The sequence below is a fragment of the Vibrio sp. R15-SG3-ISO1B genome (assembly GCF_059833835.1).
In genome coordinates this window covers 57,672-115,342 of sequence record NZ_JCBDGG010000002.1, presented here as the reverse complement: position 1 = coordinate 115,342, position 57,671 = coordinate 57,672, and the positions used below count along the sequence as shown (strand labels likewise).

Here is a 57,671-nt window from a genome sequence, read left to right as displayed (position 1 = left end):
CGCCAAGCGCCAGCGCTACTTTAGCCATCATGCGCGCATTGCTCACTTCAGAACCGGCGGCATAGCCTGAGAGAATCAGTTTAGAGCCCGGATAAATTCGCATCACACGAATCCCTTCGGTCAAACGCATTAGGCCGGCGCGACTCAGTTCTGAGGTGGGCGGAATATCGTCGTCCACAACATGGCCGCTGCCAAGCACCATCACATAATCAATCGATTCATCGACAGGAAAAAAGGCCGAGTATTGGCGCTCGATAGGCATGAGAAGACGTGATGAAACGGGCTGGAAGGCAACGAGAAAAATGCCAACAAACGAGAAGAGAACAACGAAACATCCTGTTTTTTGTTTTCGTGTGAACATGACGAGCATGAGTCCCACAAGGCCAATGATCAGCAGGGCTGGCAAAGGCATAAGTAAAGCCGAGACGACTTTTTTCAGCTCAAACATACTTAAATAGTCCGAAAAAACACCAGTTGATTATAATTTAAGAGAAAGCCTCTTTATTCCTGCCTTTCTTGTGACAGAATAGCAGCACGATTCAACATCATAACTCAAGCTGCTGTGACTGAAGACCGCAATTTCGACGATATTGCCCACAAATTTGCAAAAAATATATACGGCTCTGACAAAGGCGAGATTCGACAAGTCATTGTTTGGGAAGACCTTCAAACCATCCTCGCCTCGTTACCCGCCAGTGATTCACCACTCGACGTGCTCGATGCCGGGGGTGGGTTGGCACAAATGTCGCAAAACCTGGCGAAACTAGGCCATCGCATTACGTTATGTGATCTATCTTCTGAAATGCTGCAATTAGCTGAGCAGGATATTGCAAAAAATGGCTTGCTTGAGCAGTATCGCTTGATTCATTCGCCCGTTCAATCCATCGCTCAACACCAGCAGCAACCGGCGGATTTGGTGATGTTTCATGCCGTCATGGAGTGGTTGGCTGAGCCAAAGCCAGCGCTGCAAACGCTGTTAGAGCAGGTCAAACCGGGCGGTATCGCGTCGGTCATGTTCTACAACCATCATGGCCTCGTGTACAAAAATGTCGTGTGTGGCAACCTTCCGCATGTGTTAGAGGGAATGCCACACCGAAAGAGATTTAAGCTTCAGCCCCAAAAAGGGCTTAAGCCTGAAGATGTCTACCGTTGGATAGAGGAGTCGGGGTTTCACATTGAAGGGAAATCCGGCATTCGTTGTTTCAGTGACTACATTGGCGATCGCCAGTATATGGGCGACTACACCAGTGAGGATGTCTTGGCCCTAGAGAGGCAACTGTGCCGCCAAGAACCGTATGTGTCGCTCGGACGCTATATCCACGTTTGGGCAAGAAAGAATTAAAACAGGATAAACCATGAGTGAAATGACTCTGAATGCCGCTGAGCAACCGATTGATGAGTTGGTGGGTTGGGTCAAGCAGCATGATTTTTCATTGAACCTGACCAACGAACGCTTGGCCTTTTTGATCGCCATTGCCGTGTTGAGTAATGAAAGGTTTGATGAAGAGTTAGGTGAAGGGGAGTTGCATGATGCGTTCGCCATTGTCACTCGATTGTTTGCCGATTCGGGCGAAGCGTCGGCGTTTCGCGCCAACAACGCCATCAATGACATGGTCAAACAGCGCCTTGTCAGCCGCTTTACCAGCGAAATTACCGACGGTGCGAGTATCTATCGTCTCTCGCCGTTGGCCATCGGCATTACGGACTACTATGTTCGTCATCGCGAATTTTCCAAACTGAAACTCTCTATCCAACTGTCTATGGTGGCGGACGAAATGGCGAAAGCCATTGAAGCGGCACAAAAAGGCGGAACGGCGGGTCATTGGAAGAAAAACGTTTACGGCGTGCTGAAATACTCAGTCGGTGAAATTTTCGATCAGATTGATTTAAACCAGCGCGTGATGGATGAGCAGCAGCAGTCGGTCAAAACACAGATAGCTGAGCTACTTAACAAAGATTGGCGCGATGCGATCAATAACTGTGAATCCTTGCTGTCAGAAACCTCCAGCACACTGAAAGAGCTGCAAGACACCTTGCAAGCGGCGGGTGATGAGCTGCAAAGCCAAATCCTCGATATTCAAGAGTTGGTACATGGCGATGATGAGCTCGAGTTTATTGCCGAAACCCTGTTTGTGTTGCAGATGAAGCTCGACCGCATCACCAGTTGGGGTCAGCAAGCGATTGATCTCTGGATTGGTTACGATCGCCATGTGCACAAGTTCATCCGAACCGCCATCGACATGGACAAAAACCGCGCGTTTAGCTCGCGCCTACGTCAGTCGGTCAAAGACTACTTTGAGAACCCTTGGTACCTCACTTACGCCGATGCGGAGCGGTTGAGCGATTTACGTGATGAAGCCTTGGTGTTGCGTGATGATGAAGTGACCGGCCAGGTGCCACTCGATGTGGTCTACGAAGAATTTCAGCAAGTGAATGATGCGCTGTCTGAGCGCATTGGGGAGATGCTCCAAGTGCACAAAGCGCAGGGTCAGCCTATTGATTTAGGCCAAGTGCTGCGCGACTACCTCGCCGAGCACCCCTATACCCATCATTTTGATTTAGCCCGAATTGTTGTCGATCAAGCGGTGCGACTGGGTTACTCCGAGTCCGATTACCAAGCGATTCAGCCCGATTGGCAAGCGATCAACAATTATGGTGCAAAGGTACAAGCCAATGTCATCGACAGATACTAATGAATACATGCCAGAGAATCTGGTCAAAGCGATCTCTAATCCGCTGTTTCCGGCGCTAGACAGCATGCTGCGTGCCGGGCGTCACATCTCCAGCGAAGACCTCGACAACCACGCCTTGTTGTCGGATTTTGAAGTGGAGCTATCGAGTTTTTATCAGCGTTACAACACCGAACTGGTGAAAGCGCCTGAAGGCTTCTTTTATTTGCGTCCGCGTTCGACGTCGCTGATTAACCGCAGTGTCCTGTCTGAGCTCGATATGCTGGTGGGCAAAGTGTTGTGCTTTTTGTATTTGAGCCCAGAGCGTCTTGCTCACGAAGGCATCTTTACCAACCAAGAGTTGTACGATGAGCTTCTGTCACTGGCCGATGAGTCCAAATTGATGAAGCTCGTGACCAACCGAGCCAGCGGCTCTGATCTCGACAAAGAGAAACTGTTCGAGAAAGTGCGCACCTCGTTGCGCCGCCTGCGCCGTTTGGGCATGGTGATCAACATCGGTGAAACCGGAAAATTCAGCATCAGTGAAGCGGTGTTCCGTTTTGGTGCGGATGTTCGTGTCGGTGACGATATGCGTGAAGCGCAGCTACGCCTCATCCGTGATGGTGAAGCAGTGGTTCACACCAAAGAGCCGAGCCAAGGCGATCTTTTGCACAGCGATAACCTAGATGCGCCAGAAGGCGAAGAAGAACTGACACAAGCAGGTGAAGCATGATTGAACGCGGTAAATATCAATCACTGACAATGGTCAACTGGAATGGCTTTTTTGCCCGCACTTTTGACATTGATGATCTGGTGACCACCTTATCGGGAGGGAACGGAGCGGGCAAATCGACCACCATGGCGGCGTTTATCACCGCGTTGATCCCTGACCAAACCTTGCTTCACTTTAGAAACACCACCGAAGCTGGCAGTAGCCAATCTTCTCGCGACAAAGGTCTCTACGGTAAACTTCAGCCGGGTGCCTGTTACGCGGCGCTCGATGTGGTCAACTCGCGTAAGCAACGCCTACTGTTTGCCGTTAAGCTGCAACAGGTGGCGGGGCGTGACAAAAAGGTCGATATCAAACCCTTCGTCATTCAAGGCTTGCCAAGCCATGTCAAACCTACCGATGTACTGATTGAAACCGTCTCGGCGACCCAAGCGCGCGTACGTCAAGTCAACGAAGTCAAAGAGGCAGTGGTCCAATTTGAAGGGGTGCAATTTAAAACCTTCCCATCGATTGTTGATTATCACGCGCAGATGTTTGAATTTGGTGTGATCCCGAAAAAGCTACGTAACTCGGGCGATCGTTCTAAATTCTACCGCTTAATTGAAGCCTCACTGTATGGCGGTATTTCCAGCGCCATCACCCGTTCGCTACGTGACTACCTACTGCCACAAAACGGCGGAGTGAAGAAAGCCTTCCAAGATATGGAATCGGCGCTGCGTGAAAACCGCATGACGCTTGAAGCGATCAAAACTACTCAAGCGGACCGAGATCTATTCAAACACCTGATCACAGAGTCGACGAACTATGTCGCGGCGGATTATATGCGTCATGCCAACGACAGACGCAATAAACTCGATCAGACCTTGGCGCTGCGCAGCGAGTTGTTCAGCTCACGTGAAATGTTGATCGAACAAAACGCGTTGCTGACACGCGTGCAAGAAGAGCTTGAGCTGTTGGTGGAGTCTGAATCTGGGCTAGAGCAAGATTACCAAGCCGCATCCGACCACTTGCAACTGGTGCAAACTGCGCTGCGTCAACAAGAGAAAATTGCCCGCTACCAAGATGATCTGGAAGAGCTCAGTGAGCGTCTTGAAGAGCAGATGATGGTGGTGGAAGAAGCGAATGAACGAGTTCACATCGCGCAAGACCAAGCGCTGGTTTTTGAAGAAGAAGTCGATAGCTTAAAGAGTCAGTTGGCCGATTACCAACAAGCGTTGGATGTTCAGCAGACGCGCGCGTTGCAATATCAGCAAGCGGTGCAAGCGCTGGAAAAAGCCAAAACGTTACTGGGTGACAATAATCTGACCGCCGAGTCGGCGCAAAGCTTGGTGAGGAGCTTGAAAGCTGAGCAGGGCGAGCGCACCGACGCCTTACTCGCGATGAAGCACAAACTTGATATGTCGAGTGCGGCGGCCGAGCAGTTTGATAAAGCCTTTGCGCTGGTTGAGTCTGTCGTGGGCAAGGTAGCTCGCCAAGAGGCGTCAGAACGCGCTAAAGCGTTGATCAATCAAGCGCGCGATGCGCAGCAAACGCTGCAAAACGAAGCTCAACTGCGCGCCCAACATCGTGATGTTGAACGCAGCTTAACTCAGCAGCGTAGCGCCGCAGAGCAAGTGGCGAGCTATCAAAAGCAGCACAACGTCGCACTGGTTGATGAACTGACGTTTGAACAAGAGCGCGAACGCCACAGCGCGCTGATTGACTCTCTTGAACACAATCAAGAAGCATTGCGTGAGCAGCGCAGTGAGCAGCGCCGCAGTGAGCAAGATTACGCTGCGCAGATCACCCAGTTGGAAGCGCTCGCTCCGGCTTGGATTGCCGCGTCTGATGCGCTAGAAAACCTGCGTGAGCAAAGCGGTGCTGAGCTTGGCGATAGCCAGTCGGTGATGGCGCACATGCAGCAAGTGTTGGAGCAAGAGAAGCTGCAATCTCTGGCGAAAGAGAAACTGGCAGAGCGCCGCGCGACACTCGATAGCGATATTGAGCGCCTCGCTTCACCGGGTGGCTCGAACGATCCGCGCCTTAAAGGATTGGCGGATACACTGGGTGGTGTGTTGCTGTCTGAAATCTACGATGACATCACTATAGACGATGCGCCGTATTTCAGCGCCATGTATGGCCCTGCTCGTCATGCGATTGTGGTATCGGATTTGTCTGGCATCGAGCAAAAGTTGGTTGAGCTGGACGACTGCCCAGAGGATCTCTACATCATTGAAGGCGATATTGATGCCTTTGATGACAGCAGCTTTGATGCGCAAGAATTAGAAGGCGCCGTCTGCGTGCGCATGAATGAGCGCCAAATGCGTTACTCGCGATTCCCTCAGATCCCACTGTTTGGGCGTGCGGCGCGTGAACAGCGTCTTGAGCTTTTGCGCAGTGAACGTGATGAGGTCATCGAAGCGCACGCCAAAGCGGCGTTTGATTCGCAAAAATTGCAGCGCCTTTACCAAGCATTCAACCGTTTTGTTGCTGAGCACATTCAGGTCGCTTTTGATGACGATCCTGAGCAAAGCTTGCAAGTCGCGCGTGAGAAACGCACTCAAGTGCAGCGCATCTTAGCCGAGTTAGATGGGCAAGAGGCGACTTTGCGCGGTCAACTGCAAGCGAGCAAACAGGCGCTCAGCGCACTGGATAAATTAGCGCCCATGATGTCGCTGGTGGAAGACGATACCTTGGCTGAGCGTTTTGCCGAGCTTGACGCGCAGATGAGCGCCTTGAGCGAAGCGAAAGCCTTTATCAACCAGCATGGTAAAGCGATTGAGCAGCTAACGCCAATCGCCTCCGCGCTTGAGGCTGACCCACAGCAGTTTGAAACGTTAGAGACGAACTATCGTCAAGCCGATGAGGCACTGCAGCAGATCAAAGCACAAATTTTTGCGCTCTCTGATCTTATTGAACGTCGCCACTACTTCGCTTACTCCGACTCTATCGATATGTTGGGTAAGAGCAGCGAGCTCAGTGAGCAGTTGAAGGCCAAGTTGGCACAAGCGGAAGTCAACCGTGGCCGAGCGCGCGAAGAGCTTAAGCTTGCGCAAGACCAACTGAATCAATACAACCAAGTGCTCGCCTCTTTGAAAAGCTCTCACCAAGCCAAAATGGAAACGGTGCAAGAGTTTAAGCAAGAGCTGCAAGAGTATGGTGTCAATGCCGATGAAGGCGCGATGGAACGTGCTGAGCGCCGCCGTGATGAGCTGCATGAGCGTTTGCACAGCGCGCGAGCACGTAAGAGCGAGTATGAGCGCACCATCACCTCGACAGAGCTTGAGATGAAAGGGCTGGCTAAGCGTCTGAAGAAAGTACAAAAAGAGTACACGGATCTGCGCACGTTCGTTGTGGCAGCAAAAGCGGGTTGGTGCTCGGTACTTCGATTGGCGCGTGAAAATGATGTCGAGCGACGCCTGCACAAGCGTGAGCTTGCCTACCTCTCTGCGGATGAATTGCGTTCGATGTCGGACAAATCATTGGGCGCGCTACGCCTTGCGGTGGCCGACAACGAAGATCTGCGAGATGCGCTGCGCCTTTCGGAAGACAACGCTCGCCCAGAGCGAAAAGTCTTGTTCTACATTGCGGTCTACCAGCATCTGCGCGAGCGCATTCGCCAAGACATCATTCGCACCGATGATCCTGTGGAAGCGATCGAAGAGATGGAAGTGGAACTGGCGCGTTTGACCGAAGAGTTGACCCAGCGTGAAAACCGTTTGGCGATCAGCTCTGAATCCGTTGCAAGCATCATCAAAAAGACGATTCAGCGCGAGCAAAATCGCATTCGCATGCTCAACCAAGGTCTCTCGAACATCTCGTTTGGTCAGGTGAAAGGGGTGCGTCTGAACGTTAAGATTCGTGAAAGTCATGAGGTGCTGTTAAACGGCCTAGCGACCGGTCAAGAGCAGCACAAAGACCTGTTTGAGTCGATGCGTTACACCTTCTCAGAGGCGATGGCAAAATTGTTCCAACGTGTGAACCCGCACATCGATATGGGCCAACGTTCACCGCAAGTGCTGGGTGAAGAGCTGCTCGACTACCGTAACTACCTTGAGCTGAGCGTCGAAGTGAACCGTGGCTCAGACGGTTGGCTGCAAGCGGAATCGGGCGCGCTTTCTACTGGTGAAGCGATCGGTACCGGCCAATCGATTCTTTTGATGGTGGTACAGAGCTGGGAAGAGGAGTCTCGCCGCTTACGCAGTAAAGACATTGTGCCGTGTCGTTTGTTGTTCCTCGATGAGGCGGCTCGATTGGATGCCAAATCGATTTCAACCCTGTTCGAGCTGTGTGACCGCCTCGATATGCAGCTGTTGATCGCGGCGCCTGAGAACATCAGTCCAGAAAAAGGCACCACGTACAAGCTGGTTCGTAAAGTCTTCAAAGACCACGAACATGTACATGTGGTGGGCCTAAGGGGCTTTGGTCAAGGCGAAAAGCCTAAGAGTGAAGCTGCTCAACTCATCGAAGAGTTTTAACGTCAACGCCCACCTTTTGGTGGGCGTTGTTTTATGTGTGTGGATGGACGTATTTGTTTAACGGACTTATTGCTTTAACGGACTTATATGTCGAAACGTCGCGTACTCTGCATTCGCTAATGCTCACCAAGATGGGGCTCCGCATGGGCCGATTTGCGATAGTGACTTGGCGAATCGCCACTCCACTTACGAAACGCGTGACGAAAGTTGGCACTGTCTGAGTAGCCGACGCGCTCTGAAATCTCATCAATGCTCAATTGCGTCGAGCAGAGGTAATGGCGTGAAAGGTGGAAGCGGACGTGATCCAAAATCTGTTGGTAGCTGGTCTGCTCTTGAGTCAGTTTTCGTCTCAGAGTGCGTGAAGACATCCCCAGTTGCTGCGCCACGACTTCAATCGATGGGTAGTGCCCCGGCTGCTCGATTAAGCGTTGAGTAATCCGATCTTTTAAGCTAGTACTGGTACCACTCAGTTTTGCCAGCATCTCATCACACGTTTTTAAGCACTGTTGCAAGGTCATCTTGTTGGCGGTGGGCAAGGGTTGATTGACCACATCCGTAGAAAATTGCCACTCCAGCTGTTTGGATTGAAACTTCACCGGGCAGCGAAATACCTCTTGATACAATGATGCGTAGTGGGGCGCGGGGTAAGGAAAATGCAATTGGTGTGAGGGGAAGGGATGTTGCATCACCTCTTCACACAAAGATTGAATTGCCGAAAACCAGTATTCGCAGCAAAAGGGCATCAAGGTGTCGAGATCAATTAACTCTTCCGCGCGGATATACCCTAAATCCTTATCGATGAGGAGCTGCTTGCGCAGCACTGGCCCCGCCAATCTCAGGTATTTGAATCCCATCGTCATCGCTTCAAGCAAGGTGCTGGAGCTAAACACCGCGTAACCCAACACGCCAAAATCGCTGAACCTGGCTTGTTGGCCCACCTTAAGGCCAAGTCCGGGCTCGTCTGCACAGAGTAGGGCATTGCTGAAAATATGCAGCTTCTGGGCGAGGGTGACTTGCGTGTCGGGTTGATAGAGCTTTTCGACACTGACACCACTGCCATCCAGCAGGTCTGTGAGCGGCACTCGCTGACCGAGATAGCGCACCAACAACTGCACGTCCAGCAGACCGCATGCGTTACTATCAGGCTCATAAACCGCTAAATGTTGCATTGTGTGACCGCTCCAGTATGAGAGTAAGATAACGGATATTGGCGTTGAGTATAGCCAAGATGGGGCTGTGATGTTGTCAGCAGTCTCGCAGTTTTGTCCGAAATTCACCGTTTTTTGTCTGTTTGCCACCTAGGTGGCATGTTAACAAAATGTTGTAATACTTGTGTCAGTACCACGAGAATCGATTATGAATGCATTAGTACACCCTCAAACACCTCATGATGTTATTTCACCCTCAGACCAAGATCTGCAGCAATGGTTTGATGCGTTGAGCACGGCCTATCGCAACGAACCCATGCCGTCACTGGATGTGCGTAAGCAGCGTTTAGTGGCGTTGAAAACTCAGTTGCGCCGCTATCAAGATAGATTAGCTCAGGCGATGAGTGATGATTTTGGTGGGCGCAGTGAGACCGAATCTAAGATGGCGGATGTGTTGGCACCGATATTGGACATCAACCATGTTCTTCGTCACTTGAAAGGTTGGATGAAAGCCAAGCGTCGCCCGACGGAGTGGCTATTTAAAGGCAACAAATTGCAAGTACGCTACCAACCGAAAGGGGTGGTGGGCATCATTTGTCCGTGGAACTTTCCGGTTTATCTCTCTATTGGGCCTATGATCACCGCATTGGCTGCGGGTAATCGCTGCATGATTAAAATGCCGCCCAACTGTCCCAATACCACCCGTGTATTGAGCCAAATGTTGGCGGAAATTTACTCAAACGATCTGGTGCGCATTGTCCCCGGCGATCACCCGCAAGCGATGGACATATCGCATCTGCCGTTCAATCACTTGGTGTTCACCGGATCGCCGAGCAGCGGCAAGATCATTATGGCCAATGCTGCGGCCAATTTAACGCCGGTCACATTGGAGCTCGGCGGTAAGTCTCCCGCTATTGTGGCGCCGGATTATGACGTCACCAAAGCGGCGAAGCGTTTGGCGCACGGCAAAGGCTTTAACTCAGGGCAAATTTGTATCGCGCCCGATTATGCGTTTGTCCATGAGAGCAAGCTAGAGGCGTTTGTCGATGCGCTGCGTGATGCCCATGTGGCTATGTATCAGCAAATCAGTGGCAATGCGGATTACACCTCTTTGGTGGATGAGCCACAACATCAACGCTTCCATGCGTTGCTCGAGGACGCGAAGCAAAAAGGCGCCAACATCATTCAATGTTTGCCTGAAGGGGAAGGACGCAAGACACCGCTTTATATTGCCACGAATCTCAGCAGCGATATGCGTATTTGCCAGGAAGAGATCTTTGGCCCACTGCTTCCGGTGCACAGCTACAAAAACATCGAGCAGGTGGTGGAGTACATCAACAATCGACCTAGACCGCTGGCTTGCTATTTGTTTACCCACAGTGGCTCGCTGCGCGATGACATTCTCCGCCAAACACACAGTGGCGGCGTCACCGTGAACGATTGGGGTTGGCATGTCCTCAACCACTCGGTCCCGTTTGGCGGCATAGGCAATTCAGGTATCGGTAACTACCACGGCGAAGAAGGATTTCGCGAGCTCAGCCACGCGCGTAGCGTACTGCAAATGCGCGAGTGGTTCCCTATTTCGTTGTTTTCACCTCCCTACGGCACTTGGGTGCAGAAGCTCGTGGTGAAGCTATTTGTCGGCAAATCCGACCCAACGGTTTAAATCGACCCTCTCCCCGAGAAGGGGAATACCCTACACACAATAACAAACTTACGGGCCGCATCGTCTTGATGCGGCTAAGATAAGGAGATCCCGCATGCACAACTTGGCTGTCAATCTGGAGCGTAATGCCGCGCTCTTTGCGTCTCACCCCGCGCTCAAACTGGCGAACAACGTTATCACCTATCAGCAGCTCGACATCATGGCGGGTAAGGTGGCGCGTCACTTGGCTGATCTTGGTCTCGAGCCGGGGGATAAAGTCGCGCTATCGTGCCCCAATATTCACTACTTTCCGGTGGCCTATTACGGCATTTTAAAAGCTGGGTGCGTTGTGGTACCGATGAATGTGCTCTTTAAAGCGCGCGAAATTGCTTACCACCTTAATGATTCAGAGGCCAAAGCGTATCTCTGTTTTGATGGCAATGAAGCGCTGCCGATGGGCCAATACGGCCGAGACGGTTTTCATGCCGCACAAGGCTGTCAGCACTATATCGCCATGCCACAAGGCAAAGTGGGCGAGCATTCGTTGGAAGCGTGGTTGGCATCGGACGTCGAGCCGCTAGAGTCGATTGTTCGTCAAGGCGATGACAGTGCGGTGATTCTCTACACCTCAGGTACGACAGGGCAGCCTAAAGGGGCAGAGCTGTCACACACCAACATGCTCACCAATGCGATGGCATCACAAAACTTGATGCGCTTGCAACGTGATGACACCACCATCGCCACCTTGCCGCTCTTCCACAGTTTTGGTCAGACGGTGATGATGAACGCCACCTTGATGATTGGTGGTTGTATGGTGCTGGTGCCTCGCTTTGATCCTAAGCAGGTCATTGAAGACATTATTAGCCACAAAGTCAGCGTGTTTGCTGGTGTGCCTACCATGTACATTGCGCTGCTCAGCGCTGGGCAAGCGGATACCGAAGTGGCGCACAAACTTAAAGAGAGTTTGCGCCTTGGCGTGTCTGGCGGTGCTTCACTGCCGGTTGAAGTGCTGCGCCAGTTTGAGGCGCTGTTTGAAGTGCCTATCCTTGAAGGTTATGGCCTCTCCGAAACCGCACCAGTGGCGACGTTCAACCACATTGACGGTGAGCGCCTGCCGGGCAGTGTCGGTCAGCCACTGTGTGGCCACATGGTGAAAGTGATCGATTTAGAGGGCAATCGCGTGCCGTGTGGAGAACTGGGTGAAATCTGCGTGAAAAGCCCGAGTGTGATGAAAGGTTACTACCGCCGCGAAGAAGCCACCGCAGAAGTGATTCAAGATGGCTGGTTTAAAACCGGGGATATTGGCCGTTTAGACGAGCAGCAAAACCTCTTTATCGTCGATCGAGTGAAAGACATGATCATTCGCGGTGGATACAACGTCTACCCACGTGAAATTGAAGAAGTGATGATGTGCCACCCCGCGATTGAGATGGTGGCAGTAGTGGGTGAGCCTGATGAGCGTTTGGGTGAAGAGATCCACGCTCACGTGACGTTAAAACATGACAGTGATCTTGACGCGGACACCCTGGTTCAGTGGTGCCGTGAGCAGTTGGCAGAGTACAAATACCCGCGCCGCATATTTGTTCGTCAATCTTTGCCGATGACAGCGACGGGTAAAATTCTCAAACGGGAGCTGCATCCTTGTGATGCCGAGGAGGCGTGATAATGGAATACGATTTTATTGTGGTCGGCGGCGGCTCGGCGGGCTGCGTGATGGCGTCACGTTTGAGTGAAGACCCTAGTATCAGCGTGTGCTTAATTGAGGCTGGCGGTAAAGATAGCAGCGCGGTGATCCACACGCCGGTAGGCGCGGTGGCGATGATGCCGACCAAAATCAATAACTGGGCGTTTGAGACAGTGCCTCAGCCTGGTCTAAATGGTCGCAAAGGCTATCAGCCACGTGGAAAAACGCTCGGTGGTTCAAGCTCCATCAACGCCATGATGTACGCACGCGGCCATCGCTATGATTACGACCTTTGGGCAAGCCTAGGCAATCCCGGCTGGAGCTACAACGAGTGCTTGCCGTACTTTAAAAAGGCAGAGCATAATGAGCAGCATGTCGACGCGTATCATGGACAAGGTGGACCGCTTAACGTCAGCAACTTGCGTTCACCGAGTCCGCTACTAGAGCGTTTTCTTGATGGGTGTGAATCCATCGGGGTGCCAAGAAATCATGACATCAATGGTGCAGAGCAGTTTGGCGCTATGGTCACCCAAGTGACGCAAAAAAACGGTGAACGCTGCAGCGCGGCAAAAGGGTATCTCACGCCGAACTTACATCGCTCAAATCTCACCGTGATTACCCGAGCCACGACCCGAAAAGTGCTGCTTGAAGAGAAGTGTGCGGTGGGTGTGGAGTACCAGCATAAGGGTAAGGTGTACCAAATTCGAGCACGTAAAGAGGTGATTTTGAGCGCCGGAGCCTTTGGCTCGCCGCAAATTATGCTGTTGTCGGGAATAGGCGCCAAGAGCGATGTTGAACCGCACGGGCTGACTCACCACCACCATCTACCCGGCGTGGGAGAAAACTTGCAAGATCACATCGACCTTGTCCATAGCTATAAAACCAGCGCCAAGAAAGAGACCTTTGGTGTGTCGCTCTCTATGGCGGCTGAGATGAGCAAGGCGCTGCCTGAGTGGATGTCTGAGCGCAAAGGTAAGCTTAGCAGCAACTTTGCCGAAGGAATTGCGTTCGCGTACTCCGAACCTGAGCTCGATGTGCCGGACCTTGAGTTTGTGTTTGTGGTCGCGGTGGTCGATGACCACGCAAGAAAAATCCACACCAGTCACGGTTTCAGTTGCCATGTCACTGTGCTAAGGCCGAAAAGCCGTGGCACCGTTAAGCTGGCGAGCGCTGACCCGACTCAAGCCCCATTAATTGATCCGCAATTTTTTGCTGACCCAGACGATATGGAAGTGATGAAGCGTGGCTGGAAGTTGCAGCATCGCATGCTAAACAGCCGTTCGTTTGACGAGGTGAGGGGGGAGAACTTTTATCCGGTCGATATCACCGATGATGCGCAAATCGAACAAGACATTCGCAATCGCGCCGATACCCAGTATCACCCAGTCGGTACTTGTAAAATGGGGCCCAGCAGCGATGAGTATGCGGTAGTGGACGCCGACCTCAAGGTACAAGGCTTAGAAGGGCTGCGGGTGGTGGATGCGTCGGTGATGCCGACCTTGGTGGGCGCGAATACCAATGCCCCGACCATCATGATTGCCGAGCAAGCTGCGGATAAAATTCAGCGTCAATATGGCCTGCAGTCTACCCCTGACGTGCGCGCCGCGAGCTAATGTGACACCCGAGGTCGACAAGAAACAAAAGACCAGAAACAAAAATAGCCGCTAAGCGGCTATTTTTTATTGGAGGTTTAAGGCAACTTAGACATTAAGGAATCAAGCAGGAATTTCGTTGGCGAAAATTCCAAACTGTTTCGCGGCATAGGCGACGCGCTCTTCCGGTGTAGGGTAACGGATAGCCGTGCCCATGTTTTCAATGTGACGGAGCCTTGGGAGTAGTCCGCTGCCGTTCGCGATTTGAATCGCCAGACCGGGGCGCGCGTTGAGCTCGAGCACCATAGGCCCTTCTTCTTTGTCCAGCACCATGTCGGTGCCCATGTAACCGAGACCGGTCATCTCCCAAGCACTAGAAGCCAGCACCAGAAGGCGCTCCCAATGAGGCACTTGTAGGGTCGCCAGCTCTTTGCCGGTGTCTGGGTGATGAGTAATCGGTTGGTCAAACTGCACCGCTCGCACCGCGCGGCCGGTTGCAATATCGATCCCGACGCCCACGGCGCCTTGGTGCAAGTTCGCTTTGCCATCAGACGCAGCGGTCGAGCAGCGCATCATAGCCATCACTGGGTAGCCTTTAAATACGATGATGCGCACATCGGGCACCCCTTCGTAGCTAAAGCCATCAAAGCAATCATCAAATTTGATCAGATTTTCAACCACAGCGACATCGTTCTTGCCACCGAGCGAGAAGAGCCCAGCGAGGGCATTACTGATGTGACGTTCGACATCTTCTTTATTGATGGTGGCACCGGAAGGCTTGGTGTAGACGCCATCCTTATGAGAGGTGATAACAAGGATCCCCTTGCCACCACTGCCTTGTGCTGGCTTGATAACAAAACCAGGCCAATCGAGCACCATATTGTGAATACGTTTGACTTCGGCTTGGTTACTGATAACGCCGATAAGCTTCGGTGTCGTCGCGCCATGCATCTCGGCAATGATCTTGGTTTTCAGCTTATCGTCCACCAAGGGGTATTTTGAACGGTCATTGTAGCGACCAATATAACTGTGGTTACGTTGGTTCATGCCCATAATGCCCTTGTGGCGCAGCTTACTCGGAGAGGTAAAACGTGAAAACATCGTTCAGTCCTCCGCTAATGGCTTAAAGCGACGCAGCTCAGTCAGACGGTATCCAGTGTAGGTACCGAGTAACAAAATACCGCCCAGTACGATCAGTTGCAGACCAATAAAGTTAAAGGTCAGGTGTTGAATGTAAGGGTTGGTCATCGCTAGGTAGACCAGTACAGCAGTCAGTAGCGAGCCCCCACCTTGCAATACTACCTCTTTAGCGCCTTCCTCTTCCCAGAGAATCGACATGCGTTCAATGGTCCAAGATAGTATGATCATTGGGAAGAAGGTGATCGAGAGACCTTCGGTCAAGCCAATTTTAAATGCCACCACGGTAAACACCGAGATGATCATAATCACCGTGATGATGACCGCCGAAATCCGCGCCACCAAAAGCAGGTTGAGCTTAGAGAGATAGCTGCGGATAACCAAGCCAGTACCGACGATCAATAGGAAGCCGACAATACCGGTCACAAGCTGAGTTTGCACAAAGGCAACCGCAATCAGAACGGGCATAAAGGTGCCGGAGGTTTTCAGACCAATCAGCACGCGTAAGAAAACCACAATCAAGGCGCCAATTGGGATCAGCATGATGGTTTTGAACATGGCTTGCTCTTCTAGTGGCAAGCTATGAATAGAGAAGTTGAGTAAACCGTCGGCTTGCACTTTGTCCATCGTCGCTTGAGACGGCGAGACTTCCTGAGCAATCATGGAGAAGTGGACTTGACTGTTTTGACCGCCAATCAAATCAAGTAGTGAGACGTTCGATTCATCCCACACCAGAATGTTCTCTGCGGTGACTTGGCTCGCTTTGCTTGGGTTGAACAGCACCCAACTTTTGCCATCCCACACTTGGTTCATCTGCTGAATGCTTTGGCGACGACGGCCATCTTCCAGCTCGATAACACCGACGACTTTACTTGGGATATCCGCATAGGCGAGCAGTTTGCTTACTGCTTCAATTTTAGACATGCGATTGAGAATTAACGCCGCGTTCTGGCTGTCTGAGTCGTTGATGGATTTGATCAGTTCGCGGGTAAAGGTGATGTCATCGGCAGAGCGTTGATTAGCGAGTTCAATCAATGCATTGGCTGCTGCTTCGACAGGACCATCGAAAGTGGGTTTGGTGGTGGCGGCAACAGGTGGAATCGGGTCGACGTCGGCTTGCGGGTCAACCAAAAACTGCGCTTTGTAGTAGATGGTTTGCGCGCCGCTCGCTTGGCGAATGGACCACTCGGCACGTCGCCCAGTTTCGGTGTCGATGTAGGAAACACCATAGCCTGGAGAAGATGACGACTCGCTAATCAGGGTAAAACCCGATTGTGTATGAGGCGCAGCAAGGGAGGCTTTGACGGGCTTATTTTGCGCATTAAATTCAATACGAGCCTCGATATCCCAGACTTGGCGCGTTTCTCCTGGCGTCCAAGGCACACCATAGCTTTGGTGGCGAAATAGACTCAGCGCAATCCCTACGCAGATCAGGACAACCACTGAAATATAAAAAGGGACTTTTGACGTCATACTGTTACCTTATTATTTTTTTGCAACTTCCGTGTGAATGTACTTCTTGCTGACATCGACGACGGCGATGTCACGGATGAATTCACGACCTAGAAGAACAGGATGACTCATTTGAGAGCGATCTGCCAATGTAAACTGCGCTTTTTCATGAATTTTTCCAAGTTTGACCCAAAGTTCAACCACGACTCGTCGCTCCAGTTCTTCATTGGTGGATTGACGAATTTTGACATGGCGAACCACGGGCGCTTCGATCCAGTTGTCATCATTTAACTCTGTGACACCATCGGAGAGGTGGAAGCGAACCCAGTTTTTGCCGTTGCGCTCAAACTCCGCAATGTCGACAGCATTGAGTGACGAGGTCGCAGCGCCGGTGTCAACTCGGGCGTCAAAACGTTGTGAGACGTTGTCTATGGTGACCGTCTCGATTTCTCCCAGCACAATGCGGTTACTTGGGTCAACCTTGACAATTTTCTGCGTGGGCGCTTTGGGTGTGGTTTGTGCTTTGCTCGGTGTGTTGACGCGTTTTTTCAGTTCACCCACCTCACCACCTAACACCAAGACTTGGCCCTCTAGGCTTTCGATGTAGTCGGACTGATTGCTCAGTTGCAGGGCGATGTTTTCGAGCTTGTTATTAAGAGAGGTTTCTTGCGCTGAAATCGCGGCGAGTGTTTCTTGATGGTACGGCTTTTCGTCAGTTGTCGCGCAGCCTGAAAGCACAGCAAGGGCGACAAGCGGAGTCAATCTTGAAAACATTAATCAACCTAAATTGGGCAGTAAAACAGAGATAAAAACAAAGAAATAGTCCCTTACTGACTGGGCGTATTAGGCGGCAGAAAGTAAGGGTTTGGAGAGTAACGATTCGATAGCAAAAATGCGTTAACGTATTGTCAAATCTTTAAGAAATTCGGAATTCCTAGTTGGGTTTCTTCGCCACCAAGATCGCACGTCGTGGCGCCGGATAGCCTTCCACGGTTTTGCTCGGATCGCTTGGGTCTAAATAGTCTGGCAATGAGTTATGCGTCATCCAATCGGTGGTGCGCTGTTCGCCAGTGCTCGTGACGTTTTCATCCACAATACGCACCTGTTCAAAGCCAACCAGTTCCAGCCAGACTTTAAGCGCTTTGGCGGAAGGGAAGAAGTACACATTTCGCATCTGTGCATAGCGAGATGTCGGCACCAATACGGATGTTTCATCGCCTTCGATAACCAGAGTTTCGAGCACCAGCTCTCCGCCTGCCACCAATTGATCTTTAAGTTGGATCAAGTGATCAAGCGGCGAGCGGCGATGGTAGAGCACACCCATGCTAAAGACGGTATCAAAGGCTTCCAGTTTTGGCAGTTGTTCTATACCCAGCGGCAGAAGATGAGCTCGTTGATCACCGCCCATCAGTTTGCGAATCGCTTCAAACTGGATCAAAAACAGGTGTGATGGGTCGATGCCGACCGTAAGACGCGCGCCTTCGCCCAGCATGCGCCACATGTGATAGCCATTGCCACAACCGACATCCAGCACACTGCGATTTTTCAGTGGAGAGATATGAGGGAGGACACGATCCCACTTCCAGTCGCTGCGCCACTCAGTATCAATATGGATACCGTGTACGGTGTACGGCCCTTTACGCCAAGGGTGGAAGGTACGCAGTAAGTTTTCGAGTTTCTTTAACTCGCCCTCATGGAATGGCGTGTCATTGCTCAACGTCACCGAATGTTTAACATCGACTTGATCTGGCGCGCCTTCTGGGATCTTGTTCAGTGCTTTTAACCAGCGGCCAAAATCACCGTGTTCGGCATTTTGCCAATCGGTCAACTGCTGTGGTAGAACATTCAGCCAAGGTTGCAGACGCGTGTCTTGAGCGATCAGTTGATAGAAATCGGCAAAATTAAACATGAAAACAAGGTCCTCGTTGATACAGGCATGCCCCTAGGTGTTTATGGTTGCTCGCGGCCTCTAGGGACTCGGCGCGTGCAAATGTGGAGATGGGTGTCGTACAACACTATTCGTTGATGGACACCATCTGATCGTGATGACTACTTAATCGCGAACATAGAACCAAAGTTAAAACACTGAAACCAAACGTCAAAACTGCTAAAGCCAATCTTGGCAAAGCGCTCTTTATGCGCTTTGATGGAATCAGGACGCATGACGTTTTCAATCGCGCTGCGCTTTTGGCTGATCTCGAGTTCGCTATAGCCATTGGCGCGTTTAAAGTCATGGTGCAAATCAATTAATAGCTCGTTGGCGCCGACATCATCAAAGACAAATTTCTCTGACAAAATGAGAATACCGCCAGGTCTTAAACCCGCGTAAATCTTCTCTAGCAAACTGTAGCGGTCTTGTGGTGAGAGAAATTGCAGCGTGAAGTTCAAGACCACCACAGACGCGTTGTCGATGTCGATGTGTCGAATATCGGCTTCAACCACCTCAACAGGCGTATCGCTGCGATAGGCGTTGACGTGCAGTTTGCATCGCTCAACCATGGCTTGCGAGTTATCGACAGCGACAATCTTGCAGCCTTCTTGCTGGATGTGGCGACGCATAGAGAGGGTTGCGGCACCCAATGAACAACCTAAATCGTAAATGTTGGAGTGAGGCTTAACGAAGCGCTCGGCCAACATGCCAATCGCTGAAATGATGTTGCTGTAGCCTGGTACCGAGCGCTGGATCATGTCAGGGAACACTTCTGCGACACGTTCATCAAACGTGAAGTCACCAATTTTGTCGATTGGCGCCGAAAAAATGGTATCTGGGTTGCTCTTAGGGTTCATCACACACTCTCGCTACGGACGATGCAAACAGTCAAGCATGCCATCGTCAGATGTCAAAAAAGGCGCGTATTTTATGAGATCTTTGCGCGCTTGTCATGTGACTTAAAACATAGATATTTGCGCGTGGTCGCCTTGGCTTGGAAATGGCGCTAAATCGGGCAATGACACCTGCTGTTGCAAACGTCGATAGAGCTTCGCGGCTAGCTCGGGCGCAACCAGGTTGTCGGCGGTATGGATCATCAGGTAAGGCTGCTTTCCTTCGCCTATCCACTGCGGCAATTTGTCGAGCCAAGGAGTAAAAAAAACGTCATTGAGTGGTTCATCAGGATGGCCAATAAAACGCACCATAGGATGCGCTCCGGTGGCAATGGCGTGCACGGGAACGCGCGGTTTCTTCTCTTGGGCATCAATTAGGGCAGCAAAATAGGGGGAGCGCCTGTCCGGCTGGGTCGAAAAAACAGGGCGACTGTCCATAATGATGCGATCGTAATTGCGCTCCAGCAGCCACTGATTGAGTCGCTTTTCGGCGTCACCTTTGGCGAAAAAGGCGGGGTGGCGCACTTCAACACCGATGGGAAAGTCCGGTGGCAGCATGGCGCAGAAGGCCGACAACTGTGAAAAGTGTTCGGGTCCAAAGGCGGCGGGGAGTTGAATAGTCCATTGCCCAATGCGCGGTATCAGTGGCGCCATAATGTGCATAAAGTCGGCAAGCAGTGCTTGGCAGCCTTGCAACTGATGCTGGTGGGTGATGGCTTTGGGAAGCTTGAAGGTAAAGCGAAAATCATCGTGCGTGGCGGCTTTCCAGTTGCTCACCGTTGATGGCGTTGGCGTGGCGTAAAACGTGGTGTTACCTTCAACGGTATGGAATACCTCAGCATACTTTTCAAGGCGTTGTGAGGCCTGCGTGCCACTACCATAAAACGCCTGCTGCCAGTGGTTGTTTGACCACATTGTCAAGCCTAATCTTAGTGGTAACTTGTCCATACTTCCCTCCATACGCATCGGATGTCTCTACTCTACGAGAGTTTTGAAGAAAAAGGTAATCTGGCGTTATAATCGGGTCAATTTGACGGCGAAATCGGCTTTTTTGGCCATTTGTTGGTGTAAAAATCATCAAAGCACGATAAAACGCAATAAATTGTCGCTGCAACAGTCGATTTAAAATGACTTTCAGCGTATAAATGGACCTTTGCTCTGGCGGCAGTCAGCTAGGGCGTCATCAACTTATTACTAGAGAGATTGGGAATTTCATTATGCGTACCCATTACTGTGGTCACCTGAACAAGTCCCTAGCAGGACAAACTGTAGAACTGTGCGGCTGGGTAAACCGTCGCCGTGATTTAGGCGGTCTTATTTTTATCGATATGCGAGATCGCGAAGGTATCGTACAGGTAGTGGTGGATCCAGACATGGCGGACGCGTACGAAGTGGCGAATACCCTTCGTAGTGAATTCTGTATCAAGCTAACGGGTGAAGTGCGTGTTCGTCCAGAAAGCCAAGTCAACAAAGACATGGCCACCGGTGAAGTTGAGATCCTTGCGAAAGGTCTTGAGATCATCAACCGCAGTGACGTTCTGCCTCTAGACTTCAACCAAAAGAACTCGGAAGAACAACGTCTTAAATACCGTTACCTAGACCTGCGTCGCCCTGAAATGAGCGACCGCATCAAGCTGCGTGCGAAAGCGTCTAGCTTTGTTCGCCGTTTCCTAGACGACAACGGCTTCCTAGACATCGAAACACCTGTACTGACCAAAGCGACACCAGAAGGTGCGCGTGATTACCTAGTACCAAGCCGTGTTCACAAAGGCAGCTTCTACGCGCTTCCTCAGTCTCCACAGCTATTTAAACAGCTGCTGATGATGTCGGGTTTTGACCGTTACTACCAAATCGTTAAGTGTTTCCGTGATGAAGACTTGCGTGCTGACCGTCAACCAGAATTCACTCAGATCGATATCGAAACGTCATTCATGACCGCTGACGAAGTGCGTGCAACCACAGAGAAAATGGTTCGCGACATGTGGCTAGAGCTACTGAACGTTGACCTTGGTGAGTTCCCTGTCATGCCATTTAGCGAAGCGATTCGCCGTTTTGGCTCTGACAAGCCTGATCTACGTAACCCACTAGAGCTTGTTGATGTTGCAGATCTAGTGAAAGACGTTGAGTTCAAAGTCTTCTCTGGTCCAGCCAATGACGAGAAAGGCCGCGTTGCTGTGATTCGCGTACCGGGTGGTGCGTCACTCACTCGTAAACAAATTGACGGCTACGGCGAGTTTGTTGGTATCTATGGTGCGAAAGGTTTGGCATGGATGAAGGTCAACGACCGTGCGGCGGGTATGGAAGGTATCCAATCTCCTGTGGCTAAATTCCTTAGCGAAGAGGTGATCAATGGCATCCTTGAGCGCACGCAAGCGGAATCTGGTGACATTATTTTGTTCGGAGCAGATAAAGCGAACATCGTGGCTGAAGCGCTGGGTGCACTGCGTCTGAAACTGGGCAAAGACCTAGAGCTGACAAAAGAAGGCACTTGGGCGCCTCTATGGGTTGTTGACTTCCCAATGTTTGAAGAAGACGATGAAGGCAACTTGCACGCGATGCACCACCCATTCACATCGCCTCTCGGTGTGACGGCAGAAGAGCTAAAAGCGAACCCTGCAGCGGCGAACTCTAACGCCTACGACATGGTACTCAACGGCTACGAAGTGGGCGGCGGTTCTGTTCGTATCCACAATGCGGAGATGCAAGCGGCGGTATTCGATATTCTTGGTATCGATGCGGATGAGCAACGTCTGAAGTTTGGCTTCCTATTGGACGCACTGAAATTTGGTACGCCGCCGCACGCGGGTCTTGCATTTGGTCTCGACCGTCTTGTGATGCTGTTGTGTGGTACCGAGAACATCCGTGATGTGATTGCGTTCCCGAAAACGACGGCAGCGGCTTGTCTATTGACCGACGCGCCTAGCCTTGCTAACCCTGCCGCGCTTGAAGAGCTAGCGATTGCAGTGACCGCAGCGAAAGATAAAGAGTAATCCCTTTACGGGTGACGAAACCAAAAAAATACCGCTCAATAGAGCGGTATTTTTTTATCCTAAGTTACTCTGAGAGGGTAACGAAGAATCATTTATAACAAGGGCAGTTACAAGTCGACGGTTTGCCACTCGCCTGGCTGCAAATCGCCTAACGTGATGTCACCCATCGAGTAGCGCACAAGCCTAAGAGTCGGGAAGCCGATGTGCGCGGTCATGCGTCTGACTTGGCGATTACGACCTTCGATGATGGTGACGGCGAGCCAAGTCGTTGGAATCGAGGCGCGAAAACGCACCGGCGGGTTGCGCTCCCAAATATCAGGCGCGTCCATGCGTTCGATGGTGGCCGGCAGTGTCATGCCATCTTTTAATTCAACCCCTTGGCGAAGCTTGTCGAGATCCGCATCGCTCGGTTCGCCTTCTACTTGTACCCAATAGGTTTTAGGGGCTTTCGATTTGGGTGAAGTCAGTTTGGCTTGGAAGATGCCGTCATTCGTCAGCACCATCAGCCCTTCACTGTCACGATCGAGTCTTCCAGCGGCGTACACATCTTTAACATCTATGTAGTCGGCTAGGGTTTTTCTTCCCTCCCCATCGGTGAACTGGCTCAAGGTGTCATAGGGTTTATTGAAGACGATCACCTTACGTTCTGATGGCGCGATCTTCGCTCGTTGACTTGGCTTTTTTCTGCGATGTTTAGACGAGCTGCGCTTGGCATCTTGCGCGCCAAACGGTCGTTTTAAACGTGTTTGACCGTTGCGTGGTGAAGCGGGCTGAGACTCGCGTCTTGAGCGTGGTGACATGTTAACTACCTTGCAAAAATGTAAACGAAGTGTGGGCGAAAGTTTCGATCTATCTCGAATTACGCTATGATGTGCGCGCCTCGAATCAGGATTGGCGCACAAGATAATAGACTATTTTGCCGATTTTGTTTAATTATAACGATTACGTTCTCATGGACGCCGAGTCAGCGAAACACAAAGTTTCAACGGCGATGGCCAAACAAAAAAAGAGACATCTAAATCGCAACAAGTGAGGGGATGACGATACCAAGGCAACCACATTCGTGTTGGTATTATCTACTTGTCGCGGACAGACCACAAAAGCCCATGCATCCAATGGGTTTGTCAGAACAAATAGGGAAATTTCATGCCTACAGAAAAGCCTACAATTATTTACACGATCACCGATGAAGCGCCAGCGCTAGCGACCTACTCACTACTGCCAATTATCCAGTCTTTCACTGCCTCCTCAGGCATTGACGTAGACACACGCGATATTTCACTCGCCGGTCGTATCATCGCGAGCTTCCCTGAGCATCTGAAGCCAGAACAGCGTATCGGTGATGCGCTTGCTGAATTGGGCGAGTTGGCGAAAACACCTGATGCCAACATCATTAAACTGCCGAACATTTCGGCGTCTATCCCACAGTTAAAAGCCGCAATTAAAGAGCTGCAAGCCAAAGGCTACAACCTGCCGAACTACCCTGAAGAGCCAAGTACATACGAAGAGGAAGCGATCAAAGCGACCTACGACAAGATCAAAGGCAGTGCAGTGAACCCGGTGCTACGTGAAGGTAACTCTGACCGCCGTGCGCCGCTTTCAGTCAAGAACTACGCAAAGAAAAACCCACATTCAATGGGCGCGTGGTCAAAAGAGTCGAAATCTCATGTCTCGAGTATGGATGACAAAGATTTCTTCGGTAGCGAGAAGTCGGTGACGGTCGAGCATGCGACCAAAGTGACCATCGAATTTGTCGCGAAAGACGGCAGCACAAAACAACTGAAAGCGCCGTTCGCCCTGCAAGATAAAGAGATCATTGATTGCGCGGTGATGAACAAAAACGCACTCGTGGCGTACTTTGAGCAAGAGATTGCAGACGCGAAGCAAAAAGATGTGCTGCTATCACTGCACATGAAAGCGACCATGATGAAAGTCTCTGACCCAGTGATTTTCGGTCATGCCGTGAAAGTCTACTACAAAGACGTGTTTGCTAAGTATGGTGAGCTGTTTGAGAAACTCGGCGTTGATGTCAAAAATGGTATCGGCGATGTGTACAGCAAGATTGAAGCCTTGCCGCAAGATCAAAAAGCCGAGATTGAAGCCGCGCTTCAAGCGGTGTATGAAACTCAACCACCATTAGCTATGGTCGATTCTGATCGCGGTATCACCAACCTTCACGTGCCAAGTGACATCATCGTTGATGCCTCGATGCCGGCTATGCTTCGTGCATCCGGTCAAATGTGGGGCCCTGACGGCAAACAGAAAGACACCAAAGCGATGATTCCAGATCGCAGCTACGCGGGTATCTACCAAGCGGTGATTGATTTCTGTAAAGAGCACGGTGCGTTTGATCCAACCACTATGGGTAGCGTGCCTAACGTGGGTTTGATGGCGCAGAAAGCGGAAGAGTACGGCTCACACGACAAGACCTTTATTCTCGACGCCGATGGTGCTGTCCGTGTTGTTGACACCAACGGCCAGGTGCTGCTTGAGCAATCGGTGGAAGCGGGTGACATCTTCCGTATGTGCCAAGTGAAAGATGCACCGATTCAAGACTGGGTAAAACTTGCGGTGACACGTGCACGCGCAACCGGCGTCCCTGCGGTATTCTGGTTGGATGAAAATCGTGCTCATGATGCTCAGTTGATCAAAAAAGTGAACGCGTACTTACCTGAGCACGACACCTCTGGTCTAGAGATCAAGATCCTTGCACCACTTGAGGCGTGCAAATACTCGCTAGAGCGCATTAAAGAAGGTCTTGATACCATCTCTGTGACAGGTAACGTGCTGCGTGACTACTTGACGGACTTGTTCCCAATTCTTGAGTTGGGAACTTCAGCCAAAATGTTGTCTATCGTACCGCTAATGAACGGCGGTGGTCTGTTTGAAACAGGGGCGGGCGGCAGCGCGCCGAAGCACGTTCAACAGGTGGAAAAAGAGAACCATTTGCGTTGGGATTCATTAGGTGAGTTTTTGGCATTAGCAGCGTCACTGGAACACCTCAGCGTCGTGACAGGCAATGCTAAAGCGCAAGTGCTGGCCGATGCCCTTGATAAGGCGACCGGTGAGTTCCTTGACAACAACAAGTCACCGTCTCGCCGAGTTGGCGAGCTTGATAACCGTGGCAGCCATTACTACCTAGCGAGCTACTGGGCAAAAGCGTTAGCAGAGCAGACCGCTGATGCTGAGCTTGCGGCGGAGTTTGCGCCGATTGCGAAGTCGTTGCAAGACAACGAAGAGGCGATTATCGCTGAGCTCAATGGTGCTCAAGGTGTCGCGGGCGATCTGGGTGGCTACTACGCACCAGTGTTTGAAAAGGCCGCGACGCTAATGCGACCAAGCGCAACACTCAACAGCATCATTAATCGCTAATAGACTGGCGAGCCGATAAACAAAAACCCGCTGACTGAGCGGGTTTTTTATTGCGTTAGATTTGCGGCACCGAAGAATCGGGCGAAGTTTTTTGGCAGCGGTTATTTAGCTGGTTGAGCGTCCACTGGTGTCACCACGCTAGCGTGGTAGCCTTTGGGACCTTCTTCCACTTCAAAATTGACTTGTTGGCCTGCTTTCAGAGTACGATACCCATCCATTTGAATGGTTGAGTAGTGCGCAAACACATCACTCTCTTCACCTTCTGGACAGATAAAACCAAATCCCTTGGCATTGTTAAACCATTTTACTGTACCTGTAGCCATGCTATACATCCCTCATGCATTGTTTACTGACGTTGTTGGTGGTTACACGACCGATTTCAACTCCGCTCTATACTGCCGCCATTCCTGTTGCCATTTGATGACCGTCTAGCGCGGAATGTTGTCAAAATGTGACGTGTAAACAAAAAGTGAATTTCCATTCAGCCGCTGCCAAATTTTTACTCACTATTTGACCAATGTAGCCAATGATTGAACACAGTCAATAGAAAAAACGTATTACACTCTACATATTTGCAAACAAATCACTTTTGAGATTTACATTTTTGCAACGGTTTTCAATTTCTAGTCTATGGGGTGATTTTGACAATTTAGCGATTTTGGCTTCTTTTTAATCAATCAGATAGAGGGCTTGAGAGAATAAAAATCTTTTATTTGCAGGCTTGGAAATGGTGGATTAGTCTCTAAGTAAGCGTGAAATTTTTGTTGTGCTTAAATGGTCTAAATTACAAGAGCAAAATCTAAAACTTCTCTTCCATGAAGTGGTAAACTGAAACCAGATAAACCTAATTGTTGAAGAGTCATGAGCAAGCAGTTTGAATGGGTGACTCCAGATTCTGACTTACTGGAGCAAGAAAGAACAGAAATTAAGCCACCGTCCATGTATAACGTTGTATTGAACAATGATGATTACACCCCCATGGACTTTGTCATCGAAATCCTAGAGCGTTTTTTCTCTATGGATATTGATAAGGCAACTCAGGTGATGCTCAAAGTGCATTATGAAGGTAAAGCGGTCTGCGGCACCTACACCGCGGAAGTCGCTGAAACCAAAGTGGCGCAAGTCACAATGTATTCCAAGGAAAATGAGCATCCCCTGCTTTGTACAATGGAACAAGCGTAACGTTTGTTCGAGCAACCATCGTTGTTCTATTTAGGAGGTACTTATGCTGAACAAAGAATTAGAGTCGAGTCTAAACGGCGCGTTCTCACGTGCACGTGACAAACGACATGAGTTTATGACCGTCGAGCACCTCCTGCTAGCATTGTTAGAAAATGATGCTGCGCGAGAGGCATTGAAAGCCTGCCAGGCTGACATCGATGCACTTCGTGCCGAGTTGGACATTTTCATCGATCAAACCACCCCCCTGATTCCTGATAACGACGAAACCCGTGAAACGCAGCCAACGTTGAGCTTCCAGCGTGTGCTGCAGCGAGCCGTTTTTCACGTGCAATCGTCTGGTCGCAGCGAAGTGACTGGCGCGAATGTTCTCGTTGCTATCTTTAGCGAGCAAGAATCCCATGCTGCTTATCTGTTGAAGAAAAACGACATCAGCCGGTTGGACATCGTCAACTTTATCTCTCACGGCATTACCAAAGCGTCCAGTTCGGGTGATGAGTCCTCTTCATCGGATTCCTTTGGCAGTGACAGTGTCGAAGAGTCAGGCTCTGAAGAACGTCTAGAAAGTTTCGCGACTAACCTCAATCAAGTGGCGAAGCAAGGCCAAATTGACCCATTGATTGGGCGCGATAAAGAGTTAGAACGGACTATCCAAGTCCTGTGTCGCCGACGTAAAAATAACCCACTGTTGGTGGGTGAAGCGGGCGTTGGTAAAACGGCGATCGCGGAAGGCTTGGCGTGGAGAATCGTCGAAGGGCAAGTGCCTGAAATCATCGCCAACAGCGTGATCTACTCGCTCGATATCGGCTCGCTGCTGGCGGGCACCAAATACCGCGGTGATTTTGAAAAACGTTTCAAAACCATCTTAAAGCAGCTTGAAAAAGAGCAAGATGCCATCCTATTTATCGATGAGATTCACACCATCATCGGTGCGGGTGCGGCGTCTGGTGGTCAAGTGGACGCCGCCAACCTCATCAAACCGCTCCTCAGCAGTGGCAAGTTACGCTGTATTGGCTCCACTACGTACCAAGAGTACAGCAACATCTTTGAAAAAGAGCGAGCGTTGTCGCGTCGCTTCCAAAAAATTGACGTGGTGGAACCTTCGCTTGATGATACCACCAAGATCTTGATGGGACTGAAACCCAAATATGAAGCGCACCACGAAGTGCGTTACACCAACAAAGCCTTGCGTGCCGCGGTTGAATTGTCGGCAAAATACATCAACGAGCGTCACTTGCCAGACAAAGCGATTGACGTCATTGATGAAGCGGGCGCGCGCAGCCGCTTAGCCCCAGCCAGTCGTCGTAAGAAAACCGTCGGTGTGGCCGACATCGAGGCGATGGTCGCTAAAATGGCGCGCATCCCAGAGAAATCCGTCTCCTCTTCTGACAAAGAAATTTTGCAGAACTTGGATGAGAAGATGAAGATGTTGGTGTTTGGTCAAGACGATGCCATAGATGCCTTGAGTGAGGCGATTAAGCTGACTCGCGCTGGGCTAGGTAACGACAACAAACCGGTCGGTTCTTTCTTGTTTGCGGGCCCAACCGGGGTGGGTAAAACCGAGGTCACTGTGCAGCTTTCTAAACTCATGGGTATCGAACTGCTTCGTTTTGATATGTCTGAGTATGGTGAGCGTCATTCGGTGAGCCGTTTAATCGGTGCGCCTCCAGGTTACGTTGGCTACGATCAAGGCGGTTTGTTGACCGATGCGGTTATTAAACATCCACACTCCGTTGTCTTGCTGGATGAGATTGAAAAAGCGCATCCAGATATCTTCAACTTGTTACTGCAAGTGATGGATAACGGCACACTGACGGACAACAATGGCCGTAAAGCGGATTTTCGTAACGTGATTCTTGTGATGACCACTAATGCGGGCGTGAAAGAAACCGAGAAGAAATCCATCGGTCTCATTCAGCAAGATCACAGCCATGATGCGATGGCAGAAATTAAGAAGGTCTTTACACCTGAGTTTCGAAATCGCTTGGATAACATCATCTGGTTTAACAGCCTGGATGAACATGTTATTCATCAGGTGGTTGATAAGTTCATCGTTGAATTGCAAGCTCAGCTGGATGCACGCGGCGTGTCGTTGGAAGTCTCTGATGATGCTCGTCACTGGCTATCGCTCAAAGGTTACGATAAGGCGATGGGTGCACGTCCAATGGGCCGCGTGATCCAAGAGCAGTTGAAGAAACCTTTGGCGAACGAGCTGCTCTTTGGCTCCTTAGTTAACGGTGGCACAGTGAAAGTCGACCTTGATGGCGACGCGCTGACCTTCAAATACTTAGGCGAGCAAGAAGAAGCGGTACACTAAATCCAAACACGAATAATACCAAGGCCAGATCATCGCGATCTGGCCTTGTTGTTTTGCTATGAGGCTAAACTGTCGTTCAATCAAAGATGGCTTTGAGTGCACGATACGCCTGTTCGACGGAATCTGGCACCACTTGCTCGACCTGAAACCCAAGCTGTGGATAGGTTTTTATTCGCTCGAAATCGCCAAGCATTGCCCGCACTGTGGTGTCAAGGTCAATCTCTTCATTGAAATAGTCCCAGACTGTTAATGCCGGCGAAGTGACGAACACCTGCCGATAGGGTAGAGGCCACTGTTTTAAAAACGCAGCATAGCAGCGCCGCTCCATATACGGTTTTTGTACCAATAGAATCGAATCGAGCTGAATGTTCAATCGTTGGAGCTTTTCAGCACTAAACAGCAGGTTTTCGCCGGTATTCGTGGCTTGGCTTTCTATCACAATATCACGGCGTGGAACGCCCATATCGATGGCAATTTGAGCAAAGGTGTCGGCTTCACTGTCGGCAAACAGACCCTGCGTCAAGCGCCCGGCACCGCCGCTGAAGATTACCGTCTTGGCCCAGCCGTCGAGGTAGAGCTTTGCGGCGTGCTCTGCAACACGCACATCGTTACTGCCGAGAACCAACAAACCGTCACAACGCTCTAATGGCTGGTTGAGTCTCATATACGCCCATAGGTGCTCAAGATGTTGATACAGTCTCATGGTGTGACTCACAGCGCCTCTAGCGTATGTTGGAAATGAAAACGGTAACCGAGCTCTAGCAAACGGTCCGCCATAATCCGTTTATCTTCCACGTCGACAATCGGTGGTAGGGGCTCTGACAGCCCAGCTCTTTCTAACGCAGTTTGATAAAATTGCGCTTTGCTCACGGTATTAGGCGTCGTGGCATTGACTACCATATTGTTGTCATGCAGAGCTGCAAAACTGACTGCACCTATGGCATCGAGTAGGTGAATCATATTAGCGGGCGCAAGGCGACTGACTTGGCGAAGCTTGGCTGCAAATCGAGAAGGGTGACGCTCAGGGCCAATAAGACCGCTGCAACGAACGATGGCAAAACGCAACCCAGAATCTTGAACGTGTTGCTCAGCACGGAGCATGATTTTGGCATTGTCAGAAAAGGTACTGTGCGTATTGGCCAATGCTAACGTCGCGTCGTCCTCATACATCTCTTTCGCCACTGATGGGTAAACCGTGGTCGAGCTGACCATTACCAGCTTGTTGACCCCGATATTGACACAGGCTGTGGCGAGTTTTTTCCACTGCTCGGCGTATTCATCACCCTTACCTTTACGAAAACCTGGCGGAAAACAACCGATCACGATCGAAGGTTGAATCGCGCTGAGTGAGCGTTCCACCTCAGACTGCGGACTCTCGAGCTGGCAGATAAAGCCATCGAGGTGCGCTGCTTTGAGCTCATCTGCCCCTGCCTTACTGGTGCGGCTGACCGACACCTGATGGCCAATGGATTCCAAGTATTGAGCAAGTGGGCGACCTAACCATCCGCCGCCAATAACCGCTATATGACTCATGACATCCTTCCTTCATTTGTTTCCTTTACTCTATCTTGCGTTAGGTGCAATGAAAAGCATTGTGAAAGTGTTCGCAACCGTATCGCAAGGCCACGCAGAGGTGTTGGCTAAAATGAATCTAGCGAATTGAGTCAATCACGCTATTATTAAAAGTGAGACAATGGGTTGGCAATGGGCGCCAAACCTTGGATGTCACTGGCTTGAATAGCGATGGCTGCGAAGGCGTTGAAAAAGGAAGGTAAGATGATCAAGTGGTGGTTTGCTCTGTTGTTACTGACATGGCAGGTACAGGCTAATAAACGTGTCGTGATGACGTCACTCAACTGGCCACCGTATTCAGGTGAAGAGATGATTGAGCAGGGTGTCTCCGTCGCCATTGCCAAGGAAGCGTTTGCCGCCATGGGCTACCAGTTAGTGGTTGAGTTCAAGCCTTGGGTCAGAACGGTGACGACGGCCAGTCGCAAAGCCCAGTACATCGGTTACTTCCCCGAATATTATTTTGATACACAAGAGTTTGTGTTTTCAGACCCGATTGGTCGCGGTCCGCTAGGGCTGGTGGAAAATACCCAATCCCCCATTCGTTGGAGCACACTCAGCGATCTCACTCAATACCGCCTTGGAACCGTGAAAGGCTATGTCAATACACCAGAATTTGATCAGATGGTCGCTTCCGGCTCCCTCACAGTGGAAGAGACACTCGATGATTTACGTAATGTCTATAAAGTGGCAAAAGGGCGATTGGATGCGGCGGTGATTGATGCCAATGTGCTCGATTTTTTGATTCGGCGTGATTCTCGCTCTGCCTTATTATCAAAGCGGTTGCGAATGAACCCCACCTTATTGGCAGAAAAAGATCTCTTTTTGGCGTTTAACAACAGTGAAGAGGGGCGCAAGTGGCGAGACATCTTTAATCAAGGCCTCGCCAAAGTCGATCCACTGTCGATCGCGGCCAGTGTTCAGAAAAGACAACAAGAACCGGGTAACGTGACTCAGTTACCCGTGGCGGATAATTAGCTGCACAGCACTCGAAGAATCTTATCAGCGTGCTCGGCCACTTCAATGCCTTCGTCCGTCAGGTAGCCACCATCAGGTAGCGTACAAAGCCCCTTTTGATACAGACGAGCCACCGCGGATTGCATCTCTTGCGACGCCTCGTGGTGCACTTTGATGCCAGTCGCTGCGCTGCTGATATCGAACTGAAGTAAGAGATTCAGTTCAGAAAGGTGCTCGCTGGAGTATTTCATAGACGGTTTCCTTCTGTTTCTATCGTCGATCTCACCATAAGCGCCCAGCCCCGTTAGAACAACGCCTTGCGGCGAGTTTTGTTAGCTCAACCACTCTTTTTTAGTGGCCAATGATCACTTCTGAAAGCTAAATCTTATTTCCTTATTTTTAGTGCTTGAATTTGATCACATTTAGAAACACCGTCTGGATGTTTAGTTGAGTCAAAAAACCTAGCTCGCGCTAGGTTTTTTCGTATCGTCTCTGATTAATCGAGGCTTTGATGATAGGGCTCATCAAATGGCAGCAGTTCTTTGGGCAAAGAGACCAGCCAATCACGCAGCTCTTCACTGCCTACCTCTTCTTGATCGCACACTTGGTGTAATGGATTAACTATCATAACAACACTCCTTTGCAGTTACCGATTGCATCCTATGGTCATTTTGTGACCTGTTTATTACAGTTATCGAAATAAATCATACTCGGATGAAAGTAAAGGAATTTTTCTATAATCGTCAAAATTTACGTTTTTCGTCTCGACCAAGGCTAGGTATCACCACGGTTATCCACAGAATCTGTGGATAAGATCTATTCCTGTTCAGGCTCGATCCTTTTGACCCGTGTTTGACCCGATTGGGTAAAGTTGACCGCAATATTCAGCCGAAGCGTGGTGGTAATGGAGATGGTCATCATGACAAATATCGCTACCATGATCATCACTTGGTATTTGATCGCAATGATAGGGCTTGCTCCGCCTAAAATTTGACCAGTCATCATCCCTGGTAACGTCACCAGTCCGCTGGTGGTCATTGAGGCTAATGTGGGTGCCACGGATTTTTGAATCGCTTCGCGAACAAAAGGCAGGGTAGCAAAGCTGGGTGGCGCGCCCAGTGAGATCGCCGCTTGGTACTCTGAATTGCGCTGCTCAAAGGCGGTGTAAAAATGTTGCAGCGCGACGATATTGCCGCTCAAACTGTTGCCCAGAAGCATGCCAGCGAGCGGAATTAAGTACTGAGCGTGATAAAACGGCGTGGGTCTCACGACCAAAGCGGTGATAATCAGCAACACTGGCGTCAGGCCGACGATGAGGCTTGTGGTGACGACCGCCATCAATGGCCGGCGAGGTAAACGCGCTTTGTTGATGATGGAACTGGCGCCAATCAAAATCATCACGGCGAGCCAGAGCACATTGACCAGCGGGCTATTGAGTTCAAACAGGTATTCGAGATAGACCCCAACCAGGGCCAGTTGCAGCGTCATTCTCGCGACGCCTATGAGCGCATCTTTGCCAATGTTCAGTTGATAGTAGCGACTGATAGAGAGCGGAACGCTCAAAGTAAGAAAAAACAGCCCAAGAATGGGCCAAGGAATATCCACCACACTGCTCATTATTCATCTCCATATTCGCGTTTATTCTACACCATTGCGTTCATTGTGACAGATTGGCCGCTGCGCTCGGATTGAGCCCGTAATTCCCGTTTCTCACTAATAATAATTTAACAATTTGTTGGGAAGTTGAGCGCTCAGGCTTACGTTTTTTAAGCCAGTTTGAAAGTGAAATGTTATGTGAGTAACCGTTTTTTAACTCTTTCTTCTTGTTCATATTTCTTCACAAATGCACCTTATTTAACACATAAAATCGCAATCCATCACATCTCTGTGTCAGCTCAAAAAAGTGTCGAATAGTCGCTGTGATGGGCTTGAATTCGATTGAACCCCACAGAATGTGTGGTCTACCATTACGTCTATCAGTTGTACGAAATTTGTGCGTATCGATCAGCGCTCAAAGTGAGCATCAGTGACAGGGCAGGCAAATGTATGAGTAATGTTAAGAAAATAGAGAGTGGCGAAAAGCGCTCCTTGGAGTGGAAATCGTTCCTCTTCATCACAGTGATTCTTTTCCCCGTGTTGAGTGTCGTACTGGTGGGTGGATACGGATTCATCGTCTGGATGCTACAGGTCTTTTTCATGGGACCACCGGGAACGCACGGTTAATGACGCACGGTTAAACCAAGAACCATCACTGACGTTAAGAATAAGATGAAAGAGAAAGAATGATGAAAGCACTAATTGTTAAGCTGTGGCGAACCATGACTCGCCCTGCAGTTCATATCAGCCTAGGTGTGCTCACCATGGGTGGCTTTATTGCTGGGGTGATTTTCTGGGGTGGATTCAACACAGCGCTAGAAGCGACCAACACCGAAGAGTTCTGTATCAGTTGTCACACCATGCGTGACAACGTCTATGTTGAGCTGCAAGAAACCGTGCACTGGAAAAACCATTCAGGGGTTCGCGCAACCTGTCCTGACTGTCACGTACCTCACAACTGGACGGATAAAATTGCACGTAAAATGCAGGCCTCCAAAGAGGTGTTTGCGCAGGTGTTTGGTGATCTCGATACGCCTGAGAAATTTGAAGCGCGCCGTCTTGAGTTAGCCCGTCACGAATGGGACCGTTTCTCGGCCAATGGATCACTGGAGTGTAAAAACTGTCACAACTACGAATCGATGGATTTTGATTTGATGTCGCCAACCGCGCGCATTCAAATGCAATCCGCGGCTGAGCGCGATCAAAGCTGTGTGGATTGTCACAAAGGCATTGCGCACCACTTACCGAACAATATGGAAGCGGCGAGCGGCATTGTGGGGGATCTTGAACAGGTCGCTAACGGCACCTCATACAATGTGGGCAACTCTGTGGTTTCGATTCGTCACTTGCCTCTCTATACCGACGAAAGCGCGACCACCGAAGCGGGCCTACTTAGCCCAGCAAGCCAAGTGGCAATTGTGGAAACAAAGGGCGACATGATCAAAGTAGAGATCGACGGCTGGCGTAAGGCGAAAGGCTTTGGACGTGTCATTCAAGAAGATTTTGGTATGAACATCTCAACGGCCATTTTGACGCGTGATGTTTCTCAAGGTGACCAAGTGGTGACAGGGGAAAGCAAAGAAGACGAACTCACGGGTTTGCCATGGGAAAAAGTGGCCGTGGACTTGTGGATGAAAAAAGAGTCGATGGTCTCGGATTTCGAGCCGATTTGGAGCGCTGCCGGCCAAGCGTATCAAACCAACTGCTCGACGTGTCATACGCAGCCTGATGAGGCGCACTTTAGTGCCAATGGCTGGGTGGGGATGCTCGATGGCATGATTGCCTTCGTCAACTTTGACACTGATACCGAAGCCTTAGTGCTCAAATACCTGCAAAAACACTCTTCTGATTTCTCAGATGGTCACCACTAATTCGCGGCAATGGAGTAACAAATAATGGCAATCACAAGAAGAAGTTTTCTAAAAGGTGTCGCGGGAACCAGTGCTGCCTCCTTGATTGGGCCGAGCTTATTGACGTCGGCTGCGGCGCACGCCGGAGAAGTGGAGGGTACCTGGAAGGTATCTGGCTCACACTGGGGCGCATTTCGCGCCCGTATCTGGGGCGGGAAAGTACAAGAAATCAAGCCGCTTGAAGTCGATAAGTACCCAACCGATATGCTAAATGGCATCAAAGGGATCATCTACAGCCCCTCTCGTGTACGCTACCCTATGGTGCGTTTGGATTGGTTGAAAAAGCATAAGTACTCGACCGATACACGCGGCAACAACCGTTTTGTTCGAGTCACTTGGGATGAGGCTCTGGATCTCTTCTATCGTGAGTTGGAACGCGTGCAAAAAGAGTATGGCCCTTGGGCTTTGCACACTGGACAAACTGGTTGGCGTCAAACCGGTCAGATGCACAGCTGTAACAACCATATGCAGCGTGCGATGGGTTTGCATGGTTACTCCGTGAAAAAGGTCGGCGACTATTCAACCGGCGCGGGGCAAACTATTTTGCCTTATGTGTTGGGTTCCACCGAGGTGTACGCGCAAGGCACATCATGGGATCTGATCCTCGAAAACAGCGACAACATCGTGTTGTGGGGTAACGATCCGGTCAAAAACCTACAAGTGGGCTGGACATGTGAAACGCACGAGTCGTTTGCCTATCTTGAGCAGTTGAAAGAAAAAGTCGCGCAGAAGCGCGTCAATGTCATCTCCGTTGATCCAGTACGCAACAAAACTGCGCGCTATCTAGGTAATGAGTTGCAATACATCCACCCGCAAACGGATGTGCCTTTTATGCTTGCAATCGCGCACGTGCTGTACAACGAAGATCTGTACGACAAAGCCTTCATTGATACCTACTGCCTCGGTTTTGAAGAGTTTATTGACTACGTGCAAGGTAAGACTAAAGACAAGGTCGAAAAAACACCCGAGTGGGCGGCAGAGATTTGCGGCGCATCCGCCGACGAGATTCGCCAATTTGCGCGTATGCTTGTGAATGGCCGCACTCAGATTTTGGTCGGTTGGAGTATCCAACGTCAGGAGCACGGTGAGCAGCCATATTGGATGTGCGCCGTGATTGCTGCAATGGTGGGGCAGATTGGTTTGCCTGGTGGCGGTATCTCTTACGGCCACCATTACTCAGGTATCGGTGTATCCTCGACGGGATTTGCCGCGCCAGGATCGTTTCCGCTCAACATCGATCAAGGTCAAGAGCCGAAACATACCAATCAAGATTTCAACGGCTATAGCCGCGTGATTCCGGTGGCGCGTTGGGTGGATGCCTTGCTCGAGCCGGGTAAGCAGATCAACGCCAATGGTGCTGTGGTCACTCTGCCCGACATCAAAATGATGGTGTTCAGTGGCAACAACCCTTGGCATCACCATCAAGACCGCAACAAAATGCGCCAAGCGTTCAAAACACTGCAAACCGTGGTAGCGATTGACTTTGCTTGGACGGCCACTTGCCGTCACGCTGACATCGTCTTGCCCGCCTGTACTCAGTTTGAGCGTAACGATATTGATGGTTACGGTGCGTACTCTGGCCGTGGCTTAATCGCTATGCATAAGCTGGTTGATCCGTTGTTCCAGTCGAAAACCGACTTTGACATCATGACGGAACTGACGCGCCGTTGGGGTCGTTCTGAGGATTACACGCGTGGTATGAGCGAGATGGAGTGGGTAAAATCGCTCTATGATAACTGCCGTGAAGCCAACAAAGGCAAGTTTGACATGCCTGAATTTGACGTGTTCTGGCAGCAAGGTTTCCTCGATTTTGGTCAAGGTCAACCTTGGGTTCGTCACGCTTCGTTCCGTGAAGACCCGGAAATCAACGCGCTGGGCACGCCATCGGGCTTTATTGAAATCACCAGCCGCACTATCGGTAATATGGGCTATGAGTTCTGCCAAGAACACCCGATGTGGTTTGAAAAATCCGAGCGCTCGCACGGCGGCCCTGGTTCAGAGCAGTACCCTTACTGGCTACAATCGTGCCATCCGGACAAGCGTCTGCACTCACAGATGTGTGAATCAGAAGCGTTTCGTGCGACCTACGCGGTGCAAGGGCGTGAGCCTATCTACATCAACCCAACCGATGCTAAACGCAAAGGCATCAAAGAGGGCGATGTGGTTCGAGTGTTCAACGGCCGAGGTCAGCTACTTGCTGGCGCCGTGTTGACCGATAGCTACGCCCCAGGCGTGGTACGTATCGAAGAGGGCGCATGGTATGGGCCACTCAACGAAAAAGTGGGCGCGTTGGATACCTACGGCGATCCGAATACGCTGACTCAAGACATCCCGTCCTCTGAGCTAGCGCAAGCGACCTCTGCCAACACTTGTCTGGTGGACTTCGAAAAATACAGCGGCACATTACCGCCAGTGACCGCCTTCGGCGGGCCTATTGAGGTCATGTAGCACCCATGTAGCCAGCAAAGACCAGCATCGCGCTGGTCTTTTCCTATTTTGGTGACCTGATAACTCCCTGTTTTGGGAATAATGGTTATTCCTATCAGTTCGAGCACGATAACCGCATAATTCGCCACGTTTAATTCCAATAATCAGTGAAAGGGACATCGCTGAACAACTTTGTGGAGATGGCGATGAGCAACAAACCTCTATTCGCACTGAGCGCGTTGGCGTTGGTGCACTTTAATGCAGTAGCCAATGAAGATGTGCAGGACATGTCGGATCCGTTGGCGGTCTATACCCAGGCGGGTGTCGGTTATACCGACAAAGGTCTGAACCTGAAACTCGGTCAAGCGTACGACACCGGCAATCCAACCACGATGGCGATGCACATCGCAGAGGTGAAAGGCTTCCTTGGTGAAGATCTTGGCTGGAATGGCGGCACACGTTCAGACAACGACAACAGCATCGATAGTTTACGCTACCGCCACTTCAGCGTGGATATGACTAACGGTCGTGGCTCGCAGGTGGACGTGAATCTTGGATTCCAAAACACAACGCCAAACGGCGAGGCAATGGGTACTCAAGGCAGCGTCTCTTACAGTTTTATTCAAGCGTTGCCTAAAATGGGCCCGGTAAACTTCTACCCATTGGCAGGAGCGGGCGTCGCATTTGGTGAAAATCGCCAAGCTGCGACAGATAACCAAGCGCAAGATCGCTGGGACATTCACGGCACATTCTATGTTGTGGGTATGTACAGCAAAATCGAAGTGACTGAGAGCATCTGGATCAACTACAACCCAATGTACCTAGGCACCATGTCTGGCTCAAGCTTCTACAAAGACAATGCTTTTGGTGCAGGTGAAGATACCCTGTACGCGCACGAAGCGGCGGTCTCTTACCAAATCAACCCACGCGCCAACGTTCGTTACTTTGCCAACTGGAACGAGAACGTCAACTACGCGAAAGGCGATCACCGCATCGAATTTAACTACCAGTTCTAACGTTCAATGCGTTTTGTATGGTCAATGCCGCTTCCTGTGAAGCGGCATTTTTCGTTGCGCCGAAATTTGGCGAAAACAAAAACCATCACATATAGTGATAAAAGTGTGATTTGCAATAGATTTGTTGGTTAGACAGGCACGGTGAGCAGTGCTGTAATGTCAATCGTTGTGGTGAGAGGTAACGAGATGGGCCAAGTGATTCGATTAGATAACGAGCAGGTGCTGTATGTGCCGAGCCGCGATCTTGATGCGGTGGCAGAGGGCAACGAAGTCCACTTTCGCTTCCAAGGCTTAAGTAATGATCCATTCGGCTCACACTACGCACTGTTCTCAACTGATTTTCAGTTTGAGCGTCAGGCAACGGTACTTGGTGATGGCTTTCAAATGCTCGCTCAAACCACCGGCACCATCGACAAGCCGGTGGATATCGGTCGCTGCCCCGACAACAGCGCGAGCTATCGGCTCTATGGCTCCAACGAACCTAAACGCTATTACAACTATCTGGTGGTCGAAGACTCGCTGGGCTACACCTTGTTTGGTTTTACCTCTTGTCGGCGTTTCGCCGGCTATTTTGAGGTGAGAGAGCAGAAGGGTACGCGTACCCTCACGGCTTACATTGATGGTGAGAATACCCACCCTAGTGATTGGAGCTATAGCGAACTCGAATCGGTTGTTGTGCTACAAGGCTCTTCACTTTCCGGACTGTATGAAACCTTCAGTGACTGCATTGCCGAACATCATCCACCGCGTGCAGGTGTTGATGGTGTCTCGCCGCTGGGCTGGTGCTCTTGGTATGCCTATTATGCGCAAGTCAAAGAGCAGCAGATTCGCGACAATGTGCGCTGCATGAAAGAGAACATTAAGCCGCTCGAGTACGTGTTAATTGATGATGGCTATCAAGCGTTTATGGGCGATTGGCTTTCGCCATCTGAGCAGTTTCCGTCTGGGCTTGCGTCCTTGATTGAGGAGATAAAGCGCAGCGGCAAAAAGCCTGCGATTTGGGTCGCGCCTTTTATTGCCGAGGGCAACTCAACCATTTTTCGCCAGCATCCAGATTGGTTTGTCACCCATGACAATGGCCAGATCATGAAAGCAGAAGACGTCACCTATGCGGGCTGGCGATGTACGCCTTGGTATCTGCTCGATACGACTCACTCGGATGTGCAAGATCATCTCACCCATGTGTTTAAGACCATGCGTGAAGAGTGGGGGATTGAGCTGTTTAAGCTTGATGCTAACTATTGGGGAGCGTTAAAAGGTCACCGTTGGCAGTCAGGCATTACTGGGGTGGAAGCCTACCGAATGGGGATGGATGCCATTGCTCAAGGGGCAGGCGATGCGTGGCTACTGGGCTGCAATGCCCCAATGTGGCCGTCGCTAGGCATGGTAGATGCGATGCGCGTATCCGATGATGTCGAGCGAGACCCAAGGCGATTTGAACAAATCGCCAAAGAGACCTTCTACCGCAGTTGGCAGCATCGCAAACTGTGGCAAATCGACCCCGATTGCGCGACGTTGGTCTCGTTGCCCAATCAGGCAGCGGAACGTCAAGCGTATGAATTCCATCGTGATGTGTTATTAGCCAGTGGCGGATTACTGCTCTCTGGCGACCCTCTACCGGATCTCACCACATTCGCGAAAAAGACCCTAGCGAAACTGGTGATGCGACACAACCACAATCAAGACGCCGCCAAGTTTACCGCGTTTAACCTTCATCATGGGTTTTTGAAACTGACTGAGCGTAACGACTTACACTGCTTATTTAACTACCACCAAACCGGCCGAGAAGTCACGCTGACCTCCGATTACCCAGTGTATTGGTTTGATTATTGGAGTGGCGAGAAGCTGACCGCTGAGCCTGAGCAAGTGATTGAAGTGACGCTTGAGGCGGGCTTATCGAGCCGCGCGATCATTACCGCCCCGTCTTGATGCTTTACGCTACATATTCCCCCATCGATTGGGTAGAATGACGTTTTTTGCCAATCTAGGATCTCAATGTCGATAATTTTAGGAATCGATCCGGGCTCAAGAATTACCGGATATGGCGTGATTCGCCAAACAGGTCGACATCTTCACTACCTCGGCAGCGGTTGTATACGCACGTCAGAATCGGAATTACCCGGCAGGCTCAAGCAAATTTACGCGGGCGTTTCGGAGATCATCACCCAGTTTCAGCCCGATGTGTTCGCTATTGAACAGGTCTTTATGGCGCGCAATGCCGACTCCGCACTTAAATTAGGTCAAGCCCGGGGCAGCGCTATTGTGGCGGCGGTAAATGCTGAGTTGCCGGTGTACGAATACGCTGCGCGTCTTATTAAACAAGCTGTGGTGGGTAATGGCGGCGCGGATAAAGAGCAAGTGCAGCACATGGTTCAGTCGATGCTCAAACTGCCAGCCAAACCACAGGCGGACGCCGCCGATGCGCTGGGTGTGGCGATTTGTCATGCCAACACCAACAAAACCTTGGTGGCGCTCGCGGGAAAAGCGACCAGCGCACGACGAGGACGCTACCGCTAGTTTTTTACTGGCTATATATCCAGTTCTTTATTATCATCAAACCACTTTTATACAGCGAATAGGACGAACCAGTGATTGGACGATTGCGCGGCATTTTAATTGAAAAACAACCCCCAGAGCTGCTGATTGAAGTTAGCGGGATAGGCTATGAAGTTCAAATGCCCATGAGCTGCTTCTATGAATTGCCCAACATTGGTGAAGAAGCGATCATCTACACACACTTTGTGGTTCGTGAAGATGCGCAGTTGTTGTACGGCTTTAATACCGTCAAAGAGAGAGCGCTGTTTCGTGAAGTGATCAAAGCCAATGGCGTAGGGCCAAAACTGGGTCTCGGCATTTTATCGGGTATGACGGCGAGTCAGTTTGTCGCCTGTGTCGAGCGAGAAGATGTCTCTACCCTGGTCAAGCTGCCTGGAGTAGGCAAAAAAACCGCAGAACGATTGGTGGTTGAGATGAAGGATCGCCTCAAAGGCTGGGGAGCGGGCGACTTGTTCACGCCACATACTGATGCCGCGCCGATGGATTCGGCGACACAATCAAGCCAATCGAACGCGGAAGAAGAGGCGATCAGTGCGCTGCTTGCGCTTGGCTACAAGCCAACCCAGGCGTCTAAAGTGGTATCGCAGGTGAAAACGCCAGAGATGAGCAGCGAAGAATTGATTCGTGAAGCGCTCAAATCTATGGTCTAGCCCATTGAAAGGTAAACAGTCATGATTGAAGCGGATCGCCTGATTGCCCCAGACAATGCTGTCTACAAAGAAGAAGACGTCATTGACCGTGCAATACGCCCGAAAAAGCTCGAAGATTACCAAGGCCAGGATCATGTCCGTGATCAAATGGAAATTTTCATCAAAGCCGCTAATTTGCGTAGCGAAGCCCTCGATCACTTGTTGATCTTTGGTCCTCCGGGTCTGGGTAAAACCACGCTGGCGAACATTGTGGCTAACGAGATGGGCGTTAACATTCGTACCACCTCGGGGCCAGTACTTGAAAAAGCGGGCGATCTGGCCGCCTTGTTAACCAATCTCGAAGAAAATGATGTGTTGTTTATTGATGAGATACACCGCTTGAGCCCAATGGTTGAAGAGGTGCTCTATCCTGCAATGGAAGACTATCAGCTTGATATCATGATTGGTGAAGGCCCGGCGGCGCGGTCGATTAAAATTGATTTGCCGCCGTTCACCTTGATTGGCGCTACCACGAGAGCCGGGTCGTTGACGTCGCCACTGCGCGATCGTTTTGGTATTACTCAGCGTTTGGAGTATTACAAAATCGCCGATTTGCAGCACATTGTCCAGCGAAGTGCCGATTGTCTAGGGCTGTCGATGGATGCGGAAGGGGCGCTTGAAGTCGCGCGCCGTGCGCGAGGCACGCCTCGTATCGCCAACCGACTGCTACGCCGCGTACGTGACTACGCTGAAGTAAAAGGCAATGGCCATATTTGCGCTGACACCGCAGACAAAGCGCTCAATATGCTTGATGTTGATGCCAAAGGCTTCGATTACATGGATAGGAAATTACTGCTCGCCATTATGGAGAAATTTGGTGGCGGACCGGTTGGCCTCGACAACATGGCGGCAGCGATAGGTGAAGAGAAAGACACCATCGAAGACGTTCTTGAACCTTACCTCATTCAACAGGGGTATCTGCAACGCACACCAAGAGGTCGTATTGCGACCGATCGAGCTTATCTCCATTTTGGTATCGACAAGTCTTAGCGAGTCAATGCCCAATCGTGAATGAAAACTAAGTTTGCATAACCAGCTCCGATGAGCTGGTTTTCTATTTTTTGGTGATCAATGTCACAAATGTAAATTCTTTGCTACCCCTTTATGGTTAATGAAATAAGGTGTTTTGTTAATCGCTTGTTCTGCATAAAAATGAATTCGACCCGTCTAATTACGCCCCATTAACATCCGCGCTGATTTTCTTTTGATACAGATCAATTTGATGGAAAATTAATCAAAAATGCGGCACTAAAGTTGATACAAATCAAAGCGGACAGTTTCTATAAACCTTTTGAAACGCAGAATTTTTAGCAGTAATATTAGTTCCAGCTATATTAGCTGATGCTTAACAATTAACTAACTGTTACGGTACATTTTTGCAACAGTAAGCCGTTATCTGATAACAACTTTTAAGATTGGATAACGAATAATCATGCTGCATCAATGGAAGTAAAGTGTCTTCAGCCGGCACAAAAGGAGTAATCAATGTTCGATATTGACGTAGTGGATCTGTCGCGGTTGCAGTTTGCATTAACCGCGATGTATCACTTCCTCTTCGTACCGTTGACTCTCGGAATGGCGTTCTTACTCGCCATCATGGAGTCTCTGTACGTGATGACCGATAAGCAAATCTACAAGGACATGACCAAGTTCTGGGGTAAGCTGTTTGGTATTAACTTCGCCCTAGGTGTAGCAACGGGCCTGACCATGGAATTCCAATTCGGAACCAACTGGTCTTACTATTCTCACTACGTAGGTGACATCTTTGGTGCGCCTTTGGCCATCGAAGCACTGGTTGCCTTTTTCCTCGAATCCACCTTTGTCGGCTTATTCTTCTTTGGCTGGGACAGGCTCTCTAAGCGTCAACACTTAGCCGTCACTTGGCTCGTTGCGCTTGGCTCCAACTTTTCGGCGTTGTGGATCTTGGTGGCCAACGGTTGGATGCAAAACCCAGTCGGCGCAGAGTTCAACTTCGAAACCATGCGTATGGAAATGGTGAGCTTTGCCGAAGTGGTGCTCAACCCAGTGGCGCAAGTCAAATTCGTTCACACGGTCGCTTCAGGTTACACGACGGGCGCGATGTTCGTGCTAGGCATCAGCTCTTACTACCTATTGAAAGGTCGTGACGTTGCGTTTGCGCGTCGTTCGTTTGCGATTGCGGCTTCTTTCGGTATGGCGGCGATTTTGTCGACTATCGTTCTTGGCGATGAGTCAGGCTACGAATTGGGTGAAGTGCAGAAAGTGAAACTTGCGGCAGTTGAAGCTGAGTGGCACACAGAGCCAGCCCCAGCGGCCTTTACTCTGTTTGGTGTCCCTAACCAAGAGACCATGCACACCGATTACGCAATTAAGATCCCTTACGTTATGGGTATTATCGCGACACGTTCGTTTGATGAGGAAGTGACGGGCCTTCGTGATTTGCGTGATCAGCACGTCGAGCGTATCCGCACTGGTATGCTTGCTTATGAGCTGTTAGAGAAGCTGCGCGCTGGTGACCAATCTGCTGAAAACGTTGCGGCGTTTGACGAAGTGAAGGGCGACCTTGGCTACGGCTTGCTGCTCAAGCGTTACACCGACAACGTTGTCGATGCTTCAGAAGAGCAAATTCAAGCGGCGGCGGATGACTCCATTCCTACTGTTTGGCCTCTATTCTGGTCGTTCCGTATTATGGTGGCGTGTGGTTTCATCATGCTGTTTGTCTTTGGCGCGGCGTTTATCCAGACCTGTCGTCAGAAAATCGAACAGAAAGCGTGGATCCACAAAGCGGCGCTATTTAGTATCCCATTGCCTTGGATTGCGGTTGAAGCGGGGTGGTTTGTCGCCGAGTTTGGTCGTCAGCCTTGGGCTGTGGGTGAAATCCTACCAGTTCACGTTGCTGCATCAGCGTTGACTGCGGGTGAAATCTGGACGTCGCTGTTTGCCATTTTGGCGCTTTACACCGTGTTCTTGATTGCAGAGGTCTACCTGATGGTGAAATTTGCACGCAAGGGACCGAGCAGCCTGAAAACAGGTCGCTACCACTTCGAGCAAGATGCTAACTCTGTTGAAGACAAAGTTAGTCGCCAAGTAGAAGCTTAAGGCAAGGAGAAACACAGATGTTTGAATACGAAATCTTGCGATTGATTTGGTGGGTACTGATTGGTGTTCTACTAATAGGCTTCGCCATTACTGACGGTTTCGATATGGGGGTTGGTGCGCTGGTCCCTGTTATCGGCAAAAATGACAACGAACGTCGTGTCATGATCAACTCTATCGCCCCGCACTGGGACGGTAACCAAGTGTGGTTGATTACCGCGGGTGGCGCGCTGTTTGCCGCTTGGCCACTGGTGTACGCGACCTCGTTCTCCGGTTTCTATCTGGCGATGATCGTGACGTTGGCAGCACTCTGGTTGCGTCCGATTGGGCTTGATTACCGCTCTAAGATTGAAGATCCTAAATGGCGTAACACTTGGGATATCTGTATCTCAATCAGCGGTTTTGTCCCACCGATTATCTTTGGTGTGGCGTTTGGTAACTTGCTGCAAGGGGTTCCGTTCCAACTCAATGAGTTCTTGATGCCGACCTATCACGGTTCCTTCTTTGGCTTGTTGAACCCATTTGCTCTGCTGTGTGGCCTAGTGAGCTTGTTTATGATCATCATGCAAGGTGCAACCTGGCTACAGATGAAAACCACCGATGACGTGCACGCTCGTGCTCGTGGCGCAGCTCAACTGATGGGTCTACTGACAGCGGCTGCCTTTGTGGGCGCGGGTTTTTGGGTACAAAGCATTGATGGTTATGTGATCACTAGCGTGATTGATGGCAATGCGGCGTCAAACCCACTCAATAAAGAAGTGGTGCGTGAAGCTGGCGCATGGATGAGCAACTTTGAAACCTACCCACTGATGTGGCTAGCGCCTGCACTGGGTGTGGCGATGCCTCTGTTGGCGGTAGTGGCGTCTCGATTTGAAAAAGGCGGCTTTGCCTTCTTGGCATCGAGCCTTGGTAATGCGGGCGTCATCTTGACCGCGGGTTTTGCCATGTTCCCATTCGTGATGCCATCGGACTTAATGCCAAGTCACAGCCTAACCATGTGGGATGCGACGTCATCTGAGCTCACACTGAACCTAATGACCGCGGTTGCGGCCGTGATGGTACCTGTGATTTTGGGTTACACATCGTGGACCTACTACAAAATGTTTGGCCGTCTCGATAATAAATACATCGAAGACAACAAAAACTCACTCTACTAAGGAGCAACAATTATGTGGTATTTCGCATGGATTCTGGGTGTACTCTTAGCGTGTGCGTTCGGCATCATTAACGCGCTTTGGTTAGAGCACTCAGAAATGATGGACAAAGACAGTGAGTAATCTCACTGCGCGTGTCACTAAGTGGCATGCGCCAATGGATAAGACCCTATTTCGGGTCTTATCTTTGGTGTTGGGTTTTTACCATGTCGCTATGGTGATGTGGGATCCAGAACGCTACGCTGCATCCATTGGCGGTTTTAATGCCGTGATCTCACCGCTGATGATTTGGGCCATTTGCTCAAGCATGGTGTATGGCATTGGCTTTAAGCCGCAGAAATGGGTTTGGCAGTGCCTGTTTAGCCCCTATTTCTGTTTGAGTGTTTTGGGCTACCTCACCGTAGTGAGATTGCTCTAAACGCGATCCCCTCACCGCAGGCGAACCCGTCCGCTCATTCCATGAGCGAAATAGCACTACTGATTGAAAGGTAGTGCTATTTTTTTGTTTCAATCTTTGAAAAGCGCCGATAAGCCCTTGCGTAAACCCCAATGAGTTGCGTTATAGTAACAAACCGTTTGTGATGGGCTTGCGCCCTTTCTCCGGTGGGACCGATAGGCACAAGGAGCCGAGATGACATTTGAATGGCCAGTGACGGTCTACTACGAAGATACCGATGCCGGTGGCGTGGTATATCACTCCAACTACTTAAAGTACTTTGAACGCGCGCGAACCGAGCTACTTCGCACTATCGGCGTATCGCAACAGCGTTTACTGGAACAAAAGTTGGGTTTTGTAGTCCGACACATGGATATCGACTTTTTACACGGAGCGCGTCTAGACGACCATCTCAAAGTGCTGACGCGCGTCGAAGAAATCAAAAAAGCATCGCTCACATTCTGTCAGGAAATCGTTAATCCTGAAGGAAGGTCATTGTGTAAAACAATGGTTAAGGTAGCATGTATTGATAATGAGAAAATGAGGCCAACGGCGATACCTCAGTCAATAATTACGGAGTTTACACACGGTGACCGCTGATATTTCCATGCTGGATCTGTTCCTGCAAGCAAGCTTGCTGGTAAAAATGGTCATGCTGATTCTTTTGGGCATGTCGATTGCCTCTTGGGCGATGATCATCAAGCGCAGCAAAGTGCTTTCGCAAGCCGCCAAAGAAGCGGAGACGTTTGAAGATAAGTTCTGGTCGGGCACCGATCTTTCTGTCCTTTATCAAGCGGCCAATAAGCGCAAAGATGAACTGGCCGGAACGGAAGAGATTTTCTACTCGGGCTTCACAGAGTTTGCTCGCCTACGCAAATCTAACGCTGATTCGCCGGACTACATTATGGAAGGCACGGGGCGCTCGATGCGCGTCGCAGTCGCTCGCGAAGTCGATGAGTTAGAAACACATCTGCCGTTTCTTGCGACCGTTGGCTCCATCAGCCCTTATATTGGTTTATTTGGCACGGTTTGGGGCATCATGCACGCCTTCATTGCACTGGGTGAAGTGAAGCAAGCGACGTTAGCTATGGTGGCGCCAGGTATCGCCGAAGCATTGGTAGCGACTGCGATGGGTCTGTTTGCTGCTATTCCTGCGGTAATGGCGTACAACCGCCTGAGCAACAAAGTGGGCAAGCTTGAGCACAATTACGCCACCTTCTCCGAAGAATTCCACAGTATCTTGCATCGTCAAGCGATGGCCGGAAGAGACAAAGCGTCCAAGGAATAAGCGCGATGGCAGGCTATCAACCGAAAAAGCGTAAGATGACCGCAGAGATCAACGTCGTGCCTTACATTGACGTGATGTTGGTACTGCTGATCATCTTTATGGTGACTTCACCGTTTGTCACGCAAGGGGTCGATGTTGAGCTACCTAAGACCTCCACCGCCAAACCTGCCTCAGAAATGGCGGGAGACAGCGACGCGAGCTTCATCATTGTCGAAATCGACCGAGATGGAAACTTGGGGCTAAGTGTCAACGACGAAGACGTGGTGCGCGGCTTATCACTGCAAGACATTATCGTGCGAGTTAAAGCGGAGCTTTCACTTAAGCCCGACTCACCGGTAGCGGTGGGCGGCGACGCGGCCACCCCTTATGCCGAAGTTGTCTTGGTGCTGGATGAGCTCAGCCGTGCGGGCATTCCTAAAGTCGGCCTTCTGACAGACATCAAAGAGTAAGTGCTCCTAATCTATGAAAGAAAAGAAGTCTCTATTTCGTGAATACAAAAAGCCCATACTGATTTCAGTTGGGCTTCATGCGGCTTTGGTGGTGGCACTGATTTGGGGAACGGATTTCACCATGTCGACGCCAAAACCAACGGGCCAGCTCGTGCAAGCGGTGGTCATAGACCCCAGTGCGGTCCGCGCGCAAGCACAGCAAATTCGCAGCCAGCGTGAAGAGGCCGCGAAAAAAGAGCAAGAGCGTCTCGATAAGCTACGCCGAGAAAGCGAGAAGCTCGAGCAGAACCGTAAAGCGGAAGAAGAGCGCATTCGCAAGCTAAAAGAGCAGCAAGCGCAAGAAGCCAAAGCGGCGCGCGAAGCAGAAAAACGCCGTGTTGAGAAAGAAAAGCAGCGCGAAGCGGAAGAGCAGCGCGTAGCCAAACTTGAGGCGGAACGCAAAGCGAAAGAAGAAGCGGTGAAGAAAGCAGAGCAAGAACGCTTAGCCAAAGAGGCGGCGATTGCTAAAGCAGAACAAGAGCGTGTCGCTCGTGAGAAAGCCGCGCAAGAGGCGCAAGAAAAGGCGCGTCGTGAGCGTGAAGCGGCGGAAAAAGCGGAACAAGAACGCATAGCGAAACAAGAAGCAGCGAAGAAGGCTGAGCAAGAGCGGATTGAAAAAGAGCGTGCAGCCAAAGAAGCCGCAGAAAAAGCGCGTCAAGAGCAGGAGCGTTTGCAGCGACTGGAACGTGAGCGCAAAGAGCAAGAGGCGGCGCTTAACGATATCTTCGCTGGCCTAGAGTCAGAGTCACAGAGTAACAGTAGTGCGCGTTCACGCCATGTAGCCAGTGAAGCGGAGCGCTACGGAGCGATTTACACCCAGCTGATCCAGCAGAATTTATTGCTTGAGGACAGTTTTCGGGGAAAGTCTTGTTTGGTTAACCTGCGCTTGATACCCACGGGATCGGGCGCGATTGTTGGTAATTTGAGCGTTCGAGAGGGTGACAGCCGTTTGTGCGCCGCGACCAAGAGTGCGGTTGCAAAAGTCGGCACCTTTCCGCTGCCAACCGACCAAGACATAGTGAACAAGTTAAAAGACATCAACTTACGAGTAATTCCTGAGTAATTCAGGATTGAGTAAAAGGAAATGCTTGTGTTAAAGCGATTAGTATTAGGATGGGTGCTCACCACTATGAGCCTGTTTCAAGTAGCCAACGCGGCCTTGGAACTTGTTATTACCGACGGTATTGATTCTGCGCGTCCCATCGCGATTGTGCCTTTCCAATGGGAAGGGGCAGGCAAGTTACCTGAAGATGTGTCTAACGTGATTGCATCTGACTTGCAGCGCAGCGGTAAATTTAGCCCAGTTGCCACCAGTAAAATGCCACAAACGCCGTATAACGAATCTGACGTCAACTTTGATGCTTGGACGAGCATCGGTGTGGATGCTCTCGTCACCGGTAGCATTAGCCAAAATGCGGAAGGCAACTACGTGATCAACTACCAGCTAGTGGATGTGGTACGTGGTCAGTTGACGCAAGGGCAGAGCAAAGCGCTCAGCGACGATGGTCAATTGGTCCTATCAAAAGATCACGTGCTGTTTAACAAGCGTGCCACCGTACCGGGCGATCGCATGCGTGAGTACGCGCACCGCATTGCCGACCTTGTCTACCAAGAGCTAACCGGTGAACGCGGCGCCTTTCTGACCCGTATTGCCTATGTGGTTGTCAATGACAAAGAGGCGTTCCCTTATCAGCTTCGCGTCGCCGATTATGATGGCTACAACGAGCGTTTAGTGCTGCGCTCCAAACAACCATTGATGTCACCAGCTTGGTCACCGGACGGTCAGCAGCTTGCCTATGTGAGCTTCCAAAACGGCCAAGCAGAAATCTACATCATGAACATTTACACCGGCAAGCGTGAAAAAGTGACCTCTTATCCGCGTCACAATGGGGCGCCACGATTCTCACCAGACGGCAGTAAGTTGGCGTTGGTGCTGTCAAAAACCGGTAACTTGCATGTGTATACTCTGGACCTAAACAGTCGCAAGTTAACTCAGGTGACGACGGGTCGCTCGAATAATACGGAGCCGTTTTGGCACCCAGATGGTAAATCTCTGATCTTTACCTCGGATCGGGGTGGAAAACCTCAGATTTATCAAGTAGATTTGGCAAACGGGTCATCCAGTCGAATCACTTGGCAAGGAAGTCAAAATTTAGGTGGACAAATCACGCCTGATGGTCGTTTTCTTGTGATGGTTAACCAAAGCAACACCGGTTTTAACCTTGCAAAACAAGACCTAGAAACAGGGGCGGTACAAATCCTAACGAAAACACTGCTCGATGAATCTCCGAGCATAGCGCCAAACGGTGGCATGGTGATTTATAGTTCGATCTATAACAAAGCCAATGTGCTGTCCATGGTCTCCATCGATGGGCGTTTTAAAGCGAGATTACCAGCGACAAACGGACGTGTTCGTGCACCTGCATGGTCACCATTTTTGTAGCAAGTAAATACCTAAAATAAGGAAAATCAACAATGCAACTTAATAAAGTGTTTAAGGGGCTTCTAATTGCGCTTCCTGTCCTTGCAGTTACAGCATGTAGCTCAAGCGACGACGCAGCTAACGCTTCTGGTTCTGAAACTAACCAATCAGTTCAAGGTTCAGCGAACGGTACAGATACCACTATGGTCTCTCCTATCGATCAAAACGCTCAACTCTCTGAGCAAGAACTAAAAGAGCAAGCGCTACGTGAAACGCAAACTATCTACTTTGCTTTCGACAATGCAACTATCGCAGCAGATTACGAAGAGATGCTAGCAGCACACGCGGCATACCTAAGCAAAGATCCTGCGCTTAAAGTGACTATCGAAGGCCACGCGGATGAGCGCGGTACGCCTGAGTACAATATTGCCCTAGGTGAGCGTCGTGCGGAAGCCGTAGCGAAATACCTACAAGCACTTGGTGTTCAAGCTGATCAAATCGCTATCGTAAGCTACGGTGAAGAGAAACCTCTTCTTCTTGGTCAGTCAGAAGATGTTTACGCTAAGAACCGCCGCGCTGTTCTAGTGTACTAATTCGAGGATTGCCTCATGTTCAGTAACTTAAAGCGAGCGTTTACGCTGACGTTACTGGCAAGTGCAGCGAGCTCTGTGCTCGCTGCACCAGCCCCAGTATCTGATCTCGGCAGTAGTGGCAACGGCGCTGCGTCGACATCCGTTGTGCGTAGTAACGAGTCAGACGTAGAGCGTCTTGAACGCTTATTAGAAAACCGCAACCGTGTGCAGCTACAAATGCAGCAGCAACTTGATGGTATGGCGCTAGAAATTAGCGACCTTCGCGGACAAATCGAAAAGAATAATTACGACATGCAGCAAATGCTGCAACGTCAACGTGAGCTGTTTATCGAACTTGATAAGCTGCGCGCTCAAGCCAGCGCCGCGCCTGCTGTGGTGCCTGCTGATGCCGCAGACAACGAGCCGACCGGCACATTCAGCTCCGATGCGAGCGAGCAAGAAGCCTATCAAAACGCCGCCGATCTCGTGCTGAAAAAGCGCGATTACACCGGCGCTATCGCTGCATTTAAACAGTTCCAGCAAGACTACCCAGATTCTAGCTTTGCGCCTAATGCCCACTACTGGTTGGGGCAGCTCTATTTCGCGAAGAAAGAAGACAAAGAAGCCGTGAACAGCTTTGCCGCTGTGATTGCCTACCCAGAGTCCAATAAGCGTGCAGACGCACTGCTCAAATTGGGTGACATTGCTAAGCGCAACAACAATGAAGCGCAGGCGAATAAGTACTACCAACAGGTGGTCGATGAGTACCCTACCAGCGCATCCGCCAATATGGCAAAGGAACGCATGTAGACTCTGTCTCGTTGCGTGTCTCGTCGCCCTGGGGCAACACATCATCAACAAGAAGGAGCGCGTGTCGCTCCTTCTTCATTTTGGGTTCGATAGCCTTTGTCTCTTACGCATAAGCAGCGGTTCTAAGGATGAGGTGGAATCTACAACACACTTGGGGTTACAATATTCGGACTACTGGAAGTTGCGTAGAGCAAGAGCAATGAGCCACATACTCGATAAAATTGAAACCGTTTACCCATTCCCTCCTAAGCCCGTTCCGCTGACGGATGCAGAAAAGCAGGCCCACGTGGCCAATATTAAAGCGCTGCTGAAAGAAAAAGACGCGGTACTGATTGCCCACTACTACACCGATCCTGAAATTCAGGCGTTGGCAGAAGAAACCGGCGGCTTCGTGGGTGATTCGCTTGAGATGGCGAAGTTTGGTAACCGTCACCCAGCCAGCACTTTGATCATTGCGGGTGTTCGCTTTATGGGTGAATCTGCAAAAATCCTCACACCTGAAAAGCGCATCTTGATGCCAACCCTAGAGGCGGAGTGTTCTCTTGATTTAGGCTGCCCAGCGGATAAGTTCAGTGAGTTCTGCGATGCACACCCTGATCATACGGTGGTGGTGTACGCCAACACGTCTGCTGCGGTAAAAGCGCGAGCTGATTGGGTGGTGACGTCGAGTATTGCACTCGAAATCGTCGAACACTTAGACGCGCAAGATAAGCCGATCATCTGGGGCCCAGATCGTCACTTAGGCTCTTACATTGCCAACAAAACAGGCGCAGATATGCTGCTTTGGCAAGGGGAGTGCGTGGTTCATGACGAATTCTCCGCAGATGCACTGCGTAAGATGAAAGCCGTCTACCCTGATGCGGCGATTTTGGTCCACCCGGAATCTCCCGCTAGTGTGGTCGAATTGGCCGATGCGGTTGGCTCGACCAGCCAGCTGATCAAAGCCGCTAAGGCGCTGCCACATAAGCAGATGATCGTCGCGACGGATAAAGGTATCTTCTTCAAAATGCAGCAATTGGTGCCAGAGAAAGAGCTGATTGAAGCCCCAACCGCTGGTGCGGGTGCAACGTGTCGCAGCTGTGCACACTGCCCTTGGATGGCGATGAATGGCCTTAAAGCGATTGAAACCGCCCTGCGTGATGGCGGCAAAGAGCACGAAATCTTTGTGGACGAAGCGCTACGAGTGAAATCCCTCATTCCGCTTAACCGCATGCTTGATTTTGCGGAGCAGCTTAACCTGCAAGTGAAAGGCAACGCCTAATCTTTGATGCGTTAAACGCCTATTGAGAGAACCAGCCATTGTGTTAGCGCATTGGCTGGTTTTTTTCGTTGTAGGGATCCGCTAGTATGAAAGCCATAGACGCCAATATCACAACAGTAGAGACTCAGCATGACATTGTGGCTCACCTTTAGAAAGTGGATGATGACGCACTTGTTCAAACTCAGTGCACGCAATGTGCTGATTTTGTTTTTTCTCTACGTGTTGATTGCATGGGTCTTGCTTGATGCCAGTGGTGAGCAAGCACTCACACAAGATATTTCAACCTATTTTTATTTTTTGATGGTGACCGCCTCGACCGTGGGTTATGGCGATCACTCACCGCAGACTGCCACAGGAAAATGGGTTGTGATGTTGTTTGTTATCCCTGGTGGTTTAACCTTGTTCGCGGCCTTAATTGGACGACTGGCGGGCAGTGCGGTGGACTATTGGCGAGCCGGTGTATTAGGAAAACGGAGAGTGGGTGTGGAGAATCATATACTACTGTTGGGGTGGAACGGGCAGCGCACGATGCATTTGATTCGGATGTTACAGCATGAGGAAGCGGGCAAGCGCCCGATTGTACTGTGTAGCCGCTCAGACATCGAAAACCCACTGCCGGGGGAGATTGGCTTTGTGCGAGTCACCAGTTATACCGACCAGCAAGAGATGGCGAAAGCGTCTATCACTGAGGCGAGCTGTATCGTGGTCGACAATCTAGAAGATGACATCACGCTCTCTGCGGCTCTCTACGCGGCGAACGTGAACCCCAAGGCTCATTTACTCGCGTACTTTAAAGATGAGGCGCTCAGCCAGCTTCTTAGCCAGCATTGCCCGAATGCCGAGTGCATACCCGCAGTAGGCGCAGAAATGCTCGCCAAAGCGGCCGTTGACCCGGGCTCTAGCGCTTTGCATCAAGAGTTGCTTGCTTCGACGCGGGGTATGACGCAGTACTCCACCACGTTACCAACGGGCTTTATTCAGCGCGACATCGCGCCTATTTTTGATTACATGAAGCGAACTCAACAAGCGACATTGATCGCGATTGATGTTGGTGAGGGGATTGAGCTGAACCCGGATTTAGATCGGCAAGTCAAAGCGGGCGATAAGCTGTTCTATATTTCAGATGAACGAATCGAGTCGTTCCGGTGGCAAAAGTTGGATTAAAAAACGCGGCGTGATGCCGCGTTGTTCGTTTCCATTCAGGGATTAATCTTGCTCCGCCAGCATTGAGCCACGCATGGTAAGGCCGCATAGCATGGTTGGCACAGCGTTGAAAATCTCTTCAAACTGCTCTAAACCCTCAATACCTTGATCGGCCAAGGTGGCGATGGAGGTCTCGGGATCGTACAACATGCTGATAGAAAGCAGTACCCCACCCAATAGCGCGTTATCTTCGCTCTCTTCTGGCATGATGGTTTCCCAATCATCGCGCGCGAGTTGCCAGCCTTGCAGTAAGCCTTCGCAGAAATCGCGAGTCGCTTCGTTGACGATCTCTTCTTCATCAATCTGACAGCTCTCTGGCCATTGCCATTCATTGTTTAACAGGGCAGGACGGTAGTCATTCCACATCGCGATCACCGCTTCAATGTAGGACTCAAGCTGCTCACCATCGGAAAACGGAGCGACGTCTTCACCGCCCCATAAGAATGGAAGCCACTCTTCCGGTGCCAGCACGTTGGGTGCCGCGGCCATGGAAGTCACAAAACCGCGAGTTTTGTTTTCGTTAATAAGTCGGCCTTCTAGTTCTGGCAGAGCTAGGATCTCTTGTAGCGTCAAAATGGGTTCCATTGAGTGTTTGAGTTGTGATGGAGCAATGTTAACAGTCTCTTTCTGAGAGAAAAAGGTTGAACCCTAGTGATATCCGCTATAATTTTTTAGAAACAGTAAAAATTCAGACATTTATGAAAATTCGTTCTTCCCTCAAGCGCAAAAGTAGTTATGCGCTGGCGCTCTATTTGGCGCTGGCGGTGACGCTCATTGGTACCGTCAGCTACTTGGTGGTTGAGCCACCGATTCGTGATCAGTTGGAAGCGAATTTGGATCTGCGCACTGAGCTCCTCTCGGCGCAAATCGAAGAACCGATCAATAGCTCGCTGGGCATTTTGCAAAGCATTGTCGCCGTCGGCAGTAACAACGAGCCGCAAGATCATCAAGAACGGATTTTGTACAAACTGTTTGAAACGCTGCAGGGCATCACTGTCAGTGGTGGACTGTGGCCGGCCTCGAACCAAGAGGGCGCTCAAGACACGCGTGAGACACAGCTCCAAAGCCTGTTCTTTACCCGAGCCAGTGATGGCCCGATAGATAGAATACGCTCATGGGATAACCCTGCTTTAGGGGGGTATCAGCAAGAACCATGGTTTATAGCGGCGGTGGAAAAGCCTGCCGGTTACGTCGCATGGTCTGAAGTCTATATTGACCCGTTCACCCACATTCAGATGATCACCGCTTCCTCGCCATACTATGTGGACGGGCGCTTTGCCGGTGTTGCGACCGTCGATATTTCATTATCCAGCTTGGTGAAATTTGTTCGCCAACATGCCGAGCAGTACGATCTCGGCGTCATCTTGCGCGATGCCTACGGGGACTTGGTGACCGAGCACAATTTTCAAGTCGTGAGAGGGATGTACATCAGTCGCTTCCAATTTGGTGAGTTTAATTGGAGCGTGGATGTCATCAACGCCAAGCGCCTCGTGACCGAACAAGTCTATGAAGTCGTCTACAAAGTGGAGGCGGGGATTGTCCCCATCATGCTGATCTGCGTACTGATTGGGTACTTTTTGATTAACCGCTACCTCATTTCTCCCATCGTCTATATCGCCAAAAAAGTGGACGATTCCCGCGAAGGTGGCGTGATAGACATTACCTACAACAGCCAAGATGAAATTCGCCACCTTATCGACACGTTTAACCAAAAGACCGTGTATCTTGATGCGGAAAAACGCAAGGCGCAGGCCTCGACCGAAGCGAAAAGCGCGTTTTTAGCCTCGCTGTCTCACGAAATACGCACACCGATGAATGGCGTCTTAGGTACGGCGCAGATTCTACTCAAAACCGATTTAGATGATGAGCAGCGCAAACACATGAAAACCCTCTATGACTCTGGGGATCACATGATGACGCTGCTCAATGAAATCCTCGATTTCTCCAAAATTGAGCAAGGTCGTCTAGAGCTCTCCAATCATCCTTTCCCGCTTGAATCTATCATCGGCAGCGTAAACAGCGTCTACTACACCCTATGTAATGAAAAAGGACTCAAGTTAACCGTGCACAGTGACGTACCGGATGGGCGTTGGTACTGCGCCGACAAAGCGCGTCTAAGGCAGATCCTATTTAACTTGCTCAATAACGCGGTGAAGTTTACATCTCGCGGCTACGTGGAAGTGCATTTGAGTGAACAAAAGCGTGATGGGAAGAACTACCTCAACGTCGAGGTCAGAGACTCGGGAATCGGCATCGCCAAAGAAGCGCAAGGGAAGATCTTTAATCCTTTTGAGCAAGCAGAGTCTTCAACGACACGACGTTACGGTGGAACAGGGCTTGGCCTCTCTATTGTTAAACAGATTTGTGAACTGATGAACGGCGAAGTAAGCGTAACCAGTGAGGTAGGGATCGGCTCGAGCTTTCACATCAGCATCGAAATGGCCATCAGTGACATTCAACCTGTCGAAATGGCTCAGCGGTGCAAAGTGGACTACAAAGGGCTCAAAGCGCTGATTGTGGAAGATAACCGCACCAACTCCGTGATCATGAGCACGTTTTTGGCCAATAAAGGCTTTACGTGTGATTGTGTCGATAATGGTCAAAAAGCCATTGATGCGATTGGCTCAACGCACTATGACCTAGTGTTAATGGACAACCACATGCCCGTAATGGATGGGATCGAGTCCACCACAGCGATTCGAGCGCTCCCCGATGGCCATGCCAGCACCTTGATTTTTGGCTGTACGGCCGACCTGTTCAAAGAGACACAAGACAAAATGTACGCCGCAGGTGTGGACGCCATTATCTCCAAACCCATCGATGAAACTGAGCTTGACGACACTCTGTTCCAGTTTACTCATCGTCTGTATGGTTCAATGAGCGCAGTCATTTCAAACGAAGAAGAGTTGGAGAAAGCACTGGTGAGTCTGTTCGTAGCGATTGAAAATCAACAGTTTGAAGAAGCACTGACCTGCGTTGAAGCGATTCAAGCAAGTGTCGACTCATCGAAAAGTGCCAACTTACGTCAAGCCATCGACAACCTTCAC

At 50.5% G+C, this 57,671-nt stretch carries 50 protein-coding genes (2 of these 50 cut by a window edge); 34 read left to right on the top strand and 16 right to left on the bottom strand.

Annotated features, from left to right (window positions below; all coding sequences use genetic code 11):
• A protein-coding gene (elyC, locus tag AC6R0S_RS00730; RefSeq protein ID WP_334551018.1) for an envelope biogenesis factor ElyC crosses the window boundary here: on the bottom strand, positions 1–448 show its 5' portion. The gene continues 362 nt to the left of window position 1, outside the view; only the first 448 of its 810 coding nucleotides appear in the window; its start codon is at positions 446–448; the stop codon falls past the left edge of the window.
• A 96-nt stretch (positions 449–544) separates the two neighbouring features.
• Between elyC and cmoM the strand changes: the two genes are divergently transcribed.
• From cmoM to mukB, 4 genes are read left to right on the top strand one after another with little or no spacing between them, the layout of a single operon-like run.
• Positions 545–1,342 (top strand): tRNA uridine 5-oxyacetic acid(34) methyltransferase CmoM, encoded by a 798-nt coding sequence (cmoM, locus tag AC6R0S_RS00725; RefSeq protein WP_500637021.1) that lies wholly within the window; start codon positions 545–547, stop codon positions 1,340–1,342.
• 13 nt (positions 1,343–1,355) lie between these two features.
• Complete coding sequence (mukF, locus tag AC6R0S_RS00720) at positions 1,356–2,693, top strand: chromosome partition protein MukF (RefSeq protein ID WP_500637010.1); 1,338 nt, start codon at positions 1,356–1,358, stop codon at positions 2,691–2,693.
• On the top strand, positions 2,674–3,402 hold the full coding sequence (gene mukE / locus AC6R0S_RS00715; RefSeq protein WP_334551013.1) for a chromosome partition protein MukE: 729 nt from the start codon (positions 2,674–2,676) through the stop codon (positions 3,400–3,402). The genes mukF and mukE overlap by 20 nt, the downstream gene beginning before the upstream one ends.
• Complete coding sequence (mukB, locus tag AC6R0S_RS00710; RefSeq protein WP_500637009.1) at positions 3,399–7,856, top strand: chromosome partition protein MukB; 4,458 nt, start codon at positions 3,399–3,401, stop codon at positions 7,854–7,856. Before mukE ends, mukB begins: the two co-directional genes overlap by 4 nt.
• A 116-nt stretch (positions 7,857–7,972) precedes the next feature.
• Here the strand turns inward: mukB and AC6R0S_RS00705 are convergent, their stop codons facing one another.
• On the bottom strand, positions 7,973–9,025 hold the full coding sequence (locus tag AC6R0S_RS00705; RefSeq protein WP_500634150.1) for an AraC family transcriptional regulator: 1,053 nt from the start codon (positions 9,023–9,025) through the stop codon (positions 7,973–7,975).
• A gap of 187 nt (positions 9,026–9,212) precedes the next feature.
• On the opposite strand from AC6R0S_RS00705, the gene AC6R0S_RS00700 reads away from it, so the two are divergent.
• The 3 genes from AC6R0S_RS00700 to AC6R0S_RS00690 all read left to right on the top strand — a co-directional run bounded on the left by AC6R0S_RS00700 (position 9,213) and on the right by AC6R0S_RS00690 (position 13,946).
• Complete coding sequence (locus AC6R0S_RS00700) at positions 9,213–10,670, top strand: coniferyl aldehyde dehydrogenase (RefSeq protein ID WP_500634149.1); 1,458 nt, start codon at positions 9,213–9,215, stop codon at positions 10,668–10,670.
• Positions 10,671–10,764: 94 nt separating this feature from the next.
• Positions 10,765–12,312, top strand: coding sequence for a long-chain-fatty-acid--CoA ligase (locus AC6R0S_RS00695; RefSeq protein WP_500634148.1), 1,548 nt, complete (start codon positions 10,765–10,767; stop codon positions 12,310–12,312).
• A complete protein-coding gene (locus tag AC6R0S_RS00690; RefSeq protein WP_500637020.1) occupies positions 12,312–13,946 on the top strand; it encodes a GMC family oxidoreductase in 1,635 nt (544 codons plus the stop codon). The genes AC6R0S_RS00695 and AC6R0S_RS00690 overlap by 1 nt, the downstream gene beginning before the upstream one ends.
• A gap of 102 nt (positions 13,947–14,048) precedes the next feature.
• On the opposite strand, the gene AC6R0S_RS00685 is transcribed toward AC6R0S_RS00690, so the two are convergent.
• The 6 genes from AC6R0S_RS00685 to AC6R0S_RS00660 all read right to left on the bottom strand — a co-directional run bounded on the left by AC6R0S_RS00685 (position 14,049) and on the right by AC6R0S_RS00660 (position 20,285).
• Positions 14,049–15,026: an alpha-L-glutamate ligase-like protein gene (locus tag AC6R0S_RS00685; RefSeq protein ID WP_500631918.1), complete on the bottom strand. Its 978-nt coding sequence runs from the start codon at positions 15,024–15,026 to the stop codon at positions 14,049–14,051.
• A gap of 3 nt (positions 15,027–15,029) precedes the next feature.
• Entirely contained in the window at positions 15,030–16,535 is a 1,506-nt protein-coding gene (locus AC6R0S_RS00680) for an inactive transglutaminase family protein (protein WP_500637008.1), read from the bottom strand.
• A 12-nt stretch (positions 16,536–16,547) separates the two neighbouring features.
• Positions 16,548–17,288, bottom strand: a complete 741-nt coding sequence (locus AC6R0S_RS00675; RefSeq protein ID WP_500637007.1) for an ATP-dependent zinc protease family protein — start codon at positions 17,286–17,288, stop codon at positions 16,548–16,550.
• A gap of 160 nt (positions 17,289–17,448) precedes the next feature.
• A complete protein-coding gene (cmoB, locus tag AC6R0S_RS00670; protein WP_500637006.1) occupies positions 17,449–18,423 on the bottom strand; it encodes a tRNA 5-methoxyuridine(34)/uridine 5-oxyacetic acid(34) synthase CmoB in 975 nt (324 codons plus the stop codon).
• Between the two features lie 140 nt (positions 18,424–18,563).
• Positions 18,564–19,301 (bottom strand): carboxy-S-adenosyl-L-methionine synthase CmoA, encoded by a 738-nt coding sequence (gene cmoA / locus AC6R0S_RS00665; protein WP_487902693.1) that lies wholly within the window; start codon positions 19,299–19,301, stop codon positions 18,564–18,566.
• A gap of 102 nt (positions 19,302–19,403) precedes the next feature.
• Complete coding sequence (locus AC6R0S_RS00660) at positions 19,404–20,285, bottom strand: DUF72 domain-containing protein (RefSeq protein ID WP_500637005.1); 882 nt, start codon at positions 20,283–20,285, stop codon at positions 19,404–19,406.
• 269 nt (positions 20,286–20,554) lie between these two features.
• Here AC6R0S_RS00660 and aspS point away from each other — a divergent pair, with 269 nt between their 5' ends.
• A complete protein-coding gene (gene aspS / locus AC6R0S_RS00655; protein WP_500631922.1) occupies positions 20,555–22,327 on the top strand; it encodes an aspartate--tRNA ligase in 1,773 nt (590 codons plus the stop codon).
• 107 nt (positions 22,328–22,434) lie between these two features.
• On the opposite strand, the gene AC6R0S_RS00650 is transcribed toward aspS, so the two are convergent.
• Positions 22,435–23,127, bottom strand: coding sequence for a pseudouridine synthase (locus AC6R0S_RS00650; protein WP_500637004.1), 693 nt, complete (start codon positions 23,125–23,127; stop codon positions 22,435–22,437).
• A 346-nt stretch (positions 23,128–23,473) separates the two neighbouring features.
• Between AC6R0S_RS00650 and AC6R0S_RS00645 the strand changes: the two genes are divergently transcribed.
• Complete coding sequence (locus AC6R0S_RS00645) at positions 23,474–25,699, top strand: NADP-dependent isocitrate dehydrogenase (protein ID WP_500637003.1); 2,226 nt, start codon at positions 23,474–23,476, stop codon at positions 25,697–25,699.
• A gap of 101 nt (positions 25,700–25,800) precedes the next feature.
• Here the strand turns inward: AC6R0S_RS00645 and cspD are convergent, their stop codons facing one another.
• Positions 25,801–26,022, bottom strand: a complete 222-nt coding sequence (gene cspD, locus AC6R0S_RS00640) for a cold shock domain-containing protein CspD (protein ID WP_334550993.1) — start codon at positions 26,020–26,022, stop codon at positions 25,801–25,803.
• A 538-nt stretch (positions 26,023–26,560) separates the two neighbouring features.
• Between cspD and clpS the strand changes: the two genes are divergently transcribed.
• Complete coding sequence (gene clpS, locus AC6R0S_RS00635; RefSeq protein WP_334550991.1) at positions 26,561–26,881, top strand: ATP-dependent Clp protease adapter ClpS; 321 nt, start codon at positions 26,561–26,563, stop codon at positions 26,879–26,881.
• 43 nt (positions 26,882–26,924) lie between these two features.
• A complete protein-coding gene (clpA, locus tag AC6R0S_RS00630; RefSeq protein WP_334550990.1) occupies positions 26,925–29,195 on the top strand; it encodes an ATP-dependent Clp protease ATP-binding subunit ClpA in 2,271 nt (756 codons plus the stop codon).
• Between the two features lie 76 nt (positions 29,196–29,271).
• Here clpA and AC6R0S_RS00625 read toward each other — a convergent pair whose 3' ends face one another.
• Positions 29,272–29,898 (bottom strand): YdcF family protein, encoded by a 627-nt coding sequence (locus AC6R0S_RS00625; protein ID WP_500637002.1) that lies wholly within the window; start codon positions 29,896–29,898, stop codon positions 29,272–29,274.
• Between the two features lie 8 nt (positions 29,899–29,906).
• The gene (locus AC6R0S_RS00620; protein ID WP_500637001.1) at positions 29,907–30,728 is read right to left on the bottom strand and encodes an NAD-dependent epimerase/dehydratase family protein; all 822 of its coding nucleotides are present in this window, start codon (positions 30,726–30,728) and stop codon (positions 29,907–29,909) included.
• A 243-nt stretch (positions 30,729–30,971) separates the two neighbouring features.
• Here AC6R0S_RS00620 and AC6R0S_RS00615 point away from each other — a divergent pair, with 243 nt between their 5' ends.
• Positions 30,972–31,742, top strand: coding sequence for a substrate-binding periplasmic protein (locus AC6R0S_RS00615; protein WP_500637000.1), 771 nt, complete (start codon positions 30,972–30,974; stop codon positions 31,740–31,742).
• Here the strand turns inward: AC6R0S_RS00615 and AC6R0S_RS00610 are convergent.
• The 3 genes from AC6R0S_RS00610 to AC6R0S_RS00600 all read right to left on the bottom strand — a co-directional run bounded on the left by AC6R0S_RS00610 (position 31,739) and on the right by AC6R0S_RS00600 (position 33,338).
• Positions 31,739–31,972, bottom strand: coding sequence for a TIGR02647 family protein (locus AC6R0S_RS00610; protein WP_334550984.1), 234 nt, complete (start codon positions 31,970–31,972; stop codon positions 31,739–31,741). The genes AC6R0S_RS00615 and AC6R0S_RS00610 overlap by 4 nt on opposite strands.
• A 245-nt stretch (positions 31,973–32,217) precedes the next feature.
• Positions 32,218–32,349: a hypothetical protein gene (locus AC6R0S_RS00605; RefSeq protein ID WP_487902670.1), complete on the bottom strand. Its 132-nt coding sequence runs from the start codon at positions 32,347–32,349 to the stop codon at positions 32,218–32,220.
• Between the two features lie 188 nt (positions 32,350–32,537).
• Positions 32,538–33,338, bottom strand: a complete 801-nt coding sequence (locus AC6R0S_RS00600; RefSeq protein WP_500636999.1) for an ABC transporter permease — start codon at positions 33,336–33,338, stop codon at positions 32,538–32,540.
• Positions 33,339–33,767: 429 nt separating this feature from the next.
• Between AC6R0S_RS00600 and torE the strand changes: the two genes are divergently transcribed.
• From torE to AC6R0S_RS00495, 21 genes are all read left to right on the top strand, one after another.
• Entirely contained in the window at positions 33,768–33,944 is a 177-nt protein-coding gene (torE, locus tag AC6R0S_RS00595; RefSeq protein ID WP_500631929.1) for a trimethylamine N-oxide reductase system protein TorE, read from the top strand.
• A gap of 62 nt (positions 33,945–34,006) precedes the next feature.
• Entirely contained in the window at positions 34,007–35,188 is a 1,182-nt protein-coding gene (torC, locus tag AC6R0S_RS00590; protein WP_334551479.1) for a pentaheme c-type cytochrome TorC, read from the top strand.
• A gap of 24 nt (positions 35,189–35,212) precedes the next feature.
• Positions 35,213–37,675 carry a trimethylamine-N-oxide reductase TorA gene (gene torA / locus AC6R0S_RS00585; protein ID WP_500636998.1) on the top strand — a complete coding sequence of 821 codons (2,463 nt, stop codon included), beginning with the start codon at positions 35,213–35,215 and terminating at the stop codon, positions 37,673–37,675.
• 185 nt (positions 37,676–37,860) lie between these two features.
• Positions 37,861–38,670 (top strand): hypothetical protein, encoded by an 810-nt coding sequence (locus AC6R0S_RS00580; RefSeq protein ID WP_500636997.1) that lies wholly within the window; start codon positions 37,861–37,863, stop codon positions 38,668–38,670.
• Between the two features lie 186 nt (positions 38,671–38,856).
• Positions 38,857–40,599, top strand: coding sequence for a glycoside hydrolase family 36 protein (locus tag AC6R0S_RS00575; RefSeq protein ID WP_500637019.1), 1,743 nt, complete (start codon positions 38,857–38,859; stop codon positions 40,597–40,599).
• Between the two features lie 66 nt (positions 40,600–40,665).
• Positions 40,666–41,187 (top strand): crossover junction endodeoxyribonuclease RuvC, encoded by a 522-nt coding sequence (ruvC, locus tag AC6R0S_RS00570; RefSeq protein WP_487902666.1) that lies wholly within the window; start codon positions 40,666–40,668, stop codon positions 41,185–41,187.
• Between the two features lie 71 nt (positions 41,188–41,258).
• Positions 41,259–41,876 carry a Holliday junction branch migration protein RuvA gene (gene ruvA, locus AC6R0S_RS00565; protein ID WP_487902665.1) on the top strand — a complete coding sequence of 206 codons (618 nt, stop codon included), beginning with the start codon at positions 41,259–41,261 and terminating at the stop codon, positions 41,874–41,876.
• A gap of 21 nt (positions 41,877–41,897) precedes the next feature.
• The gene (ruvB, locus tag AC6R0S_RS00560) at positions 41,898–42,905 is read left to right on the top strand and encodes a Holliday junction branch migration DNA helicase RuvB (RefSeq protein ID WP_334550969.1); all 1,008 of its coding nucleotides are present in this window, start codon (positions 41,898–41,900) and stop codon (positions 42,903–42,905) included.
• A 495-nt stretch (positions 42,906–43,400) separates the two neighbouring features.
• Positions 43,401–44,993, top strand: a complete 1,593-nt coding sequence (cydA, locus tag AC6R0S_RS00555; RefSeq protein ID WP_500636996.1) for a cytochrome ubiquinol oxidase subunit I — start codon at positions 43,401–43,403, stop codon at positions 44,991–44,993.
• Between the two features lie 17 nt (positions 44,994–45,010).
• Positions 45,011–46,147, top strand: coding sequence for a cytochrome d ubiquinol oxidase subunit II (gene cydB, locus AC6R0S_RS00550; protein WP_500636995.1), 1,137 nt, complete (start codon positions 45,011–45,013; stop codon positions 46,145–46,147).
• Between the two features lie 12 nt (positions 46,148–46,159).
• Complete coding sequence (gene cydX / locus AC6R0S_RS00545) at positions 46,160–46,267, top strand: cytochrome bd-I oxidase subunit CydX (RefSeq protein WP_000270284.1); 108 nt, start codon at positions 46,160–46,162, stop codon at positions 46,265–46,267.
• Positions 46,260–46,562 (top strand): cyd operon protein YbgE, encoded by a 303-nt coding sequence (gene ybgE, locus AC6R0S_RS00540; protein WP_500631935.1) that lies wholly within the window; start codon positions 46,260–46,262, stop codon positions 46,560–46,562. The genes cydX and ybgE overlap by 8 nt, the downstream gene beginning before the upstream one ends.
• Positions 46,563–46,775: 213 nt before the next feature.
• The gene (gene ybgC, locus AC6R0S_RS00535; protein WP_334550962.1) at positions 46,776–47,180 is read left to right on the top strand and encodes a tol-pal system-associated acyl-CoA thioesterase; all 405 of its coding nucleotides are present in this window, start codon (positions 46,776–46,778) and stop codon (positions 47,178–47,180) included.
• Complete coding sequence (gene tolQ / locus AC6R0S_RS00530) at positions 47,170–47,868, top strand: protein TolQ (RefSeq protein ID WP_500631936.1); 699 nt, start codon at positions 47,170–47,172, stop codon at positions 47,866–47,868. Before ybgC ends, tolQ begins: the two co-directional genes overlap by 11 nt.
• Positions 47,869–47,873: 5 nt before the next feature.
• Positions 47,874–48,317, top strand: coding sequence for an ExbD/TolR family protein (locus AC6R0S_RS00525; protein ID WP_487902661.1), 444 nt, complete (start codon positions 47,874–47,876; stop codon positions 48,315–48,317).
• Positions 48,318–48,330: 13 nt separating this feature from the next.
• Positions 48,331–49,419 carry a cell envelope integrity protein TolA gene (gene tolA, locus AC6R0S_RS00520; protein WP_500636994.1) on the top strand — a complete coding sequence of 363 codons (1,089 nt, stop codon included), beginning with the start codon at positions 48,331–48,333 and terminating at the stop codon, positions 49,417–49,419.
• A gap of 27 nt (positions 49,420–49,446) precedes the next feature.
• Positions 49,447–50,799, top strand: a complete 1,353-nt coding sequence (tolB, locus tag AC6R0S_RS00515; RefSeq protein WP_334550956.1) for a Tol-Pal system beta propeller repeat protein TolB — start codon at positions 49,447–49,449, stop codon at positions 50,797–50,799.
• A gap of 32 nt (positions 50,800–50,831) precedes the next feature.
• The gene (gene pal / locus AC6R0S_RS00510; RefSeq protein WP_334550954.1) at positions 50,832–51,371 is read left to right on the top strand and encodes a peptidoglycan-associated lipoprotein Pal; all 540 of its coding nucleotides are present in this window, start codon (positions 50,832–50,834) and stop codon (positions 51,369–51,371) included.
• A 15-nt stretch (positions 51,372–51,386) separates the two neighbouring features.
• Positions 51,387–52,160 (top strand): tol-pal system protein YbgF, encoded by a 774-nt coding sequence (ybgF, locus tag AC6R0S_RS00505; protein WP_500631938.1) that lies wholly within the window; start codon positions 51,387–51,389, stop codon positions 52,158–52,160.
• 199 nt (positions 52,161–52,359) lie between these two features.
• Positions 52,360–53,421, top strand: a complete 1,062-nt coding sequence (nadA, locus tag AC6R0S_RS00500; RefSeq protein WP_334550951.1) for a quinolinate synthase NadA — start codon at positions 52,360–52,362, stop codon at positions 53,419–53,421.
• A 129-nt stretch (positions 53,422–53,550) separates the two neighbouring features.
• A complete protein-coding gene (locus tag AC6R0S_RS00495; RefSeq protein ID WP_500636993.1) occupies positions 53,551–54,585 on the top strand; it encodes an ion channel in 1,035 nt (344 codons plus the stop codon).
• A gap of 42 nt (positions 54,586–54,627) precedes the next feature.
• Here AC6R0S_RS00495 and AC6R0S_RS00490 read toward each other — a convergent pair whose 3' ends face one another.
• The gene (locus AC6R0S_RS00490; protein WP_500631941.1) at positions 54,628–55,197 is read right to left on the bottom strand and encodes a UPF0149 family protein; all 570 of its coding nucleotides are present in this window, start codon (positions 55,195–55,197) and stop codon (positions 54,628–54,630) included.
• A gap of 125 nt (positions 55,198–55,322) precedes the next feature.
• On the opposite strand from AC6R0S_RS00490, the gene AC6R0S_RS00485 reads away from it, so the two are divergent.
• Positions 55,323–57,671, top strand: the 5' portion of a protein-coding gene (locus AC6R0S_RS00485) for a hybrid sensor histidine kinase/response regulator (RefSeq protein ID WP_500636992.1). 78 nt of this gene lie beyond the right edge of the window; the window shows 2,349 of its 2,427 coding nt (coding positions 1–2,349); the start codon lies at positions 55,323–55,325; the stop codon falls past the right edge of the window.

Bases quoted from the DNA above. Each gene is read 5' to 3' on its own strand.
- AC6R0S_RS00645 (WP_500637003.1), top strand. From the start codon at position 23,474: ATGCCTACAGAAAAGCCTACAATTATTTACACGATCACCGATGAAGCG.
- AC6R0S_RS00675 (WP_500637007.1), bottom strand. From the start codon at position 17,288: ATGTTTTCAAGATTGACTCCGCTTGTCGCCCTTGCTGTGCTTTCAGGC.
- AC6R0S_RS00615 (WP_500637000.1), top strand. From the start codon at position 30,972: ATGATCAAGTGGTGGTTTGCTCTGTTGTTACTGACATGGCAGGTACAG.
- mukF (WP_500637010.1), top strand. From the start codon at position 1,356: ATGAGTGAAATGACTCTGAATGCCGCTGAGCAACCGATTGATGAGTTG.
- mukE (WP_334551013.1), top strand. From the start codon at position 2,674: ATGTCATCGACAGATACTAATGAATACATGCCAGAGAATCTGGTCAAA.
- AC6R0S_RS00660 (WP_500637005.1), bottom strand. From the start codon at position 20,285: ATGGACAAGTTACCACTAAGATTAGGCTTGACAATGTGGTCAAACAAC.
- AC6R0S_RS00605 (WP_487902670.1), bottom strand. From the start codon at position 32,349: ATGATAGTTAATCCATTACACCAAGTGTGCGATCAAGAAGAGGTAGGC.
- pal (WP_334550954.1), top strand. From the start codon at position 50,832: ATGCAACTTAATAAAGTGTTTAAGGGGCTTCTAATTGCGCTTCCTGTC.
- cmoA (WP_487902693.1), bottom strand. From the start codon at position 19,301: ATGAACCCTAAGAGCAACCCAGATACCATTTTTTCGGCGCCAATCGAC.
- mukB (WP_500637009.1), top strand. From the start codon at position 3,399: ATGATTGAACGCGGTAAATATCAATCACTGACAATGGTCAACTGGAAT.
- cmoB (WP_500637006.1), bottom strand. From the start codon at position 18,423: ATGTTTAATTTTGCCGATTTCTATCAACTGATCGCTCAAGACACGCGT.
- cydX (WP_000270284.1), top strand. From the start codon at position 46,160: ATGTGGTATTTCGCATGGATTCTGGGTGTACTCTTAGCGTGTGCGTTC.
- cspD (WP_334550993.1), bottom strand. From the start codon at position 26,022: ATGGCTACAGGTACAGTAAAATGGTTTAACAATGCCAAGGGATTTGGT.
- AC6R0S_RS00705 (WP_500634150.1), bottom strand. From the start codon at position 9,025: ATGCAACATTTAGCGGTTTATGAGCCTGATAGTAACGCATGCGGTCTG.
- AC6R0S_RS00685 (WP_500631918.1), bottom strand. From the start codon at position 15,026: ATGTTTTCACGTTTTACCTCTCCGAGTAAGCTGCGCCACAAGGGCATT.
- AC6R0S_RS00620 (WP_500637001.1), bottom strand. From the start codon at position 30,728: ATGAGTCATATAGCGGTTATTGGCGGCGGATGGTTAGGTCGCCCACTT.
- AC6R0S_RS00580 (WP_500636997.1), top strand. From the start codon at position 37,861: ATGAGCAACAAACCTCTATTCGCACTGAGCGCGTTGGCGTTGGTGCAC.
- AC6R0S_RS00495 (WP_500636993.1), top strand. From the start codon at position 53,551: ATGACATTGTGGCTCACCTTTAGAAAGTGGATGATGACGCACTTGTTC.
- ybgC (WP_334550962.1), top strand. From the start codon at position 46,776: ATGACATTTGAATGGCCAGTGACGGTCTACTACGAAGATACCGATGCC.
- AC6R0S_RS00525 (WP_487902661.1), top strand. From the start codon at position 47,874: ATGGCAGGCTATCAACCGAAAAAGCGTAAGATGACCGCAGAGATCAAC.
- cydA (WP_500636996.1), top strand. From the start codon at position 43,401: ATGTTCGATATTGACGTAGTGGATCTGTCGCGGTTGCAGTTTGCATTA.
- AC6R0S_RS00610 (WP_334550984.1), bottom strand. From the start codon at position 31,972: ATGAAATACTCCAGCGAGCACCTTTCTGAACTGAATCTCTTACTTCAG.
- AC6R0S_RS00600 (WP_500636999.1), bottom strand. From the start codon at position 33,338: ATGAGCAGTGTGGTGGATATTCCTTGGCCCATTCTTGGGCTGTTTTTT.
- ruvB (WP_334550969.1), top strand. From the start codon at position 41,898: ATGATTGAAGCGGATCGCCTGATTGCCCCAGACAATGCTGTCTACAAA.
- torC (WP_334551479.1), top strand. From the start codon at position 34,007: ATGAAAGCACTAATTGTTAAGCTGTGGCGAACCATGACTCGCCCTGCA.
- clpS (WP_334550991.1), top strand. From the start codon at position 26,561: ATGAGCAAGCAGTTTGAATGGGTGACTCCAGATTCTGACTTACTGGAG.
- ruvC (WP_487902666.1), top strand. From the start codon at position 40,666: ATGTCGATAATTTTAGGAATCGATCCGGGCTCAAGAATTACCGGATAT.
- AC6R0S_RS00700 (WP_500634149.1), top strand. From the start codon at position 9,213: ATGAATGCATTAGTACACCCTCAAACACCTCATGATGTTATTTCACCC.
- tolA (WP_500636994.1), top strand. From the start codon at position 48,331: ATGAAAGAAAAGAAGTCTCTATTTCGTGAATACAAAAAGCCCATACTG.
- torA (WP_500636998.1), top strand. From the start codon at position 35,213: ATGGCAATCACAAGAAGAAGTTTTCTAAAAGGTGTCGCGGGAACCAGT.
- cydB (WP_500636995.1), top strand. From the start codon at position 45,011: ATGTTTGAATACGAAATCTTGCGATTGATTTGGTGGGTACTGATTGGT.
- AC6R0S_RS00575 (WP_500637019.1), top strand. From the start codon at position 38,857: ATGGGCCAAGTGATTCGATTAGATAACGAGCAGGTGCTGTATGTGCCG.
- nadA (WP_334550951.1), top strand. From the start codon at position 52,360: ATGAGCCACATACTCGATAAAATTGAAACCGTTTACCCATTCCCTCCT.
- torE (WP_500631929.1), top strand. From the start codon at position 33,768: ATGAGTAATGTTAAGAAAATAGAGAGTGGCGAAAAGCGCTCCTTGGAG.
- AC6R0S_RS00695 (WP_500634148.1), top strand. From the start codon at position 10,765: ATGCACAACTTGGCTGTCAATCTGGAGCGTAATGCCGCGCTCTTTGCG.
- AC6R0S_RS00680 (WP_500637008.1), bottom strand. From the start codon at position 16,535: ATGACGTCAAAAGTCCCTTTTTATATTTCAGTGGTTGTCCTGATCTGC.
- AC6R0S_RS00625 (WP_500637002.1), bottom strand. From the start codon at position 29,898: ATGAGACTGTATCAACATCTTGAGCACCTATGGGCGTATATGAGACTC.
- aspS (WP_500631922.1), top strand. From the start codon at position 20,555: ATGCGTACCCATTACTGTGGTCACCTGAACAAGTCCCTAGCAGGACAA.
- ybgF (WP_500631938.1), top strand. From the start codon at position 51,387: ATGTTCAGTAACTTAAAGCGAGCGTTTACGCTGACGTTACTGGCAAGT.
- clpA (WP_334550990.1), top strand. From the start codon at position 26,925: ATGCTGAACAAAGAATTAGAGTCGAGTCTAAACGGCGCGTTCTCACGT.
- AC6R0S_RS00650 (WP_500637004.1), bottom strand. From the start codon at position 23,127: ATGTCACCACGCTCAAGACGCGAGTCTCAGCCCGCTTCACCACGCAAC.